Consider the following 55,768-nt stretch of genomic DNA (forward strand, 5'->3'; position numbering starts at 1 on the left):
CTTCAACCGAGGCGCGCATTCTACGCTTTCCTCTAAGTCTGTCAAGCGTTTATTTTGAAGTTTTTCAGAATTTCTCGTTCAACTTCAAGCACTTGACTCGCTGCGATCTCTCGTTAGCGGGAGGCGAATTCTACAGCGTTACAACCTGCTGTCAACTGCCTTTTTCAACCGCCTTCGTCGATGACCGAAGCACTTCCGATACTACCTGAAACATCCAACTCATTGATTTTCAAGGAGTTTTCCGTTTCGACTGCGCCGGAAGTGGGGCGAATTATAGAGAGATAATACGGGGCGTCAAGCACTAATTTGAAATTGTTCCAAATCAGCACTGACACCCCGTTTTCTCTCTATATATAGAAGAACGCTATCAGAGCACCCCCGCCTCACGCAGTCGCTGGATATCCCCGTCGGCCAGCCCCAGCAAGCCACCAAGGATCTGCTCGGTATGCTCGCCCAACAGCGGCGGCGCGTTGCGATACTCCACCGGCGTCTCGGACAGGCGAATCGGGCTGGCCACCTGCGGCACGCTACCAGCCAGCGGATGCGGGATGTCGATCGCCAGCCCGCGCGCCTTCACCTGAGGGTCGGCGAACATCTGCGCCAGATCGTTGATCGGCCCACACGGCACGCCCGCCTGCTCCAGCTGGCTGACCCACTCAGCCGTGGTCTTGAACACAGTGGCCTGGCGAATCAGCGGAATCAGCTCGGCACGATTGGCCACCCGCAGCTTGTTGGTGACGAAGCGTGGATCGTCCGCCCACTGTGGCTGACCTGCCACCTCGGCGAATTTGCGGAATTGCCCGTCATTGCCCACGGTCAGGATGAAATCCCCATCCGCAGTAGGAAAGTCCTGATAAGGCACGATGTTCGGATGCGCGTTGCCCAGCCGACGCGGCGCAGTGCCGGTGGTGAGGTAGTTCATCGCCTGGTTAGCCAGGCAAGCCACCTGCACATCCAGCAGGGCCATATCGATATGCTGCCCGCCGCCGTTCTGCTCGCGATGGGCGAGGGCGGCCAGGATCGCCACGGTGGAATACAAGCCGGTGAGAATATCGGTCAACGCCACGCCGACCTTCACCGGTCCGGCGCCTTCTTCACCTTCGGGACGTCCGGTCAGGCTCATCAGCCCGCCCAGCCCCTGGATCATGAAGTCGTAACCCGCACGCTTGGCATAAGGCCCGGTCTGACCGAACCCGGTAATGGAGCAGTAGATCAGATTCGGATTGATCTGACGGAGGCTTTCGTAGTCCAGCCCATAGGCCGCCAAACCACCGACCTTGAAGTTCTCGATCACCACATCGGACTTCGCCGCCAGCTCGCGCACCAGGCGCTGGCCCTCGGGCTGAGTGAAGTCGATGGTCACCGAGCGCTTGTTGCGATTGGCCGACAGGTAATAAGCCGCCTCGCTGGTGTTTTCGCCCTTGGCATCCTTGAGGAAGGGCGGCCCCCAGGCGCGGGTATCGTCCCCGCTGCCCGGCCGTTCGACCTTGATGACCTCCGCGCCCAGATCCGCGAGGATCTGGCCGGACCATGGCCCGGCCAGCACCCGCGACAGATCCAGGACCCGCAAATGAGAAAGCGCGCCCATGGACTGATTCCTTTATTAGAAGAAGGCCTGGATGCCGGTCTGCGCACGGCCGAGGATCAGCGCGTGAACGTCATGGGTACCCTCGTAGGTGTTGACCACTTCGAGGTTGACCAGGTGACGGGCCACGCCGAATTCGTCGGAGATACCGTTGCCACCCAGCATGTCCCGCGCCATGCGCGCGATATCCAGGGCCTTGCCGCAGGAGTTGCGCTTCATGATCGAGGTGATTTCCACCGCCGCGGTGCCTTCGTCCTTCATCCGCCCCAGGCGCAGGCAGCCCTGCAGGCCCAGGGTGATTTCGGTCTGCATGTCGGCCAGCTTCTTCTGGATCAGCTGGTTGGCAGCCAGCGGGCGACCGAACTGCTGACGATCCAGGGTGTATTGCCGCGCGGTGTGCCAGCAAGCTTCGGCGGCGCCCAGCGCGCCCCAGGAAATGCCGTAACGCGCCGAATTCAGGCAGGTGAACGGACCTTTGAGACCGCGCACATCCGGAAAGGCGTTTTCTTCCGGCACGAACACGTTGTCCATGACGATTTCGCCAGTGATCGACGCACGCAGGCCGACCTTGCCATGGATCGCCGGGGCGCTCAGACCCTGCCAGCCTTTCTCCAGGACGAAACCACGGATATCGCCAGCGTCGTCCTTCGCCCAGACCACGAACACATCAGCGATCGGGCTGTTGGTGATCCACATCTTGCTCCCGCTCAGGCGATAGCCACCATCGACCTTCTTGGCCCGGGTGATCATCGAGCCCGGATCGGAACCATGGTTCGGCTCGGTCAGACCGAAGCAGCCGATCCACTCGCCACTGGCCAGCTTCGGCAGATACTTCTGTTTCTGCGCTTCGCTACCGAATTCGTTGATCGGCACCATCACCAGCGAGGACTGCACGCTCATCATCGAGCGGTAGCCGGAGTCGATACGCTCCACTTCGCGGGCGATCAGGCCGTAGCACACATAGTTCAGGCCGCTGCCGCCGTACTGTTCGGGAATGGTCGCGCCGAGCAGGCCGACTTCACCCATTTCGCGGAAGATCGCGGGATCCGTCTGCTCATGACGAAAGGCTTCCAGCACACGGGGTGCCAGCTTGTCCTGGGCGAACTGGAAAGCGCTGTCACGCACCATGCGCTCTTCTTCAGTGAGCTGCTGATCGAGCAGCAGCGGATCGATCCAGTTGAAGCTTGCTTTGCCGGCCATGAGCGAATCCTCGAATGGGAAATGGGATGGTTTTTGTCGTGCATTGATCCTAGGCCCGAACGGGCAGGGCGACAAACGAGGATTGCGCATAGTGTTGTGCTAATTTCTCACTCCGTAACAACAGCGAAGGCCTTTTCCAAGGCGAATTAGTGAGGTTGACGTATATGCGGCGCAAGATTCCCAGCACTACAGCCCTGGTCTGCTTCGAAGCCGCAGCCCGCCACGAGAGCTTCACCAAGGCCGCGCAGGAACTGTCCCTGACCCAGGGCGCCGTCTGTCGGCAGATCGGCGGACTGGAAGAGTTCCTCAACGTGGAGCTGTTTCGCCGTTCGCGGCGCGGAGTGAAGCTCACCGAGGCCGGGCTGTCCTACAGCCGACGGGTAGCCACGCAACTGGACGCCGTGGAACGCGACACGCTGTCGGTGATGGGCCAGCAAGGCGCCAATGTCATCGAACTGGCGGTGGTGCCGACCTTCGGCACGCAATGGCTGCTGCCGCGTCTGAAAGACTTCCAGCAGCGCCACCCCGAGGTCACGGTCAATCTGACCAACCGCACCCGGCCATTCCTGTTCGCCGACACCCACTTCGACGCCGCCATCTATTTCGGGGATGCCGACTGGTCCGGTACGCAATCCCACAGACTGATGGGAGAAAGCCCCGTACCGGTGTGCAGCCCGGCATTGCTGGGCAAGCACAGGACTCTCACACCCCAGAGCATCGCCCAGCTCCCGCTGCTGCAGCAGACCACCCGGCCCTATGCCTGGCGACAATGGTTCGACAGCCTGGAAATGAACATCGCCCGGGACATGACAGGCCCGCGTTATGAACTATTCTCGATGCTGGCCCAGGCAGCCATGCACGAGATGGGTATTGCGCTGATTCCGCCGTTCCTGATCCAGCGCGAACTGGAGGAGAGGCGCCTGGTCATCGCCAACCCCCATGGCTTGTCCAGCGTCAAGGCGTATTACCTGATGATCCCCGAGCGGAAGGTGGAATCGGCTTCCCTGCGCGCTTTTCGCGATTGGCTGGTCACTGAGGCTCAGCGCTATGCCGCGGCCCACAAGGACGAAAGCGGTTTATTGACCCAGTAGTCAATTATTCTGAACACCTACAGATATAAGCAAATGTCGCTTTTGCGACAACTGTTTCAGTCGCCCTGAAAACCTCGTAGAACCCCTTTGTTTAAAGGGTTTCCCTCGCCTCAAAACGACGTTTTTCGTCGTCTTCATGAAAATTGTCAGAAAATTTTTAAATTTTATCTTAATGTCGCGAAAGCCCGTGTTTAACGGGCTGCGGCCGCCCTGGTGCGACATGCGGTCACAGGGTGACTTGTAGTTTGTTTGTAGTTTCCATTCAAGACCCATTGATACGACTAAAGATCGCTTGCAAAATGCGGCGCCCCGTCTGTTTTCGGACGGGATCGTGCTGATCGGCCGCCCAGACGCGCCATCCGTAGTGCGCTGGTTCAACAAAAAAAGATCACGCAGGAGAAATGACGTGCACATTGGTGTTCCTCTCGAAACGCAGACGGGCGAAACACGGGTCGCTGCCACTCCCGAAACCATCAAGAAACTGGTGGGACAGGGTCATCAGGTCACTGTTCAGCGCGGAGCCGGCATCAATGCCAGCATCCCGGACAGCGCCTATGAGGCGGTCGGCGCCGTTCTTGGAAGCGCCGCCGATGCGTTTGGCGCACAGCTTGTCCTGAAAGTTGTGGCGCCCAACGACAGCGAACTGGGCCAGATCAAGAGCGGTACCGTGCTCGCGGGCATGCTCAATCCGTTCAACAGCGACCTCATCGCCAAGATGGCCGAATGCGGCATTACCGCTTTCGCCCTCGAAGCCGCGCCACGCACCTCCCGGGCCCAGAGCCTGGACGTGCTGTCCTCGCAGGCCAACATTGCCGGTTACAAGGCTGTGTTGCTCGCCGCGCACCACTATCCACGCTTCATGCCGATGCTGATGACGGCCGCGGGTACGGTGAAAGCCGCTCGCGTACTGATTCTCGGCGCCGGCGTGGCTGGCCTGCAGGCAATCGCCACGGCCAAACGCCTGGGTGCGGTGATCGAGGCTTCGGACGTGCGTCCGGCGGTGAAGGAGCAGATCGAATCCCTCGGGGCCAAGTTCCTCGATGTGCCGTATGAGACCGACGAAGAGCGCGAGTGCGCCGAAGGCGTCGGCGGCTATGCCCGGCCCATGCCGGCGAGCTGGATGCAGCGCCAGGCGCAGGCCGTGCACGAGCGCGCCAAGCAGGCCGATATCGTCATCACCACCGCGCTGATTCCGGGCCGCAAGGCACCGACGCTGCTCAGCGCGGAAACCGTGGCGCAGATGAAACCCGGCTCGGTGGTCATCGACCTCGCCGCGGCCCAGGGCGGCAACTGCCCGCTGACCGTCGCCGACCAGGTGGTGGTAGAGAATGGCGTGACCATCGTCGGCCCGACCAACCTGCCGGCTCAGGTCGGCGCCGATGCCTCGGCGCTGTATGCACGCAACCTGCTGGACTTCATGAAGCTGCTGTTCGACAAGGACGGCACCCTGACCATCAACCTCGAAGACGACATCGTCGCCGCGTGCCTGATGTGCCGCGACGGCCAGGTCATCCGCAAGAACGGATAAGGAGCCCGCTATGGAAGACATGCTGATTTCCCACGGCGTCTACAACCTGATCATCTTCGTACTGGCGATCTACGTCGGTTATCACGTGGTCTGGAACGTCACACCTGCACTGCACACCCCCCTGATGGCAGTCACCAACGCCATTTCCGCCATCGTCATCGTCGGTGCCATGCTCGCCGCGGCCCTGACCGTGACCCCGCTGGGCAAGATCATGGGCACCCTGGCCGTCGCTCTGGCGGCGGTGAACGTGTTCGGTGGATTCCTCGTCACCCGGCGCATGCTGGAGATGTTCAAGAAGAAAGCCGCGAAGGCAGAGGGGCAGAAGTAAACATGAGCATGAACCTGGTAACTCTTCTCTACCTGGTCGCTTCGGTGTGTTTCATCCAGGCCCTCAAAGGCCTGTCGCACCCGACCACTTCGCGCCGCGGCAACCTGTTCGGCATGCTCGGCATGGCCCTGGCGGTGTTCACCACCGTGGGCCTGATCTACAAGCTCGGTGCCGAGCTGGCCACTGATGGCATCGCCTACGTGCTCGTCGGCCTGCTGATCGGCGGCAGTGCCGGTGCGATCATGGCCAAGCGTGTGGAAATGACCAAGATGCCGGAGCTGGTGGCGTTCATGCACAGCATGATCGGCCTGGCCGCGGTATTCATCGCCATCGCGGCGGTGGTCGAGCCACAGTCCCTGGGCATCGTCAGCGCCATCAGCGACCCGATTCCCGCCGGCAACCGCCTGGAACTGTTCCTCGGCGCGGCCATCGGTGCGATCACCTTCTCCGGTTCGGTGATCGCTTTCGGCAAGCTCTCGGGCAAGTACAAGTTCCGCCTGTTCCAGGGCGCACCGGTGCAGTTCGCCGGCCAGCACAAGATCAACCTGGTGCTGGGCCTGGCCACCATCGGCCTCGGCCTGGTGTTCACCTTCACCGGCGACTACACCGCCTTCGCAGTGATGCTGGCCCTGGCCTTCATCATGGGCGTGCTGATCATCATCCCGATCGGCGGCGCCGACATGCCGGTGGTGGTGTCGATGCTCAACAGCTACTCGGGCTGGGCGGCGGCCGGTATCGGCTTCTCGCTGAACAACTCGATGCTGATCATCGCCGGCTCCCTGGTCGGTTCGTCCGGTGCCATCCTCTCGTACATCATGTGCAAGGCGATGAACCGTTCGTTCTTCAACGTGATCCTCGGTGGTTTCGGTGGCGATACCGATGCCGGCGCGGCCAGCGGTTCGAAGGAACAGCGCCCGGTGAAGTCCGGCTCCGCCGACGACGCCACCTTCCTCCTGAGCAACGCCGACAGCGTGATCATCGTGCCTGGCTACGGCCTGGCGGTGGCCCGTGCGCAGCACGCGCTGAAGGAACTGACCGAGAAGCTGACCCATGCCGGCGTGACCGTGAAGTACGCGATCCACCCGGTGGCCGGGCGCATGCCTGGACACATGAACGTCCTCCTGGCCGAAGCCGAAGTGCCGTATGACCAGGTGTTCGAGATGGAGGACATCAACTCCGAGTTCGGTCAGGCCGACGTGGTCCTGGTGCTCGGCGCCAACGACGTGGTCAACCCGGCGGCGAAGAACGATCCGAAATCGCCGATCGCCGGCATGCCGATTCTCGAAGCCTTCAAGGCCAAGACGATCATCGTCAACAAGCGCTCGATGGCCAGCGGCTATGCCGGCCTGGACAACGAGCTGTTCTACCTCGACAAGACCATGATGGTCTTCGGCGATGCCAAGAAGGTCATCGAGGACATGGTCAAAGCAGTGGAATAAGCCACTTCCGCGACTGTGACAAAAAGCCCCGGTTCGGCAACGACCGGGGCTTTTTCGTCCCCGCCACACCGACGGAAGGCTCTATTTCAGGGGCTGAACTACGACCTTGGTCGCGGGACGAGTTTTCGGGAAAGCAATAGACTGCGCACCTAGCTTCAGTAGCCCGAGATAACAATCCATGTACCGTGATCGTATTCGCTTGTCCTCGCTGCACCAGAAAGTCATGAGCGCGGCCGATGCCGCTGGCCTGATCCAGGATGGCATGACCGTTGGCATGAGCGGTTTCACCCGCGCGGGTGAAGCCAAGGCCGTTCCCCACGCGCTGGCCGAGCGGGCCAAACAGTCGCCGCTGCAGATCAGCCTGATGACCGGCGCCAGCCTGGGCAACGACCTGGACAAGGAACTCACCGAGGCCGGCGTACTGGCACGGCGCATGCCGTTCCAGGTGGACAGCACCCTGCGCAAGGCCATCAACGACGGCAAGGTGATGTTCATCGACCAGCACCTGTCGGAAACCGTCGAGCAACTGCGCAACCAGCAGCTCAAGCTGCCGGACATCGCCGTGATCGAGGCGGTGGCGATCACTGAACAGGGCCATATCGTGCCGACCACCTCGGTGGGCAACTCGGCGAGCTTCGCGATCTTCGCCAAGCAGGTGATCATCGAGATCAACATGGCGCACAACGCCAACCTCGAAGGCCTGCACGACATCTATATCCCGACCTATCGTCCGACCCGCACGCCGATCCCGCTGGTGAAGGTCGACGACCGCATCGGCAGCACCGCGATCCCGATCGACCCGGCGAAGATCGTCGCCATCGTCATCACCGAGCAACCGGACTCGCCGTCCACCGTGCTGCCACCAGACGACGAAACCCAGGGTATCGCCAACCACCTGATCAACTTCTTCAAGGAAGAAGTGGCGGCGGGGCGCATGACCAACAGGCTCGGCCCGCTGCAGGCGGGTATCGGCAGCATCGCCAACGCGGTGATGTGCGGCCTGATCGAGTCGCCGTTCGAAGACCTGACCATGTACTCGGAAGTCCTGCAGGACTCGACCTTCGACCTGATCGACGCCGGCAAGCTGGGCTTCGCCTCGGGCAGTTCGATCACCCTGTCGAGCCGGCGCAACGCCGACGTGTTCGGCAACCTGGAGCGCTACAAGGACAAGCTGGTGCTGCGCCCGCAGGAAATCTCCAACCACCCTGAAGTGGTACGGCGCCTGGGCATCATCGGCATCAACACCGCGCTGGAGTTCGACCTGTACGGCAACGTCAACTCCACCCACGTCTGCGGTACGCGGATGATGAACGGCATCGGCGGCTCCGGCGACTTCGCCCGCAACGCGCACCTGGCCATCTTCGTCACCAAGTCGATCGCCAAGGGCGGCGCGATTTCCAGCGTGGTGCCGATGGTCAGCCACGTCGACCACACCGAGCATGACGTCGACATCCTGGTCACCGAACAGGGCCTGGCCGACCTGCGTGGCCTGGCGCCACGGGAACGGGCGCGGACGATCATCGACAACTGCGTGCACCCGGACTACCGCGAGGCGTTGAACGACTACTTCAACCGCGCCTGCGAGCGTGGCGGGCATACCCCGCACATCCTGCGCGAAGCACTGGCGTGGCATGAGAACCTGGAAGAAACCGGGCGGATGCTGGCGGGCTGATCCTTTCCCGGGCCTGCATCACGGTCGTTCGCTCCGAACCGTCGCGAACGACCGTGATGCGGTCGCAACCCCCTCACCAAAACAGTTTGCGAGCGGCAACTGACAAAAACTGTTCTACTGTACCGGTCAAAAACACCCGCTTTTCCTCTCTCAATCCCTTCCCTCACTCGAAAACGCACCATATTGGCGCAGACCAGTACAGTTGCGTTCATTTCAGGTGCAACAGCACCCTAAAACAGTTAACTGGACCATCACTATGCTGGTTAACTGTATCTACTGTTATGGACGACGGAGGAGGATCATTGGCATCAGTTAAATCACTCCTCAATGCCGCCATAAGCGGAAGGACGCACATCATGGAACGTACCCTCAGTTCCGGTCTGGTTTTCGAAAGCAACGTTCAACAACCTAAAGCTGCCCTGCCACTGCGCCTTCTGGCCAGCCTGGTCCTCTGGCAGCGCCGCATCTCCAGCCGCCACCAACTGGCTCGCCTGGATGCCCGCCTGCTGGCCGACGCCGGTATCAGCGAAGCACAACGCTACGAAGAGCTGAGCAAGCCTTTCTGGCGCTGATGCAAGGCCCGCCGGCCATGGCCGGCACCGAATTCCGAAAAACCCGTCGCAGGTGACTGCTGACGGGTTTTTTCGTTCTGCAAGGCGCGAAATAGAGCCTTTGCAGTCACGACATGTACAGTTTTACAGAATCAAAAATAGACCGCAACAGTTACCAGCGACACCGTTTCGCTTGTACCGTGATACGCTTGTTTCAAACGGCTTGCTTCTTCGTGTACCACAGCAAAACAAGCAAGCGTCTGACATCAGAGTGCATTAAGTCCCATCCAGGAGATTCATCATGTTCCGTACCCGACTGCTTGGCGCCGCGTTGATGCTGGCTCTGGCTTCGACCGCCCAGGCCACCAGTTTCGTGGTGACCACTGACGCCGTCGTCGGCGCCGTGGCGGCGTCCACCGATGCCACCTCCGACATCACCTCTTCGTTCCGCGATGACAAGGTCGTCCGCGCTGCCCGTGACGACGCCGCCAGCTTCGTCGCCAGCAATGGCGACATCCGCGGCGTGAAGCTGGAAAGCGCCTTCGCCCACATCCGCCAGCAACTGCCGACCCTGCAGGCGAGCGACGCGCAACTGGCCCAGGCCATCCTCGCCATCTGAAGCGTCACGGGGATTCGAACCCCGGCAACAAGGTGCAAAACAGCCGGGCCAGCCGTTCTGGCCCGGGCTGATGCATTGGGATAGCCTTGGTCGCCTTGTTTGCAAGGCAACTGTTTCCCATGCGTTATCTGCTTCTGCTGTCTGCATTGCTCGGGTCCGGGTCGGCCCTGGCTTTCGATATGACCACCGCCACCACCGTCATCAGCGGCTACGCCACCAGCCAGGTGAGCAGTGCGCCTTTCGATCGCAAGTGGGTGCGGATCGCCCGGGACGACGCGGCCGTCTTCATCGCCAGCGACGGTCAGTTGCGCGGCGCGCGACTGGAAGCGGTCATTCGGCGGCTACGCCAGGAAAACCCCGAACTTCATGGCAGTGACCTTGAACTGGCGCAGGCGATTCTCGTCCAATGAACACACTGTTTTTTCCCCGGAGAAGCTCCATGCGTAACCCGCTGATCGCCGCGACCCTCGGCTTCCTCCTGCTGGCCGACGTGGCCCAGGCGCACACCCTGGTGGCTACCAGCAACATCATCGTCCGCGCCTTCGGCCGCTCGATCGATTTCACGTCCGACACCACCACCTCGATCCGCGATTCGAAAGTCGTCCGCGAAGCCCGTGACGATGCCGCCAGCTTCGTCGCCAGCAACGGCGATATCCGCGGCGCGCAACTTGAGGCCGCATTCGACACCCTGCGCCAGCGCGTGCCCGAAGCACGTCAGGCCAGTGACCAGGTCCTGGCCGAAGCCATCCTCGCGCTGTGAAGTGCTTGCATGCCTGGCTGCTGGGCAGCGTGCTCGCGCTGCTCGGCCTGCCCGCCATGGCCGACTTGCAACTGCGCTTGCAGGACGACGGCCTGAGCACGGCGCAACGGCAGGCCAGCCAGGCACTGCTCGACGAAGCCCTGCAGAAACTTCCGCCCCGTTTCAAGACCCGGCTCGAGCGCACCGTCGTCGTCAGCTGGAGCGCCAGCATGCCGGAGGACGCCTACGGCCAGGCCTCGCTGGTGTCGACCCTGCAACTCAACCGCCGCCTGCTGCCGGGCCTGGCCGACGGCAGCGCCGCGACCCAACAGACCGGGCGGCCGCACGGCACCGTGCGCGAGGAACTGCTGGCCACCGTCCTCCATGAGCTCACCCACATCTATGACCGCGCCCGCCTGTGGCCAGCGGACCAGCGCCGCCTGATCGTCCAGTGCCGGCGCCAGGCGCAGAGCCAGGGCCCGGTCGGCCTGCGCGATGAGTGCCGCGGCCAGCCGGAGCGGCGCTTCACCCTCAGCGACGACCCGCGTTTCCTCGATATCGCCGGCTGGCCGCAGTACGTCGGTCGTCGCGGCGAGCGCGAGCAGGCGAATCACCAGGATGTACGGACCCCGGACAGCTACGAGCTGAGCAGCCCGAAGGAGTTCGTCGCGGTGAACATGGAATACTTTCTGCTCGACCCGAGCTACGCCTGCCGCCGCCCGGCGCTGCACGCCTACCTGAGCGAGCATTTCGCCTGGAGTCCGGCGCATCCCCCGTGCGAGACGGCCTTGCCGTACCTGAACGCAGGCAATGATTTCGCCCGGCAACCGCTGGGCCAGATCGACCCGGAGCGGGTGTATTCGGTGGACTACCTGCTGGCCGAGGCCAACCAGAACTGGGTCAGCCGCTGGGGCCACAGCATGCTGCGCCTGGTGATCTGCGCGCCCGGTCGGCCAAGGGGGCCGGACTGCCGGCTCGATCTGGACCAGCATCTGGTGCTGTCGTACCGCGCGTTCGTCAACGATGTGCAGCTGTCCAGCTGGGACGGCCTGGTCGGTGCCTATCCGTCGCGGTTATTCGTGCTGCCCCTGGGCCAGGTCATCGACGAATACACCAAGACCGAGCTACGCAGCCTGTCCTCGGTACCGCTGAAACTGTCACGCGAGGAGCTGGAAAACCTCGTGCGCCAGGCACTGGAAATGCACTGGAGCTACGACGGCAACTATTACTTCCTGTCCAACAACTGCGCGGTGGAAACCCTCAAGCTGCTGCGCAGCGGCACCGCCAACCCGCGCCTGACCAGCCTCGACAACATCATGCCCAACGGCTTGCTGGAAGTGCTCAAGGGCCGTGGCCTGGCCGACACCAGCGTGCTCGACGACCCGCGCGAGGCGCTGCGCCTGGGCTATCGCTTCGACTCCTATCGCGATCGTTTCGAGGCCATGTTCCAGGTTCTCAAACAGCAGCTGCCGGTGCCCCAGGTCAGCGTCGAGGCCTGGCTGGAGCAGAGCGCCGAACAGCGCCGGACCTGGTTCGAGCGCGCCGACCTGCGTACCAGCGCGGCCATGCTGCTGCTGGAGCAGGCGGCGCTGCGCCGGCAATTGCTGCTGGCCCAGGACGAGGTCAAGCAGCGCTACCTTGGCGGCCGCTCGCGCAACGACGGCAGCGTCGACAAGGCCAACAAGACCCTGCAGCAGATCCTCGCCAACAGTGGCTTTCTCAGCCGACCCGCGGAATTGCTGGGGCAGGGTGGCTACGGCCTGCCCCAGACGGCGGAGCGGCGTGAACTGGAGGAGAGCAGCAGCGAGCGCCAGGCCCAGTTGCAGCGTCTGAGCACCGACCTCGACAAGGAAGCCCGCGCCCTGCTGGACCCGGCGCGCGACGCGGAGATCCGCGCGGTGGAGGCCAATACCAAGCTGATCGGCGACCACCTGCGCGCCCTGCACAAGGCGGCGGGCGGGCTGGAGCTGCCCTGACCTCAGAGCGTCTCGTGGGCCTCGCCGGGCAGGTGTTCGTCCAGATGCAGCCAGGGCAGGCGGCTTTCGGTCCAGATATGCCGGTCGGGGCGGACGCCGGCCGGGTCATCCAGCGTGGCGATGGTGATATCGATGGTTTCCGGGCTCAGGTCGGTGGTCAACGCCAGATGTGCGCCACAGCGGCTGCAGAAGTAGCGCACGCAACTGGCGGACGAGTCGTAGCGCTTTGGTGTACCGCTCAGCCACTGAAAAGCGGCGCAGGGCAGCGTGGCCCAGGTGACCAGCAGGCCGCCGGAGACCTTGCGGCAGATCGAGCAGTGGCAGTGGGCAACGTCGGTCAGCGGCCCCTCGACCCGGTAGCGCAGGGCGCCGCAGTGGCAGCCGCCTTCTTGGGATTGGTTCATTTTCAGGTTCTCCTTGAGTTTGGGGGTCGCTTTACGACCTTTTCGCGGGCAAGCCACGCGCCTACCGGGAAAGCGCGCACGCCGTGATCCACAAATATGCCGTAGGAGCGTGGCTTTGCCCGCGAAAGGACCGCAGCGCGGTCCCGAAAACACCACTGGTCAGCTTTCAGTCCTCGAAAGCTGGCTGAAAGCTTAGCCCCTTAGCATCGCCTCACCACCGGCAAAGCGACCGGCGTGCCAGGGCATCCTGAATTCAACGGAGCCCGGCCTACTCAACAAAAACAATGGTGATTCCGATGTCCTTCCGTACCTTCCCACGCCTGCAGTTTCCCTCGCTACTCCAGCCCCAGCGCCCCCTCCGCTGATCCGTCCGTCACGTCCCCATCCCGACGCACCACGCCTGGAGTACTCCCATGCTGACCTTCCTCGGCTTCGCCATGGTCATCACCTTCATGTACCTGATCATGACCAAGCGCCTGTCGGCCTTGATCGCGCTGATCCTGGTACCGATCCTGTTCGCCCTGTTCGGCGGTTTCTCCGCCAAGATCGGCCCGATGATGCTGGAGGGCATCAGCAAGCTCGCGCCCACCGGCGTCATGCTGATGTTCGCCATCCTGTATTTCGCCCTGATGATCGACTCTGGCCTGTTCGACCCGGCCGTGCGCAAGATCCTCAAACTGGTCAAGGGCGACCCGCTGAAAGTCTCGGTCGGCACCGCGGTGCTGGCCCTGGTCGTGTCCCTCGACGGTGACGGCGCCACCACCTACATGATCTGCTGCGCGGCCATGCTGCCCCTGTACAGCCGCCTGGGCATGAGCCCGCGGATCATGGCCGGCCTGATCATCCTCGCCGGCGGGGTGATGAACATGACCCCCTGGGGCGGCCCGACCGCCCGCGCCGCCAGCGCCCTGCACGTCGATCCGTCGGACATCTTCGTGCCGATGATCCCGGCCATGCTCGCCGGTGTCGTGGCCATCCTGGTCATCGCCTACATGTACGGCAAGCGCGAGCGCGCCCGCCTCGGCGAACTGCACCTGCCGGGCGACGAGATCGATCACAGCGAGATCAGCGTGTCGCAGTACCCCGATGCCCGCCGTCCGAAACTGCTGTGGTTCAACGGCGCCCTGACTGCCGCCCTGATGGTCGCGCTGGTCGCCGGCCTGCTGCCGCTGCCGGTACTGTTCATGATCGCCTTCAGCATCGCGATGATCGTCAACTATCCGTGCCTGCAGCAGCAGAAGGACCGCGTCGCCGCCCACGCCGGCAGCGTGCTGGCGGTGACCGGGCTGATCTTCGCCGCCGGGATCTTCACCGGCATCCTCTCCGGCACCGGCATGGTCGAAGCCATGTCGAAAAGCCTGCTGGCGGTGATTCCGGAAGCCCTGGGCCCGTACCTGGCGGTGATCACGGCGATCGTGAGCATGCCGTTCACCTTCTTCATGTCCAACGACGCCTTCTACTACGGCGTGCTGCCGGTACTTTCCGAAGCGGCCAGCCACTACGGCATCTCGCCCGTGGAAATGGCCCGTGCCTCGATCGTCGGACAGCCGGTACACCTGCTCAGCCCGCTGGTACCGTCGACCTATCTGCTGGTGGCCCTGGCCGGTATCGAGTTCGGCGATCACCAGCGCTTCACCTTGAAGTGGGCGGTGCTAGTCTGCCTGTGCATAATGTTCGCCGCGCTGCTCATGGGCATTTTCCCGTTGTTCAGCAGCCTCCCGTAAACGAACCACCCCAACCCGTTCGCGCGCCTGATCCGGCGCGCGGCGCCTTACGCTCGAAGGAACAAACATGGAATGGCTGACCAGCCCGGAAATCTGGGTTGCCTTTTTCACTCTGACCGCACTCGAAATCGTGCTCGGGATCGACAACATCATCATGATCTCGATCCTGGTCAGCCGCATGCCCAAGCACATGCAGCAACGCACCCGGATCTTCGGCCTGGCCCTGGCCATGGTCACGCGGATCATGCTGCTGCTCTCGATCACCTGGGTCATGCGCCTTACCGATGACCTGTTCCATGTCTTCGGCCAGGGCATTTCCGGGCGTGACCTGATCCTGTTCTTCGGCGGCCTGTTCCTGTTGTGGAAAAGCTCCCAGGAGATCTACCACGGCCTCGAGGGCGAGGACGAAAGCAACGAGGAGCCGAGCGCCGGCAAGGGTGGCAAGTTCTTCTACACCATCATCCAGATCGCCATCATCGACATCGTGTTCTCCCTGGACTCGGTGATCACCGCGGTGGGCATGGTGTCCCATGTTCCGGTGATGGTCGCCGCGATCATCGTCGCCGTGCTGGTGATGATGCTCTGCGCCAAGGCCATCAGCGACTTCATCGAGAAACACCCGTCGCTGAAGATGCTCGCCCTGTCGTTCCTCATCGTGGTCGGTACGGTGCTGATCGCCGAGGCCTTCGAAGTCCACGTGCCGAAGGGCTACGTCTACTTCGCCATGGCCTTCTCCCTGGCCGTGGAAGCGATCAACATCCGCATGCGCACCGCCGCGGCGAAGAAACGCGACCAGCAACCGAGCGAGCCGGTGAAACTTCGCAAGGACATCCCGGGTCAGTAATACTGGCCAGTCGCTGAATCAAGGCCCCTTCCGGGGCCTTTTTTCATTGTGGATCAGTGACAAACGCGCTGGCGCCATGGCTTGCGCCGGGCTAAAGCTTAAAGGGAGCACTGGAAACAACCGCCGTCTTCACGGCCAGGCTCCGAGCGTCGTTCATTCGCCCCAGTGGGGCACGGGAAAACAGGGGGCCCAGCATGCTGACCCTGCTCAATCTGCTGTCAGCCGTCGCCCTGCTGATCTGGGGCACACATATCGTCCGTACCGGCATCCTGCGGGTCTACGGCTCCAACCTGCGCCGCGTCATCGGCCAGAACATGGCGCGCAGGCCGCTGGCGTTCATCGCCGGGATCCTGGTCACGGCCATGGTGCAGAGCAGCAACGCCACGGCGATGCTGGTCACCTCGTTCGTCGGCCAGGGCCTGATGGCCCTGACCCCGGCCCTGGCGATCATGCTCGGCGCCGACGTCGGTACCGCGCTGATGGCGCGGGTGCTGACCCTCGACCTGTCGTGGCTGTCGCCGCTGCTGATCTTCCTCGGCGTGATCTTCTTCCTCTCGCGCAAGCAGACCCGCGCCGGCCAGCTCGGACGGGTGGGCATCGGCCTGGGCCTGATCATCCTCGCTCTGCAGCTGATCGTCGAAGCGGCCACGCCGATCACCACGGCGCAGGGGGTCAAGGTCCTGTTCGCCTCGCTGACCGGCGATATCCTGCTCGACGCCCTGATCGGCGCCCTGTTCGCGATGATTTCCTACTCCAGCCTGGCCGCGGTGCTGCTGACCGCGACCCTGGCCGGGGCCGGGGTGATCGGCCTGCCGGTGGCGATCGGCCTGGTGATCGGTGCCAACATCGGCAGCGGTCTGCTGGCCTTCATCGGCACCAGCATGCGCAACAGCGCGGGGCGCCAGGTGGCGCTGGGCAGCCTGCTGTACAAGCTGATCGGCCTGCTGCTGACCATTCCGCTGCTGCATCCGCTGGTCGAGTGGATGGACAGCCTGAACTTCCGCCCCGCGGAGCTGGTGATCGGTTTCCACCTGCTCTACAACAGCCTGCGTTGCCTGACCCTGCTGCCCACCGTCGGCCTGATGTCGCGGGCCTGCGCCTGGCTGATGCCTGAGCGCCCGGAAACCAATGGCCACACCACCCCGCGCCACCTCGACCCCGCGGCCCTCGCCACCCCCAGCCTGGCCCTGGCCAACGCGGTGCGCGAGACGCTGCGCCTGGGTGATCTGGTGGACAGCATGCTGGAGTCCATGAACGGCGTGCTGCGTGGCACCCACACGGCGGTTTCCCAGGAAGTGCGCAGCCTCGGCGACGATGTCGAGGCGCTGTACAACGCGATCAAGCTGTACCTGGCGCAGATGCCCCGGGAAGACCTCAGCGAGCAGGACAGACAGCGCTGGGCCGAGATCATCGAACTGGCACTGAACCTGAAAATGGCCAGCGACCTGATCGAACGCATGCTGCGCAAGATCCAGCAGCAGAAGACCTCGCAGCGCCGCGAGTTCTCCCAGGTCGGCCTGGAGGAACTGACCGGCCTGCAGAGTCAGTTGCTGGCCAACCTGCGCCTGGGGCTGTCGGTATTTCTCAGCGCCGATCCGGAAAGCGCGCGCCAGCTGTTGCGGGAAAAACGCCGTTTCCGTGCCCAGGAACGGCGCCTGGCCCATGCCCACGTCAGCCGCCTGCAGCGCAAGGTGGTACAAAGCATCGAGACCAGCGCCCTGCACCTGGAGCTGATCGCCGATATGAGAAGGTTGAATTCATTGTTCTGCAGCAGTGCCTATGTGGTACTCGGTGGTCATGACACGGGCGCGTTGCTCATCGACAGCGTGCCGGACGAAATCCATTCGCCGTGACCCCGTGCCGCCTCGAACCGATTCAAGGAAGTCGTTCATGCGTTGCCTGATATTCGTCTGCCTGTTGCTGGGCTGTGCCCCCGGCTTTGCCCTCGATCGCAACCAGGTCGAGGGCTACCTGCTGCCCAATGGCCTGCAGGTGCTGCTCAAGCCCGGCTACGAGCGCGACCATGTGTCGATCCGCCTGGTGGTGGGCATCGGCTTCGATGACTTCTCCTGCGAACAGAAGGAGTTGCCCCACCTGCTCGAACACCTGCTGTTCAGTGGCATCGACGACGACGGCGAGGGTGGCCTGGAGAAACGCATGCAGGCGCTCGGCGGCGAATGGAACGCCTATACCAGCAGCGCCGATACCACCTTCGTCATCGAGGCCCCCGCGCGCAACCAGCGCAAGGTCCTCGACCTGCTGCTGGCGATCATTCAGCAGACGCGCATCGACGACGATGCCCTGGCCCTGTCCAAACGCATCGTCGAGCGCGAGGACGGCGGGCACTACACGCACCTGCAACGCTGGCTCGACCGCCAGGACCTCGGCCAGCGCTCCGGCGACCAGTTGGCGGTGGAGCTGGGGCTGAAATGCGCCGAACGCTCCGACGTCGAGGACATGACCGTGGAGCAGGTGGAAGAGGTGCGCAAGCGCTGGTATGCGTCGAACAACATGACCCTGATCGTGGTCGGCGGTCTCGACCGGGTACTGCCGGCCTATCTGGAGCGCAGCTATGGCGAACTGGAACCGGTTGAACCGGTCGAGCGCCGGACGCTGGCGGGTGTCACCCGCCAGGCCGAAGCCGAGCGCACCCTGATCCACGGCCTGCTGGGCAACAGCGCGCGGTTGAGCTGGCTGTTCCTGGAGCCGGTGCTGGACAGCGAACACGACGAAACCCTGGAGCTGCTGCAGCGCTACCTGGACTGGGCGCTGTACGACGAGCTGCGGCTCAGGCACGGCCTGTCCTATGGGCCCTGGAGCCAGCGCGAGACCTTTGGCGACAGCGGCTTGCTCAGCCTCAACGCCGACCTGGAGCGAGACCAGGTGGCGCAGGCCGTCGCGGTGGTCCGGGCCATGCTCGAGCGCCTGCGCGAGGACGGGCTGGACCCGCAGACCTTCGAGCGGGTCAAGGCCGCGGCCATCGCCCGCGAGGCCTGGACCACCCAGGGCAACAGTGCGCTGGCGGATTACTACTGGGGGGCGCTGAACGGGTATGCCGACGGGCGTTTCGTCGATCCCGCGCAGCGCATGCGCGGGGTGAGCCTGGACGAGGCCAACCAGGCCATGCGCCTGCTGTTCAAGGACGCCGGGTGGGTGAGGGTGGAGAAGCCGTTGCTGGGGTATGACGAGCTGTTCTGGGTGGGGGTGCTGGGAGTGCTGCTGGTGGTGATCGGTGGGGGGATCTGGTATCGGCGCAGGTCAGTTAGCTGAGAGTGGATGGGTTTGGGCCTGCCTTGCAGGCCTTCGCGGGCAAGCCACGCTCCTACGGAATGATGCGTGACCCAGTAGGAACGCGGCGTGCCCCCGTAGGAGCGCGGCTTGCCCGCGAAGGACCGCGTAGCGGTCCCAACGGGATGCACGTCTGAGGATCAAAAACCCGGTATCCTTGTAACCATATTTTTCAGCCCTTCATGTACTCCCCAAATGCCCATCTACATCCAGCGCATCATCGAACTGATCCAGCGCTACCCCGGGGTCATCGCGCTCGGTGGCTTCATCTCCGGTATCGGCAGTTTCATCCTCGTCGACCGCCAGGAAAGCCTGGCCAGCTGGGTGGCCATCCTGATGCTGGTGAGCTGGGTCTGGCTGATGCTGGAAAACACCTTCACCGAACTGTTCAGCCGCACCTTCAAGCGCGAGATCCCGCAGCCCCTGCTGCGCTACGCGACGCAAATGATCCACCAGGAAAGCCTGTTCTTCACCCTGCCGTTCTTCTTCGTCACCACCACCTGGAACAGCGGCCAGCTGGTCTTCACCGGACTGCTCGGGGCCGCCGGCCTGGTGTCGATCATCGACCCGCTGTACTACAAATGGGTGGCGCCACGGCGCTGGCTGTTCATGGCCATGCACACCCTGACCCTGTTCGCGGCGCTGCTCACCGCGCTGCCGATCATCCTCCACCTGACCACCGCGCAAAGCTTCAAGCTGGCCCTCGGCACGGCGATGCTGCTGTCCTTCCCCAGCCTGGCCAGCAGCTTCCCGATCCGTCACTGGCGCCGCGGCGTGGCCCTGGTGCTGGTGACCCTGGCGGTCGGCGGCGCCGGCTGGCTGCTGCGCTCCTGGGTGCCACCGGCGACCCTGTGGATGACCGAGGTGGCGATCAGCACCGAGGTGCAGAACCGCACGCCAGGAGCAAGCCTCAAGCAAGTCTCCGCCAGCCAGATCCGCGGCGCCGGGCTCTACGCCTACACCGCGATCAAGGCCCCGCGCGGGCTGAACGAGCGGATCTACCATGTCTGGCAATTCAACGGCAAAGAGGTCGACCGCATCGCCCTGGACATCAACGGCGGGCGCAAGGAGGGTTACCGCGCCTGGACCCACAAGCAGGTGTTCCCGGCCAACCCGGTGGGGCGCTGGCAGGTGCGGGTGCTGACCGAGGACGGCCAGGTCATCGGTGTCCTGCGCTTCCGTGTCATAGACGACGGTCAAGCACCTGCCACGTAGTGGCGCTATGCTCTGAGGCTGCGCAGCGAAGTGCCGAAGGAATGCCTGGAGCCTATGACCAGCAATGCCATCCCCGCCAGCGTCACCCTGGATACCGGCAGCAGCCCGAGCTGCCTGCGGCTCAGCGGTGACTGGACCCTGGCCAACTACGCCAGCCTCAAGCACAGCGCCACCGCCCTCGGCGGCCAATACGACCAGGACACCACGGTCGACCTGAGCCAGCTCGGCAAGCTCGACACCGCCGGCGCCTCGCTGCTGGTGGAACTGCTCGGCCCGCAACGCCTGGCCCAGCTGGAAGCCGATAGCCCGCTGCCGGCGGCCAGCCGCAAGCTGCTGCACAACGTGCAGGGGTCGCTCGAGGCGTTCTGCATCCCGCCACGCAACGCCCAGATCCCGGTGCTGACCCAACTGCTGGCGCGTATCGGCGCGGCGGTGGACACCCTGTACCAGGACAGCCGCCAGCTGCTCGGCTTCATCGGCCTGATCATCGCCACCCTGGCCCGTCGCGCCCTGCAACCCCGGCGCTGGCGGGTCACCTCGGTGGTCGCGCATATCGAACAGACCGGTCTCGACGCGGCGCCCATCGTCGCCCTGCTGACCTTCCTGGTCGGCGCCGTGGTGGCCTTTCTCGGCGCCACGGTGCTGGCCAGCTTCGGCGCCAGTATCTTCACCGTGGACCTGGTGGCGTTCTCCTTCCTGCGCGAGTTCGGCGTGCTGCTCACCGCCATCCTCATGGCCGGTCGCACCGCCAGCGCCTTCACCGCGCAGATCGGCTCGATGAAGGCCAACGAGGAGATCGACGCGATCCGCACCCTCGGTCTCGACCCGGTGGAACTGCTGGTGATCCCGCGGGTGCTGGCGCTGCTGATCGCCCTGCCGCTGCTGACCTTCCTCGCCATGCTCTGCGGCATCGTCGGCGGTGGGGTGGTCTGCGCGCTGTCGCTGGACATCTCGCCGGCCATGTTCCTCTCGCTGCTGGAAAGCGATATCGGCGTACAGCACTTCCTCGTCGGCCTGCTCAAGGCACCGTTCTTCGCCTTCCTGATCGCCGCCATCGGCTGCCTGGAAGGTTTCAAGGTCAGCGGCAGCGCCGAGTCGGTCGGCGCCCACACGACCTCGGCGGTGGTCCAGTCGATTTTCGTGGTGATCATGCTCGACGCCGTGGCCGCGCTGTTCTTCATGGAGATGGGCTGGTGAGCGACGATTCCCGGGAAAAGGTCATCGAGGTCCGTGGCCTGTGCAACCGCTTCGGCGCGCAGAGCGTGCACGAGAACCTCGACCTCGACCTGTACCGTGGCGAGATCCTCTCCGTGGTCGGCGGCTCCGGCAGCGGCAAGTCGGTGCTGCTGCGCAGCATCGTCGGTCTGCGCCGGCCCAACGAAGGCCAGGTGCGGGTGTTCGGCGAAGACCTGTCCAGCGCCGATGCGCAGCAGCGCTCGTTGATCGAACGGCGTTTCGGCGTGCTGTTCCAGAAGGGCGCGCTGTTCTCTTCGCTGACCGTGACCGAGAACGTCGCCTTGCCGCTGATCGAACACGCAGGCCTGAGCCGCGACGACGCCGAGCACCTGGCCGGGGTCAAGCTGGCCCTGGCCGGCCTGCCGCAGTCGGCGGCGGACAAGTTTCCCGCCTCGCTGTCCGGCGGCATGATCAAGCGCGCCGCCCTGGCCCGAGCCCTGGCCCTGGACCCGGACATCCTGTTCCTCGACGAACCCACCGCCGGCCTCGACCCGATCGGCGCCGCGGCCTTCGACCAGTTGATCCTGACCCTGCGCGATGCCCTGGGTCTGAGCGTGTTCCTCATCACCCACGACCTGGACACCCTCTACACCATCAGCGACCGGATCGCCGTGCTGGCGCAGAAGAAAGTGCTGGTGGCCGCGCCGATCGACACCGTGGCGGCGACCGATGACCCGTGGATTCACGAGTATTTCCATGGCCCGCGTGGCCGTGCGGCCTACACGGCCGCGACAGCGCTGAAGGAGAAGTGAGATGGAAACCCGCGCGCATCATGTACTGATCGGGATGGTCACCGTGCTGGTGGTGGCCGGCGCCATGCTCTTCGGCCTGTGGCTGGCCAAGTCCAGCGTCGACGCGACGTTCAAGGACTACGAGGTGGTGTTCAACGAGGCAGTGACCGGCCTGTCCCGCGGCAGTGCCGTGCAGTACAGCGGGATCAAGGTGGGCGACGTGATGAGCCTGCGCCTCGACCCCAATGACCCGCGCCGGGTGCTGGCACATGTCCGCCTCAACGCCGACACCCCGGTCAAGCAGGACACCCAGGCCAAGCTGACCCTCACCGGGGTCACCGGCACCTCGCTGATCCAGCTCAGCGGCGGCACCCCGGACAGCCCGCCGCTGGTGGGCAAGAGCGGCAAGCTGCCGATCATCGTCGCCACGCCATCGCCGATCTCGCGCCTGCTCACCGACAGCAGCGACCTGGTGACCAACATCAACCTGCTGCTGCACAACGCCAACCGCCTGTTCTCCCCGGAGAACACCGAGCGCCTCAGCGCCACCCTGGCCAACCTGGAGCAGACCACCGGCGCCGTCGCCGCCCAGCGCGACGACATCAGCCAAGCGATCAAGCAGCTGTCGACCCTCGGCCAGCAGGCTGGCATCGCGCTGCAACAGACTGGCGAGCTGATGCGCAACGCCAACCAGCTGCTCGGCAACCATGGGACGGATATTGCGCAGAGCGCCGACCAGGCCATGAAATCCCTGGCGCAGACAACCACGACCCTCAACAGCCTGCTGGAAAGCAATCGCGAAGCCCTCGACAGCGGCGCCCAGGGTTTCCGCGACCTGTCCCCGGCGTTGCGCGAACTGCGCGACACCCTCAATTCGCTCAAGGCCATCTCCCGCCGCCTTGAGGCCAACCCCAGCGGCTACCTGCTCGGCCGTGACCAAAGCAAGGAGTTCGAGCCATGAGCCTCGCCAGCCGCTTGTCCCTGGCCCTGTTGATCAGCTTGAGCAGCGCCTGCTCGATCCTGCCGAAAGCGGAGAACGCCGATGTCTACCGCCTGCCGGCCGCGGCCGTGACGCCGTCCGGCGCGGCGCCGGTGAGCTGGTCGCTGCGGATCAACAAACCGCTGACCAGCGACGCGCTGAACGTGCCGCGTATCGCCGTGGTGCCGCAAGGCAACGTGCTCAGCAGCTACAAGGGCGCGCGCTGGACCGATCCGGCCCCGGCGCTGCTGCGCAACCGCATCCTCGATGCCTTCCAGCGCGACGGACGGGTGCCGCGCCTGAGCGCCGACGACAGCAATCTGCAATCGGATTTCGAACTGGTGGGCGAGCTGCAGGCATTCCAGAGCGAATACACGGCCGCGGGCATCGACGTGGTCGTGCGTCTCGATGCGCGTCTGGTGGACGGACGCAGCCAGCGCATGATCGCCAGCCGCATCTTCGAGGTACGCCAGCCGCAGCCCGACAAGCACGTACCGGCGGTGGTCGCCGGGCTGGGTCAGGCCACCGACCGGCTGAGCGCGCAACTGCTGGACTGGACCCTGAAACAGGGCGAGCAGTACCAGCGGGCGTCAGGCAATCAGGCGAAGAACCAGTAGCACACGCCGATGGCGCCGAGCACCCCGGCCAGCTCGGCGAGCAGGGCACAACCCACGGCGTGGCGGGTGCGCTGGATGCCGACCGCACCGAAGTACACCGCCAGCACGTAGAAAGTGGTCTCGGTACTGCCCTGCACCGTGGCCGCCACCAGCGCCGGGAAGCTGTCGACCCCGTGGGTCTGCATGGTCTCGATCAGCATGGCGCGCGCCGCGCTGCCGGAGAACGGCTTGACCAGCGCGGTGGGCAGGGCGTCGACGAAGCGGGTGTCCCAGCCCAGCCATTCCACCGTATGACGGATGCCGTCGAGGCCGAACTCCAGCGCCCCGGAGGCACGCAATACGCCAACCGCACAGAGCATCGCCACCAGGTAGGGCAGCAGGTTCTTCGCCACGTCGAAACCTTCCTTGGCGCCTTCGACGAAGGTTTCGTACACCTTGACCTTCTTCAGTGCACCGATCAGCAGGAACAGCATGATCAGGCCGAACAGGGTGAGGTTGCCGAGGATCGACGACAGGCTGGCCAGGGCGGCGGCCGACATGCTCGCCAGCAGCGCCATGAACCCGCCGAGCAGCAGCGCGCCCGGCACCAGGTAGGCCAGCACCACCGGGTCCCACAGGCGCAGGCGCTGGACGATGGCCACCGAGAGCAGGCCAACCAGGGTCGAGCAACTAGTGGCGAGCAGGATCGGCAGGAATACCAGGGTCGGGTCCATGGCGCCTTGCTGGGCGCGGTACATGAAGATGGTCACCGGCAGCAGGGTCAGGGACGAGGCGTTGAGCACCAGGAAGAGGATCTGCGCGTTGCTCGCGGTGGTCGGGCTGGGGTTCAGCTCCTGCAACGCACGCATCGCCTTGAGGCCGATGGGCGTGGCGGCGTTGTCCAGGCCCAGGCCGTTGGCGGCGAAGTTCAGGGTGATCAGGCCGAGGGCCGGGTGCCCGGGCGGGACTTCCGGCATCAGGCGGCGGAACAGCGGGCCGAGGACCTTGGCCAGCCACTCGACGATACCGGCCTGCTCGGCGATCTTGAGGAAGCCCAGCCACAGGGTCAGGGTGCCGAACAGCAGCACCATCACCTCGACCGAGAGCTTGGCCATGGCGAAGATGCTTTCCACCATCGCCGCAAAGATTCCCGCGTTACCCCCTGCCAGCCACTGCGCCAGGGCGGAAATGGCCGCCACCACGAAAAAACCGAGCCAAAGGCCGTTGAGCATTCGAATGTCCCCTTGAAGATGGGCTGAATGATAGCGGAAGCCATGCGCAGAAGTCCGTGCAGGCGCGCGGCGACTGTAGGAGCGAGGCTTGCCCGCGAAGGACCGTGGAACGGTCCCCAATGGCGTTGCTGTCGGGGACCGCTGACGCGGTCCTTCGCGGGCAAGCCACGCTCCTACCAGGGGAGTGTCGTGCGAAGCCAATAAAAAAGCCCCGACGAGTCGGGGCTTTGTTCAGGTCAGGCAGGGCTCAGGAATTGACGGTCTTGCCAGCCGGCGCCGCTTCCTTGCTGCGCCAGTGCGGCAGCGAGTTCCAGTACTTCTGGCCTTTCTCGGCGTCGTACATGCCTTCCCAGCGCGCGATGACCAGTACGGCCAGGGCGTTGCCGATCACGTTCAGGGCGGTACGCGCCATGTCCATGATGCGGTCCACACCGGCGATGAAGGCCAGGCCTTCCAGCGGAATACCCACGCTGCCCAGGGTCGCCAGCAGGACCACGAAGGAAACGCCCGGCACGCCGGCGATGCCCTTGGAGGTGACCATCAGGGTCAGGACCAGCAGCAGTTGCTGGCTGATCGACAGATCGATGCCATACAGCTGGGCGATGAAGATCGCCGCGATGCTCTGGTACAGGGTCGAACCGTCGAGGTTGAACGAGTAGCCGGTCGGTACCACGAAGCTGCAGATGGCTTTCGGCGCGCCGTAGGCTTCCATCTTCTCGATGACTCGCGGCAGCACGGTTTCCGAACTGGCGGTGGAGTAGGCCAGGACCAGTTCGTCCTTGAAGATGCGCATCAGCTTGATGATCGAGAAGCCGAACAGGCGCGCTATCAGGCCCAGCACCATGAAGGCGAAGAAGGCGATGGCGAAGTACACCAGCAGCACCAGCTTGGCCAGCGGCAGCAGCGAGGCGAAGCCGAAGTTGGCGACGGTCACGGCGATCAGGGCGAATACACCGATCGGGGCGTAGTTCATGATCATGTGGGTGACCTTGAACATGGCTTCGGAAACGCCCTGGAAGGTCTTCACCAGCGGGTCGCGGATTTCCGCGTTGAGGCTCGACAGGCCCAGGCCGAACATGACCGAGAAGAAGATGATCGGCAGCATTTCACCGCGCATCAGCGCCGCGAAGATGTTCGACGGGATCAGGTTGAGAATGGTCTCGATGAACGCATGCTCGTGCTGAACCTCGGCCGCGGTGGCCTGGTACTTGGAGATGTCCACGGTGCCCAGGGTGCTCATGTCGATGCCGGCGCCCGGGTGGAAGAGGTTGGCCAGGAGCAGACCGACGACGATCGCGATGGTGGTGACGATCTCGAAGTAGATGATGGTCTTGAGGCCGATACTGCCAAGTTTCTTCGCATCGCCAACCCCGGCGATACCCACGATCAGCGAGGAAATCACGATCGGGATGACGATCATCTTGATCAGGCGAATGAAGATGTCACCGGCAGGCTGCAGCACGTTGCTGATCCACCATGCCTTTTCCGCACTGAAGTGATTCAGCAGGGCACCGATGGCGATACCCAGGACAAGACCGATGAGGATCTGCCAGGCGAGGCTTAGTTTTGCCTTCTTCATGTCATTACCTTTTTCTTCAAGTGGACACGGGCATTGCGCTGTAACCAGCGTTCCAGAGCGGCTATAGGCCAATCAGGAAACTTCTTCGGCAACAGTCAAGGACACCGCAGAAGGTCGTCGCGAGCGAACGGAAACGAACGCTGGCTGGCGAAAAAAGGCGCAACTATTCAGGCGGGAAGGGGCTCAGTCTAATGCCGTAAACGAGTGACCTATGCCGAATCGGCATGATCTTTTTGTGAAAAAACCCGCGTCTCAGGGGGTTGGCAACGCGCTGTTCGGAATTCCGAATAGGACCGATCCGCCATATTTCGGCAGATTCACACGGCATTCCGTCAACAGGAAGTGTCAGTGTTCGACAATCCGAATGGGTGAAAAGGATCTGATGACGGTAGGAAAAATCAGAAAAAAATTTTCCCGGACAGACGAGCGGGTGACCGATTTGCCATCTATCGCAAAGGTCAGCGCCGAAAATGCGGAGGGATGCTGCCGGGACAGTCCGCCCAGGGTACCCCGCCTGCAGGGCACCCTGACGGACTCGTTCCCGGCCTTGCCTGCCTGACCCGGCCCTCGGCGGAGGCACTCCATGTACCCCTAGGCCCCTGCGATCCTGCAACAATCAGAGCGGCCCGGCCCCTTGGTCATGCGCCCACCCTCCTCGGGTGAGCGCAGCATGGAAAGCTGAAAGGGAGAAAGGTTCAGCTTCCTCTGAAGCACCGATGCGCCCGGCGGCGCCTCAGTACCAGTTCGGATCACGTTTGAGCTGCTCCCTGAGCATGGCCTGCATGCCCTCGTCGGGTTTGCCCAGCCAGCGATAGTCGGCGTGGCGGGTCGGTGACTTGTCGGCGGGCAGTCCTTCCGGTACCTCCACCAACATGCCGTAGGCCTTGTCCTTGTCCCACCTGAAGGCCACGATCAGACGCTTGCTCAGGCACTTGCCGGCGCTTTCGCAGACCGGCCCCACCAGATACTTGTCGCCGTCTTCCTCGACCGCGGACATCTGGTGCTCGGAAACCCCGCTCAGATTGATCACCCAATCCGGCAAGCGTTCCTCTTTCCTGACCACGTCCTGCCAGGTTTGCCGATATTCGGGGTCCGAGCCGAGCAGTTCGCTGGCCCGGACCTGGCCGTCATTGGCCGCCATTGCCACCGATCCGCCGCCCAGCAACAGGGCGACGGCCAGGGCGTTTCGTATCACGCCTTTCATTGACTCAGCCTCGACCGCGACGACCAAAGAAGAAGGAAGCCACGAACAGCACCAGGAAGATGATGAAGAGGATCTTCGCGATACCGGTAGCGGCGCCGGCGATACCACCGAAGCCCAGCACGGCGGCGACAATGGCGATAATCAGGAAGGTGATGGCCCAACTCAACATGGTGATTCTCCTTCTGTTTTGGAAAAGGTCCTGCTCATCCGCGGCTCAGAACACCCAGCGCTCACGCGGCGCCGTGGTATCGACGCTGGCGGCCGGAAGTGCCCGGGAACCCATGACGGGGGTGGTTTGCAAGGGGAGCGCGCGGCTTTCATGAATGCGCACGACCTGGACAGCGAGCTGGCTGTCGACCTGTCTTGCCTGCCAGGCGTGATGCAACTGCCCGGCGACCAGGGTCAACAGCAGCGCCAGGAGCAGGAACAGCGCCTGACGCAAATGGTGTGGCGATATAAGCACCAGGGCGGCGGAGGGACGTTTCATGTGCCGGGCTCCTCTTGCTGCATCTTGTTATGACCTGGAAGGGTCATTGCAGCCTGCATGCCAGCCTTTTGAAATCTAATTAATCTTTAAAAATCAGATACTTAGAATAAGTCCTGAAAACAGCCGAAGCGCATCCTGCACGATGCCGCCTTGCGCGGTCGTGCGTTTTGCATGATGGACGAGGTGTTTCGCGCGGCCAGACCACCGACGGACGGCGGGAAACCGCGAGCTAGCATGCATGGAAAGGAATGAATCAGAATCGACCATGCAACTTGCCCGATTTTTCCGACACTAACCAAGATAATTCCCAAGGAGCGCAGGAAAATGGAGTCAGCCCCGGACCCTCAAGGCCGCATTCTGTTGGTGGACGACGAGTCCGCGATCTTGCGGACCTTCCGTTATTGCCTGGAGGACGAGGGCTACACCGTTGCCACGGCCAACAGCGCCGCGCAGGCCGAGACGCTGCTGCAGCGCCAGGTCTTCGACCTGTGCTTCCTCGATCTGCGCCTGGGTGAGGACAACGGTCTCGACGTGCTGGCGCAGATGCGCATCCAGGCCCCGTGGATGCGCGTGGTGATCGTCACCGCCCACTCCGCCGTGGACACCGCCGTGGATGCGATCCAGGCGGGTGCCGCCGATTACCTGGTCAAACCGTGCAGTCCCGACCAGTTGCGCCTGGCCACGGCCAAGCAACTGGAGGTGCGCCAGTTGTCCGCGCGCCTGGAGGCGCTGGAAGGCGAGGTGCGCAAGCCCAAGGACGGCCTGGACTCCCACAGCCCGGCAATGATGGTGGTGCTGGAAACCGCCCGGCAGGTGGCGACCACCGACGCCAACATTCTTATCCTCGGCGAATCCGGCACCGGCAAAGGCGAGCTGGCCCGTGCCATCCATGGCTGGAGCAAGCGTGCGCGCAAGGCCTGCGTCACCATCAACTGCCCGTCGCTGACCGCGGAACTGATGGAAAGCGAGCTGTTCGGCCATAGCCGGGGCGCCTTCACCGGCGCCAGCGAGAGCACCCTGGGCCGGGTCAACCAGGCCGACGGCGGCACCCTGTTCCTCGACGAGATCGGCGACTTCCCGCTGACCCTGCAACCCAAGCTGCTGCGCTTCATCCAGGACAAGGAATACGAACGGGTCGGCGATCCGGTGACCCGTCGCGCCGATGTGCGCATCCTCGCCGCCACCAACCTGAACCTGGAAGACATGGTCCGCGATGGCCGCTTCCGCGAAGACCTGCTGTACCGCCTCAATGTCATCACCCTGCACCTGCCACCGCTGCGTGAACGCAGCGAGGACATCCTGACCCTGGCCGAGCGCTTCCTCGCCCGCTTCGTCAAGGAGTACTCGCGACCGGCCCGGGCCTTCAGCGACGAAGCCCGCGCGGCCCTGCTCAACTATCGCTGGCCGGGCAACATCCGCGAGCTGCGCAACGTGATCGAGCGGGCCAGCATCATCTGTCCCCAGGAAAAGGTGGAAATCAGCCACCTGGGCATGGCCGAGCAACCCACCAGCAATGCCCCGCGCATCGGCGCCGCGCTGAGCCTGGACGAACTGGAACGCGCGCACATCGGCGCGGTACTGGCGACCAGCGACACCCTCGACCAGGCCGCCAAGACCCTCGGCATCGATGCCTCGACCCTGTACCGCAAGCGCAAGCAGTACAACCTATGAAGTGGGCGATGAAGCTGCGCACGCGGCTTTTCCTCAGTATTTCCGCACTGATGAGCGTGGCCTTGCTCGGCCTGCTGCTCAGTCTGGTCAGCGTGCAGCAGATGGCCAGCTCGCAGCAGGCGCTGATCCGCAACAATGCCTTCGTGCTCGACATGGGCCTGAAGCTGCGGCAGAACCTCAGCGAGCAACTGACCCAGATCCTCGACGACAGCGCCGACCCGCGGGCCCTCGCCGGCCTGCAGGAGCAGTTCCAGCAACTGCTCGACGAAGGTCTGCGGCATGAGGAGCAGGTCGAGGGCAGCAAGGACTTTTCCCGCGCCAACACCGAATTCCAGAACTTTCTCGCGAGACTGCGCGAAAGTGCTGCGCCAGCGCGCAGCCTGAGTGTCGACGCCCCCTTGGGCCAGGCGTTCAGCGCCCTGCGCGCGACCCTGATCGGCGCGCACAAGCAAGCCGTGGAGCAGATCCGCGGCGCCGAGAAGGTGTCCCGCGATCGCGCGGTGCTGATGTCCGGCGCGCTCGGACTAATCGGTTTCGCCGTGCTGGCCCTGGGTTTTCTCACCGCCCACGGCATCGCCCGGCGCTTCGGTCAGCCGATCGAGGCGTTGGCCAGCGCCGCCGACCAGGTCGGCCTGGGCAATTTCGATGTGACCCTGCCGGTGACTTCGGCACTGGAAATCAACCAGCTGAGCAAGCGCTTCAGCCTGATGGCCGAGGCCCTGCGCGCGCACCAGGCAACCAATGTCGACGAACTGCTGGCCGGCCAGCAACGCCTGCAGGCGGTGCTCGACAGCATCGATGACGGCCTGCTGATCATCGACCGCCAGGGCCGCCTGGAGCACCTCAACCCGGTGGCCCAACGCCAGTTGGGCTGGGACGATTCGCGCGCGGGCAGCCGCCTCGGCGAAGCCCTGCAACGTCCCGAGCTGGACCAGCAACTGCACCTGGTCCTGCGTGGCGGCAGCCTGGAGCGGGTGCCGGAAGACCTGCACCTGGAAATCGACAAGGAAACCCGCGTCCTTACCTACAGCCTGACCCCGGTGTGCCACCCGGACGGGCAGATCCTCGGCGCGGTGATGGTGCTCCACGATGTCACCGAACAGCGCGCCTTCGAACGGGTGCGCAGCGAGTTCGTCCTGCGTGCCTCGCACGAGTTGCGCACACCGGTGACCGGTATGCACATGGCGTTCGGCCTGCTGCGCGAACGGGTCAGGTTTCCCGAGCAATCCCGCGAGGGCGATCTGCTCGACACCATCGGCGAGGAAATGCAGCGCCTGACCCAGTTGATCAACGACCTGCTGAACTTCTCTCGCTACCAGAGCGGCCAGCAGAAACTGGAGCGCAGCGTCTGCGCGCTCGACGAGTTGCTTGAGCGCGCCCGTACCCGCCATGCCGAGGCCGCCGCGGCCAGGCAGATCGACCTACAGTTGGAACTGGGTACGCCGCTGCCAAGGATCCAGGCCGATATCACCCAGCTCGACCGGGTCCTGGACAACCTGCTGGACAATGCCATCCGCCATACCGGCAGCGGCGGGCGCATTCGCCTGCAAGCGCGCCGGCATGGCGAGCGGGTGATCATCAGTGTCGAGGACAGCGGCGAAGGCATCGCCTACAGCCAGCAAGGACGAATCTTCGAACCCTTCGTCCAGGTCGGTCGCAAGAAAGGCGGGGCGGGGCTGGGCCTGGCCCTGTGCAAGGAGATCGTGCAGTTGCACGGCGGGCGCATGGGCGTCTATTCACGACCGGAACACGGCACCCAGTTCTACATGACGCTGCCGGTCTGATCAGGCCTCGTCGTCGATTCGCCGCGGCCCACGTCGTCGTCCCCGGGTAATCAGCTCGACGAACTGCCGCGCATTCAGCGGGTGGGCGAACAGCCAGCCCTGGCCGTAATTCACCCCTTCGCTGTTGAGCAGCAGGGCCTGGTCTTCGTACTCGATGCCCTCGGCGATCACCCGCAACTGCAGGGCATGGGCCATGCGGATGATGTGCGGGGCCACGCCGCTGCTGGCGGCGTCGTGGCCAAGGGCATCGATGAAGGCCTTGTCGATCTTCAGGCAATCCACCGGCAGGGTCTGCAGATAGGCGAGGCTGCAATAGCCGGTGCCGAAGTCGTCGATCAGCACCTGGTGCCCCACCGCGCGCAGGGCCTGCAGGTTGTCGCGGGCGACCACCACGTCGATCAGCCCGCGCTCGGTCACTTCGAAGGCGATCTGGCTGGCCGCGACATGGTGGGCCGCCAGCAGGCGCGCGGCGACCCGGCCGATGCGCGGCACCATCACGTCGCAGGCGGCGAGGTTGACCGAGATGTACAGCTGCGGATTGGCCCGCAGCAACTGCCCCAGCTGGTCGAAGACGCGCTGCAGGACGAAATCGGTGATCTGGCGAATCTGCCCGGTGTTCTCCGCCAGCGGAATGAACAGCTCGGGGCTGGTCAGGGTGCCATCCGGACGACGCCAGCGCACCAGGGCTTCGGCACCGACGCAGCGGCGGCTGTTCAGCTCGAAGATCGGTTGATACAGCACCTGCAGTTCACCTCGCCGCAGCGCGCCCTGCAGCTCCGAGCTCATCGAACGACTCTGTTGCACCAGTTGCAGCACCGCCCAGCCAATGCACCAGGCCAGCAGCAGGCTGCCGGGAAACAGCAGCCAGAGCGCGCCACTGAGCTTCAGCGGCTGGATGCTGCGCGGAGCGATCAGGACCAGCTGGTAGTCGGGGGAGCGGGTCGGCATGCGATAGAGCAGGCGATCGGGCAGCTCGATCAGCGCATCGCTCGACACCGGGGGCCAGGCGCCCCCCTCGGGCGGCCAGGGTTGCACCGCGCCCAGTACTGGTACCGCACGCCGACCGCGGTCGAGGACCACCAGCAGACTGCCGCCGGCGGGCAGGTCGACCACATCGGTCAGGTGCCCACGCGAGGTGGACACGCGAAAGGGGCCGCGCCCAAGGATCAGGGCCGCGCGGTTGTCATCCGGCTCGGTGCTGGTGTTCAGCCAGTAGCTGTAGGTGGGGCCCTGGATATCCGGGGGCGGGAGGGATTCGAAGGTGCGGTCGTCGAGGCGGTTGGAACAGATCTGGTGATCGTCCAGGTACGCCGCCTCGTAGACGAAGCGGTGGTTGAACGCGACCTGTTGCAGGGCGGAGAGCATTTCGGAGCTGCACCCGCGGGTCGGCTGCGCCTGGAGCTGGTCGACGCCCTGGCGCAACTGACCGAAGATCTGCTCCAGACGCTCCAGGAAACGCTCGCCCCGGGCGTTCATCTGCTCGCTTTCATTGACCTGCAATTGGTGCATGGCCACGCCCAGACTGCCTAACAACAGCAAAATGGCGCTCGCCGAGGCTGCCAGCGTTGCCAGGAGCCAGGGTCGATATAACAGGCCGCGCAGCAGCTGGGCAGGTGACATCGGAAATATCCCGTTGAATACCAAAGGTATAGCAACAGTATGCGAAGTCAGCCTGCCCGTTTGGCGGGGTTTTGACGGTAATCAGCGCGCGGTGTTCAACACCTGCAGCATCGCCGCGGTCTGGGCATCGGGTTGCCCATCGAAGCGCTGCGGGCGGAAACGCATCTGGAAAGCGGCGATGACATGCCGGGTAGCCACGTCGTACACCCCGGTCTGCTCGATGGCATAACCGAAACGCGCCAGTTGTTGCTGGTACCAGGTGATGCTCGGCGGATTCACCGCAAAGCGCGCCTGCTGCTGCGCCACCGCCCGCGCATCCGGCCAGATGCCCAGGCCTTCGTCGGCCAGGCGCTTCCACGGGAACATCGGGCCCGGGTCGAGCTTGCGCAGCGGAGCGATATCGCTGTGGCCGATGATGTGCCGCGGCTGGATGGCGTTGCGCTGGGCGATGTCCTTGAGCAGCAGGATCAGCGACTGCACCTGCGCCTCGCTGTAGGGATGCCAGACCCGCCCGGTGGGGGTGTCGGTGTAGCCGGGATTGACGATTTCGATACCGATCGAGGTCGAGTTGAGCCAGGTGCGGCCCTCCCACTGGCTGTCGCCGGCATGCCAGGCACGCCGGTTTTCATCGACCAGTTGATAGACGGTGGCATCGCGATCGTCACCGATCAGGTAGTGGCTGCTGACCTCGCCGTGGGTCAGCAAGGCCAGCGAGCGCTCCAGCGAGGCATTGGTGTAGTGCAGGATGACGAACTGGATACGGCTGTCCTGGTTGACCGAGGTATGGCTGCGGTCCACGCGCAATTGCGGGCCGCTGCTGCAACCCGCCAGGACCGCGAGCAGGAGAAGGGAGAAAAACGCTTTCATGGAAAAGGGGCAACGCCTGAAAAGTCTGCAATGCAATAGCATAACGTACCCCAGGAAAGGCCGCTCAGCCCTGTTCGACGCGGTTGCGGCCCAGGTGCTTGGCACGGTACAGGGCCTCATCGGCGCGTTTGAGGACTGCATCGCTGCGCTCGCCGGAGCGGAACGCGGTGATGCCGACCGATAGCGTGATGGTCACCCGCTCGCCCTTGAAGTGGAATGGGCAGGCTTCCACCGCCGCGCGCAGGCTTTCCGCCAACTGTAGACCACCGGCAAGCGCCGTCTGCGGGATCAGCAGGACAAATTCCTCGCCGCCGAAACGGGCGATGAAGTCTCGCGCACGCAGGCGCTTGCGCAATTCATTGGCGACGATCTTCAGCACCTTGTCGCCGGCCAGGTGGCCGTAGCTGTCATTGATGCGCTTGAAGTGGTCGAGATCGAGGATCGCCATCAGCAGATGACCGCCTTTCTCCTGCCAGTCGCCGACCTCGAGGTCCAGACGCTCGGACCAGGCCGCGCGGTTGGGCAAGCCGGTCAGCGGATCGACCAGGGCTTTCTGCCGTTGCTCTTCCAGGTGTTCGCGGTAGCCCTGGGCTTCCTGCTCCATGTGCGCGACCCGCTCGGACAGGCCCTTGAGGCGCGTGGCCATCTCCTGCTCGCGCTGGTCGCGCTGCTGCTGATGCTCGTCCATGGTGCCGAGCAGGCCTTCGAGACGGCCCTCCAGCACATGCTTGAGGCTGTCCAGGTCGGCCGCGCCCTGCACGCTGCTGTGCAGGCCGTCGACCTGCTCGCGCAACTGGCTGTTCAGGTCGCGTTCGGCGGACTGGTTGTCGGCGTGGCCTTCGCTGGCTTCCTGCAGATGGCTCTGGAAAGACTCCAGTCGTTCGTTGAGCTGTTGCAGGTAGGCTTCGAATTCGTGCTGGCCGCTGTCGGTGATCGCCAGCATCAGCACGGCCAGGTCGTCCAGCACCGGCAGCAGCTCGTACCAGTTCAGGCCGTGCTCAAGGCGTTCGCGCATCGACTCCGCCTGGGGTCGATGGCGCTCGGGCAGGCTGAGGTCGTCGAGCAGGCCGAGGAGGGTGTCCTCGATATGGGCAGCGACCGAACTGTAGGTCGGTTCGGTGCCGTCCGGGAGGGAATAAAGCAGTTCCTCCGGGGTCATCTGCGCTTCAGCGGACTCTTCGGGCTCGGGCTCGTCGGGTTCCGCGGCGGCGTCATCGGTATCGACGGCAGCGGGAGCCGGCTCGGCCTGGGGCTCAGGCTCGGCAACGGTCGGCGCGACGTCGAGCGCGGCGGGCTCCTCGCGCACCGGCTCGATCAGCACCATCGGCTCGGCTTCGACCAGCGCCGGGCCCGCGTACCGCGACTCGGGAACATCGACCGCGTGAGGCGCCGGCCTCAGCTCATCGACATCGGCGATGGCGAGCGCCTCGGCCTGGCGCACGACCATGGGCTGCGCCTGTTCCTGCGCGGCGTATTCCGCGACCGGCTCGGCAACGGCGTCACGCCCGCCGAACAGACGTTGCAGGAAGCCAGGCCGGTTGTGTTCTTCCGGATGGGTCAGCGCACCCAGCGCCTCCGCCTGCAACTTGCTCAGTTCGCTCAACAGCAGCGGGACTTCCCGCGACTGGCTGGCGCGGGCTTCGACCTGCTTGCCGAGCTTCTTCAGCGGCCGCCGTACTTCGCTGGGCAGCGACAGCACCTGCAGCTGGTTGACCAGCGAGGCAAGCGCGGTGGACACCTGGGATACCCGGGTCGCACGGCGCTGCTCGGAATCGAGCACGGCCTTTTCCAGACGGGGGATCAGGCCGGCAAGCGCGGCGTCCATGTTGTCGGTGCGGATGACGTCGCGCATTTCCTTCATGCACTCGTCGACCACCCGGTCGCTGCCTTCGGCGGCCAGGGTGCTGCGCACGAGACCACGACGCAGCAGGTCGAGGCGAGCCTCCCAACGGCGTTCCAGCTTTTCCTGCTGTTCGATGCTCTTGAGGTATTTCTCTTTCCAGCGCTGTGCTTCGTCGCTCATGCCCGGGGCCCACAAGAAAGGGTTCGCACGATAAAGTGCCTGCACGGCGATCAGGCAAGGCGAAAACAGGCGAGGAAGCGGAGTTGACTGGCTGTCAATGAGCATTCCGAGCCTGTTTTCAACGCAGCATGATCGTCGTGCAGGCGCTTTTCGTGTGAAGCCTGGGACTAACGCAAAACCGGAAGCGTATCCACAGTCAGTGCATCAGGCAAACGAATCTCAACCGCGACCGGCAAATGATCGGAAATCGGCTGGGAAAGCACCTCGACGCGCTCCAGGGTCAGGCTGGGGCTCAACAGAATGTGATCCAGGCAACGCTGCGGTCGCCAGCTGGGGAAAGTCGCTTCGACCTGCGGCGCGATCAGGCCGAGATCGCGCAGGGGCGAGTGCTGCAGCAGATCGGTGGCGTGGGTGTTCATGTCGCCCATCAGCACCTGGTGCCGATAGCCGCCGATCAGTTCGCGGATATAGGCCAGTTGCCGGGCGCGGGTCCTGGCACCCAGGGCGAGGTGCATCATGACCACGACCAGGGCGTCCTCACCTTCGCCGAAACGAACCAGGATCGCCCCCCGTCCGGCCGGGCCGGGCAATGGGTGATCTTCGAGCAGATGCGGTTTCAGGCGGCTGAGCACGCCATTGCTGTGCTGGGCGAAGCGCCCGAGATTGCGATTGAGCTGCTGGTACCAGTAGGGGAAGGCGCCGAGATGGGCCAGGTGCTCGACCTGATTGACGTAGCCCGAACGCAGGCTGCCACCATCGGCCTCCTGCAGGGCGACCAGATCGAAGTCGTTGAGCAGTTGGCCGATCTTCTGCAGGTTGCCGGCGCGCCCGGTGTGCGGCAGCAGATGCTGCCAGCTGCGGGTCACGTAGTGGCGGTAACGCTCGGTGCTGATACCGACCTGGATATTGAAGCTGAGCAGGCGCAGGCGACCGTCCCGGGGCAGGTTGTCGTCGCCCACATGGTGCTCGTTGATCCGCGGGTCACAGAGGCCGGCGACCCGCTCGCTTCTCCAGCGTGCCATGGCAGTCGCCGCTTACTTCGCGGCGCGCTCCTTGGCGATCAACTGGTCGGCGACATTCAGCACGCCTTCCGGACCACCGGCGGTACCCAGGTCGAAGCGGTACTTGCCGTTGACCACCATGCTCGGTACGCCGGTGATTTCGTACTTCTTCGCCAGTTCCTTGGCCTGGTTGACCTGGCCCTTGATGGCGAACGAGTTGAAGGTGGCGAGGAACTTGTCCTTGTCCACGCCTTGGGTGGCGAGGAAATCGGCCATGTCGTCAGGCTTGGTCAACTGCTTGCGCTGATTCTGGATGGCATCGAACACCGCGGCGTGGACCTTGTGCTCGACGCCCATGGCTTCGAGGGTCAGGAACATCTGGCCGTGTGCATCCCATGGGCCGCCGAACATGGCCGGCACGCGCTTGAAATTGACGTCGGCGGGCAGCTTGTCGATCCACGGGTTGATGGTCGGTTCGAAGTGATAGCAGTGCGGGCAGCCGTACCAGAACAGCTCGACGACCTCGATCTTGCCGGGCTGGGACACCGGCACCGGGTTGCTCAGCTCGATGTATTCCTTGCCCGCGACCGGCTCCGCGGCCTGGGCAGTCATACCGAAGACGCTGGCGGCCACCAGCGCGGCGCTGAGAATCAGATTACGCATGCTTTACTCCTGAGCAGTCTTTGAATCGCCCTTGAACGACGTGTCTTCTGACAGGCCAAGGCGGGTTCGAGTTCGTAAGTGTAACGGCAGAAATCATAAAAAAGGGCGGCCGAAGCCACCCTTTTCATGTTTGCGACGCGCCATTAACGCAGCGTTAACGTGCCTGCCCGGATCAGTGCAGACCCTGGATGTAGCTGGCCAGTGCCTGGATGTCCTTGTTGCTCAGCTTGGAAGCGATGGTGCGCATGGTGGTGGCATCGCCGTCGTTGGTACGGTCGCCTTCGCGGAAATCGGTCAGCTGCTTGGTGATGTACTGCGCGTGCTGGCCACCCAGGTGCGGGAAGCCGGCGGCGGCCAGGCCAGCGCCGTTGGGCGAGTGGCAACCGGTGCAGGCAGGCAGGCCTTTCGACAGGTCGCCGCCGTTGAACAGCGCGCGGCCAGCTTCGACCAGTTTCGGATCGGCAGCGCCAACGCTGTTTTTCTGGCTGGAGAAGTACGCCGCGATATCGGCGAAGTCCTGGTCATTGAGGCTGGTCAGCATTCCGGTCATTTCCAGCACCGTACGCTTGCCCGACTTGATGTCATTGAGTTGCTTGATCAGGTAACGCTCGCCCTGGCCAGCCAGTTTCGGGAAGTTCGGGGCCAGGCTGTTGCCGTCCGGATTGTGACAAGCGCCACAAACCGCCGTTTTCGCCTGACCGGCAGTAGCATCGCCAACGATCTTGTCAGCGGCATTGACGCCGCCTGTAACGCCCAGGGTCAACAGCAGACTCACGATAAGTTTGTTCATCAGCTAATCCAACTACGGCTAAGGGTGAAAGAGTTATGTATCGGGCCTACCGGCTCATCCAGCGGATGATTGCCTGGTAGTCCTCGGCACTGCAGTCCATGCACAATCCACGCGGTGGCATAGCCTTGAAACCCCGGGTTACGTGCCCGACCAATATCTCCATACCCTGCGCCAGCCTTGGCTCCCAGGCTGCACGGTCACCCGCTTGCGGGGCCTGTGGCAGCTGCCCGGCGTGACAGGCCGCACACGTGCGGTTGTACAACGCCTCGGGATCCTGTGTAGCCTGAGCGCTGGAAAACGGTATCAAGACACCGATTGCAAGCAGCCATTTCGTCATCGAACGACCCTTCAGGGTTGGGGGCTCATTGCGTTCTGTTGCGCAACCTTTAAAGTCTGGGCCCCCGTGCACATCGTCCTACGCTGGGATAATGCGCACACAAAATCTAGGGCATTATATACTCCCGTTGCCGAAACGGAAACGACACCACCTGCCGCACCCACCCCGGGCAACGCTCACTTCGGACATCCCATGCAAGTCAAAAACCCCATCCTCGGACTTTGCCAGACGGCAAAATTCGCCCTCAGTGCCGCCAAGGTCGACCAGTGTCCGCCTGACCAAGGCTACGAAGTCGCCTTCGCCGGGCGTTCCAACGCCGGCAAGTCCAGCGCACTCAACACCCTGACCCACGCCAGCCTGGCGCGCACCTCGAAAACCCCGGGTCGGACCCAGTTGTTGAACTTCTTCAGTCTGGACGACGATCGGCGTCTGGTCGACCTGCCGGGCTACGGATATGCGAAAGTTCCGATTCCGCTCAAGCAGCACTGGCAGCGCCATCTGGAGGCCTACCTGGGCAGCCGCGAGACCTTGAAGGGCCTGATCCTGATGATGGACGTGCGCCATCCGATGACCGACTTCGACAAGATGATGCTCGACTGGTCGAAAGCCAGCGGCATGCCGATGCACATCCTGCTGACCAAGGCCGACAAGCTCACCTTCGGCGCAGCCAAGAACACCCTGCTCAAGGTGCAGTCGGAAATCCGCAAGGGGTGGGGCGACAGCATCACCATCCAGCTGTTCTCGGCACCCAAGCGCCAGGGCCTGGAAGAAGCCTACGGCGTCCTCGCACGCTGGCTGGAACTGGCTGACAAGCCCGCGGAATAAGGGCTGCCCGGTAAATTCCGGGCAAAAAAAACCCCGGACTTCGTATGGGGAGGGGGAAGTTCGGGGTTCAAGTTCCAAACCGCTAGGGCGGGGTTCGGATATCTGCCAACACTTAACACAACATAGGAGCATTGAAGGGCTTCACCAGCCATTCAGTAACTCTGAGTGTCGGTTCACCGGATTAGTTCCAGCCGCGTTGAAACTATTTGCGATAAGTAGGAAATCTCTTAATCCCCGACTTTTCCAGTCGGATAATGCCGCGACCTTATGTCGCAGCATTTCCCCGCAAAATCAGTGCGCTTCGTCCCAGTTCGACCCAACACCCACATCCACCAGCAACGGCACGTCCAGTTGCGCGGCGTTGCTCATGTGCGGACGGATTTCCTCGCGAACGCGCTCGACCAGATCCTCGCGCACTTCCAGCACCAGTTCGTCGTGCACCTGGAGAATGACCCGGGCATCCAGTCCGGAGCTTTCCAGCCAGTTGTCCACGGCGACCATGGCGCGCTTGATGATATCCGCCGCGGTGCCCTGCATCGGCGCGTTGATCGCCGTGCGCTCGGCACCGGCGCGTTCCACCGGACGACTGGAGTTGATCGCCGGCAGGTACAGGCGGCGACCGAACAGGGTTTCCACGAAGCCCTGTTCCGCGGCCTGCTTGCGGGTGCTCTCCATGTACTCGCGAACGCCCGGGTAGCGGGCGAAGTAGGCATCGATATAGGCCTTGGCCTGCTTGGTTTCGACGCCGATGTCCTTGCCGAGTTTCTTCGCGCCCATGCCGTAGATCAGACCGAAGTTGATCGCCTTGGCGCTGCGGCGCTGGTCGGACGTCACCTGATCCAGCGCCACGTTGAACACTTCCGCTGCCGTCGCGGTGTGCACGTCCAGGCCGTCGCGGAACGCGCTCATCAGGCCTTCATCGCGGGACAGGTGGGCCATGATGCGCAACTCGATCTGCGAGTAGTCGGCCGCCAGCAGCTTGTACCCCGGCGGGGCGATGAAGGCCTGGCGAATACGTCGGCCTTCGGCGGTGCGCGCCGGGATGTTCTGCAGGTTCGGATCGCTGGACGACAGCCGCCCGGTGGCCGCCACTGCCTGGCCGTAGGAGGTGTGGATCCGCTGGGTACGCGGGTTGATCTGCTCCGGCAGGCGATCGGTATAGGTGCTCTTCAGCTTGCTCAGCGAGCGGTACTGCATGAGCACCCGTGGCAGCGGATAGCCTTCTTCGGCCAGTTCGTCCAGCACGTCCTCGGCGGTGGACGGCTGGCCCTTGGCGGTCTTCTTCAGCACCGGCAGGCCGAACTTGTCATAGAGGATGGCGCCCAGCTGACGCGGCGAACCCAGGTTGAACGGCTCGCCCGCCAGCTCGATGGCCTCGCGCTCCAGCTCGGCCATCTTGTCGCCCAGTTCCTGACTCTGGATCTTCAGCAGCTCAGGATCCACCAGCGCGCCCTGGCGCTCGATGCGCGCCAGTACCGGCACCAATGGCATCTCGATATCGGTCAGGACACTGGCCAGGCTCGGGATCGCCTGCAACTGCGGGAACAGGGCCTGGTGCAGGCGCAGGGTCACATCGGCGTCTTCCGCGGCATAGGGACCGGCCTTGTCCAGGTGGATCTGGTCGAAGGTCAGCTGCTTGGCGCCCTTGCCGGCGATGTCCTCGAATTTCACCGTGGTGTAGTCCAGGTATCTCTTCGCCAGGCTGTCCATGTCGTGCCGGGTCGCCGTGGCGTTGAGCACGTAGGATTCGAGCATGGTATCGAAGGCGATGCCGCGCACGCTGATGCCGTTGGCCTGGTCGCCGTCGATGGCGCAGTTGGCCAGGATGTTCATGTCGAACTTGGCGTGCTGGCCGACCTTGAGCTTGGCGGGGTCTTCCAGCAGCGGCTTCAGGGCCTTGAGCACCGCGTTGCGGTCCAGTTGCGTCGGGGCATCCGGGTAGCTGTGGGTCAGCGGGACGTAAGCCGCTTCATGGGCCTTCACCGCGAAGGACACGCCCACCAACTGCGCCTGGTGCGCATCGATGCCGGTGGTTTCGGTATCGAAGGCGAACAGCGGGGCCTCCTTGAGTTTCTGCAGCCAGGCGTCGAAACGAGCCTGGTCGAGGATGGTCTCGTACGTGGGCTCGACCGGTACCACGACTTCGGCCACCACCACAGCATCCTCGCTGACAGCGCCCACGGTCAGGTCCGGCACCGCCGCCGGGGCCGGTTGCGCGGCACGCCGGACCTCACGTTCCAGTTCGCCGATCCAGCCCTTGAACTCCAGCTCGGTGTACAGCGCCATCAACGTGTCGTAGTCCGGCTCGCCCAGGTGCAGGTCGTCGAGGCCGACATCCAGTTCGACGTCGCACTTGATGGTCGCGAGCTGATAGGACAGGAACGCCAGTTCCTTGCTTTCCAGGAGCTTGGCCGGCAGCGTCTTGGCGCCGCGGATGGGGAAGGTCGGTACCAGGTCGAGGTTGTCGTAGAGTTCCTTGATCCCGCCATTCACCCCGATCAGCAGGCCGACGGCGGTTTTCTCGCCGACACCCTTGACCCCGGGAATGTTGTCCGCGGTATCGCCCATCAGCGCCAGCAGGTCGATGATCTGCTCCGGAGCGACGCCGAATTTCCCTTTTACGCCTTCGATATCCAGCACGGTTCCGGTCATGGTGTTGACCAGCGTAACGTGCTCGTCCACCAGTTGGGCCATGTCCTTGTCGCCGGTGGAGACCACCACCGGGCGGGCCGCCGCGGCGCTGCTGCGGGCCAGGGTGCCGATCACGTCGTCGGCCTCGACACCCTCCACGCACAGCAGCGGGAAGCCCAGGGCGCGCACTGCGGCGTGCAGTGGTTCGATCTGCACGCGCATGTCGTCGGGCATGCTCGGGCGGTTGGCCTTGTAGTCGGCGAACAGCTCGTCGCGGAACGTCCCGCCCTTGGCATCGAACACCACGGCGAACGGGCTGTCCGGATACTGCTTGCGCAGGCTCCTGAGCATGTTCAGCACACCCTTGACCGCACCGGACGGCATGCCCTTCGAGGTGGTCAGCGGTGGCAGCGCGTGGAAGGCACGGTAGAGGTACGAAGAACCGTCCACCAGGACGAGGGGGGTTTGGCTCATGAGCGGAATCAACCTTTTCGACGGGCCCGGCGCTAGAATGTCCGGATCATTGACGACAAAGGGACAAGGTTATCATGGGTACATTAAATCGCCTGTTGTTGCTCGGCCTGCTGGTTGCCACGCCTGTCGCGGCCCTGGCAGCGGACGATGCGCCCTCCGCCGAGCCGGAAGTAACCATTCGCCAGGAAGGTGACAAAACCATTCAGGAATACCGTCAGAACGGCTTCCTGTACGCGATCAAGGTCACACCGAAGAACGGCAAGCCGTACTTCCTGGTGCGTGCCGACGGTAGCGACGCCAATTTCATCCGGTCCGACCAGCCCGACATGCTGATTCCTTCGTGGAAGATCTTCGAGTGGTGATGCGGACCGTTAACATCCACCTGGCACGTCGCGAGGACGTGCCTGCATGAGCCGTTTTTGACCATGTCTGTGTTCACCCCCCTGACCCGGCCCGAGCTGGAAACCTTTCTGGCCCCCTATGGACTGGGCCGTCTGCTGGACTTCCAGGGCATCGCCGCCGGTACCGAGAACAGCAACTTCTTCATCAGCCTCGAACAGGGGGAGTTCGTACTGACGCTGGTAGAGCGCGGGCCGATCCAGGACCTGCCATTCTTCATCGAACTGCTCGATGTGCTCCACGAAGCCGACCTGCCGGTGCCCTACGCCCTGCGCACTACCGACGGCGTGGCCCTGCGCGAACTGGCCGGCAAGCCGGCGCTGCTGCAACCGCGCCTGGCGGGCAAGCACGTCAAGGCGCCGAATGCCCAGCATTGCGTGCAGATCGCGGAGTTCATGGCCCATCTGCACCTGGCGACCCGCGACAAGGTACTGGAACGCAAGACCGACCGCGGTCTGGACTGGATGCTGGAAGCCGGCAACGAGTTGATGGGCCGTCTGAGCCCTGAACAGCAGGTGCTGCTCAAGGGCAGTCTGGAGGAGATCAGCGTCAATCATGCGCGGATCATGGCGCTGCCACGGGCCAACGTGCATGCCGACCTGTTCCGCGACAACACCATGTTCGAAGGCACGCACCTGACCGGTGTGATCGACTTCTACAACGCCTGCTCCGGCCCGATGCTGTACGACCTGGCGATCACTCTCAACGACTGGTGCTGCGACGAAGCCGGCAACATCGATGCGCAACTCGCCCGCGCCTTCCTGGGTGCCTACGCGGCGCTGCGGCCGTTCACCGCGGCGGAAGCCGAACTGTGGCCAGTGATGTTGCGGGTGGCGTGCGTGAGGTTCTGGCTGTCGCGCTTGATCGCGGCGGAATCGTTCGCCGGGATGGATGTGCTGATCCATGATCCGGCGGAGTTCGAGGTGCGTTTGGTGGCGCGGCAGAATGTCGAGGTGATGTTGCCGTTCGCACTTTGATCCATTGGGACCGCTGCGCGGTCCTTCGCGACGGTTCGGCGCGAAGGGCTGCAAAGCAGCCCCAACCCAGGCACTACAGGCTCTCCAGACACCCCGCCAGGCCATTCCCCAGGTTATCCAGCAGCGCCTCATAGCCCTTGGCATCCACCGCCAGGGTCCCACCGAGCGCATCCAACTCCGCCAGTTTCACCGGCAACCCGGCCGTCAGGGTCTCGGCCAGACGCGGGCGCAGCGGTGGCTCGCTGAACACACAGGTCTTGCCCGCTTCCTGCAGGCGCTTGCGCATCGCCGCCACATGCTGGGCGCCCGGCTGCACTTCCGCGGCCACGCTGAACACCCCGGCATGCTTGAGACCATAGGTCGACTCGAAGTAATCGAACGCCTCGTGGAAAACGAAGAACGGCTTGCCCGCCACCCCAGCCATGCGCGTTTTCAGGCGCTGGTCCAGCGCGTCGAGACGCGCGTCGAACGCCGTCAGGTTGCTCTGGTAACGCGCCGCGTTGGTCGGGTCGACGGCACTCAGGTCGCTGGCCATGCGCGCCGCGATCACCCGGGCATTGACCGTCGACAGCCACAGGTGCGCATCGAGGCTGCCGGGACGGTGGTCATGATCGTGCTCGTCAGCATCGTCGCCGTGTTCTTCATGTTCCTCGTGGGAATGGCTGTCCTCGCCGAAGTGACGCAGGCTCATGCCCGGCAGGCTCTGCACCGCCACGGTTGGCTTGCCGCGACTGCCCAGGACGCGCGGCAGGAAACCCTCCATGTCCGGGCCGATCCAGTACAGCAGATCGACCTCGGCCACCCGCCGCACATCGGACGGACGCAGCGCGTAATGGTGGGGCGAAGCCCCCGGCGGCAGCAGCACTTCCGGTCGGCCGACGCCGTCCTGAACCGCCGCGGCGATCAACTGCAGCGGCTGGATGCTGGTCAATACCCGGACCTCGGCGCGGGCCGGAGACAACACGACCAACGTTGAGACAAAAGCGACAAAAAGGGCAAAAAATCGGGACACGATGAGCGCTCATTGATGCAAGAACAGGTAACATAATAACGTCTCTCACCAGAACCGTCGCCGCCCATGCCCAATACTCCCCTGGCCAGCCGCCCACACGATCATTCCCATTGCGTTCACACCGCCCTGGCCGAAGCCGATGCCCTGTGCGCACGCCAGGGGCTGCGCCTGACCGCCCTGCGCCGGCGGGTGCTGGAACTGGTCTGGCAGAGCCACAAGCCGCTGGGTGCCTATGACATCCTCGCCGTGCTGAGCGAACAGGATGGCCGTCGCGCGGCGCCGCCGACCGTCTATCGGGCGCTGGATTTCCTTCTGGAAAACAGCCTGGTGCACCGCATCGCTTCGCTCAACGCCTTCATCGGCTGCAACCACCCGGAGCATGCGCACCAGGGCCAGTTCCTGATCTGCCGCAGCTGCCACGTGGCGATCGAGCTGGAGCAGGCGACGATCAGCAACGCCATCGTCGCCAGCGCCAATGACGTCGGCTTCAGCGTCGAAGCGCAGACCGTCGAAGTGGTCGGACTCTGCGGCAACTGCCGGAGCGCCTGATGAGCAACGCCTTGATCCGCCTGCAGCAGGTGGGCGTCGCCATTTCCGGGCAGACCATCCTCGACAGCATCGACCTGACCGTCGAACCCGGGCAGATCGTCACCCTGATCGGCCCCAACGGCGCCGGCAAGACCACCCTGGTGCGCGCCGTGCTCGGCCTGCTCAAGCCGGGCAGCGGCAGCGTCTGGCGCAAGCCGAAGCTGCGCATCGGCTACATGCCGCAGAAACTCCAGGTGGACGCGACCCTGCCGCTCTCGGTGCTGCGCTTCCTGCGCCTGGTCCCTGGCGTCGACCGCGCCGCGGCGCTGGCCGCGCTGGAGGAAGTCGGCGCCGAACAGGTGATCGACAGCCCGATCCAGACCATCTCCGGCGGCGAAATGCAGCGCGTGCTGCTGGCCCGCGCCCTGCTGCGCGAGCCGGAGTTGCTGGTGCTGGACGAACCGGTGCAGGGCGTCGATGTCGCCGGCCAGGCCGAGCTGTACAGCCTGATCACCCGCCTGCGCGATCGCCATCGCTGCGGCGTGCTGATGGTGTCCCACGACCTGCACCTGGTGATGAGCACTACCGACCAGGTGGTCTGCCTCAACCGCCATGTCTGCTGTTCCGGGCACCCGGAGCAGGTCAGCGGCGACCCGGCCTTCGTCGAGCTGTTCGGCAACAACGCGCCGAGCCTGGCGATCTATCACCACCATCACGACCACAGCCACGACCTGCACGGCTCGGTGGTCACGCCCCATGTCCACGGAGAAAACTGCAAGCATGGCTGATTTCCTGCTCTACGCCCTGCTCGCAGGCCTGGCCCTGGCCGTGGTCGCCGGTCCGCTCGGCTCCTTCGTGGTCTGGCGGCGCATGGCCTATTTCGGCGACACCCTGTCCCACGCCGCGCTGCTCGGCGTGGCCCTCGGTTTCATGCTCGACATCAGCCCGGCGCTGGCGGTCACCGTCGGCTGCCTGCTGCTGGCGATTCTCCTGGTCACCCTGCAACAGCGCCAGCCGCTGGCCTCGGACACCCTGCTCGGGATCCTCGCGCCGAGCACCCTGTCCCTCGGCCTGGTGGTGCTGAGCTTCATGCACGACGTGCGCATCGACCTGATGGCCTACCTGTTCGGCGATCTGCTGGCGATCAGCCCGACGGACCTCGGCTGGATCCTCGGCGGCAGCGCCGCGGTGCTGCTGCTGATGGTCGGCCTGTGGCGGCCGCTGCTGGCGGTGACCGTGCACGAGGAACTGGCGCGGGTCGAAGGCCTGCCGGTGACCGGCCTGCGCCTGGCCCTGATGCTGCTGATCGCGGTCGTGATCGCCGTGGCGATGAAGATCGTCGGCGTGCTGCTGATCACCTCGCTGCTGATCATCCCCGCCGCCGCCGCCCAGCGCCATGCCCGCTCGCCGGAGCAGATGGCCCTCGGCGCCAGCCTGATCGGCGTGGTCGCGGTGTGTGGCGGGCTGGCCATGTCCTGGTTCAAGGACACCCCCGCCGGCCCCTCGATCGTGGTCTGTGCCGCGGTGCTATTCTTGCTGAGCCTGGCCCTGCCCCGGCGCTGACCGGGGCGTGGATCGCACGAGCGAGCGTGAAGGAATGATGTTTCCGGCCTTGGACTGGGTGTAGACTTGCTCGTTTTTCGCGCAAATAGAGAGTCGTAGGAATGAAGCCGTTCGCCTCCCGTTATCTGCTCCTTGCCGCGTTTTCCCTGATTCTGTCCGCCTGCGCCAGCAAGCCGGCGGAAAGCCCCGCCGCGCCCGCCACGCCAGATGCCTGGCAGCAGTTGCAGCAGAGCATCGCCAGCAACGAGTTGGCCACCGCCGAGGAGCAATTGGCCACGCTGCAGGAGCAGACGCCGGACGACAGCCGCCTGGAGCCATACCAGCGCCAGCTCGCCGAGGCTTACCTGCAACGCAGCCAGATCGTGCTGCAGAAGGGTGACGTCAACGCCGCGGCCACCGCCCTGAGCCGTGCCCGCGCGCTGATGCCCAAGGCCCCGGCGCTGACCGGCGGGGTCAACGGCGCCATCACCCAGGCACGCAAGGCCGAGCTGGAGCGTGCCGAAGCGGCACTGAAAGCGGCCGAGTCCAAGCCCAAGGCCAAGGTCATCGACCCGACCGCGCCCAGCACGGTGATCGCCCTGGAGATTCGCGAGATCGGCAAGCTGCGCCGCCAGCTCGACGATATCGCCGCCGACGTGGTGAATTACCAGTGCGAGGTGCTGTTCCAGGTGCCGCGCAAGGCGGACTACCCGTGGCTGTCGACCTTGCTGGGCAAACGGGTGAACAAGCGCGATGCCGGGTTCGAGCTGCAGCAGCGTCATGAAATCCAGCGCAGCCAGCCGGCGCAAGTCGTGCTCACGCCTCGCCGCACCGAGTAACCGTTTTGGGGGCCGCTTTGCGGCCCTTCACGCGTTCGCCCGGATGCGTTCCATCCGATTGACCACTGATCGCGTTATTCCGCAGGCATCGGTGGATTACGAAATAAATGCTAAGAACCTCTAAGCGAACAGGCTAAAATGCGCGACCGGCTAACCGCTGATCCCATTCAATGCGCCCCACAAGGTTCGCTACGTGATCGAGTTCCAACAAGTCCACAAGACCTACCGCGTCGGCGGTAGGGACATTCCCGCGCTGCACCCCACCAGCCTGAGCATCGACAACGGCCAGGTGTTCGGCCTGATCGGCCACTCCGGTGCCGGCAAAAGCACCCTGCTGCGCCTGATCAACCGCCTGGAAGCCCCCAGCGGCGGCAAGATCATCGTCGACGGCGAAGACGTCACCGCGTTCGACGCCAGCCACCTGCGCCGCTTCCGCCAGCAGGTCGGGATGATCTTCCAGCACTTCAACCTCCTGGCCTCGAAGACCGTCGCCGACAACGTCGGCCTGCCGCTGACCCTGGCCGGCGAGCTGTCGCGCAAGGAAATCGACGCGCGGGTCGCCGAACTGCTGCAACGCGTCGGCCTGGCCGAGCATGCAAAGAAATACCCGGCGCAACTGTCCGGCGGGCAGAAGCAGCGCGTCGGCATCGCCCGCGCCCTGTCGACCCGGCCGAAGATCCTGCTGTGCGACGAGGCCACCAGCGCCCTCGATCCGCAGACCACTGCCGCGGTCCTGCAACTGCTGGCGGAAATCAACCGCGAACTGAAGCTGACCATCGTGCTCATCACCCATGAAATGGACGTGATCCGCCGCGTCTGCGACCAGGTCGCGGTGATGGACGCCGGGCGCATCGTCGAGCAGGGCCCGGTGGCCGAAGTGTTCCTGCATCCGAAGCACCCGACCACCAAGCGCTTCGTCCAGGAAGACGAACAGATCGACGAAGCCGAACAGCGCGACGACTTCGCCCATGTCCCGGGCCGCATCATTCGCCTGACCTTCCAGGGCGACGCCACCTACGCACCGCTGCTGGGTACCGTGGCCCGTGAGACGGGTGTGGACTACAGCATCCTCGCCGGACGCATCGACCGCATCAAGGACACGCCCTACGGGCAACTGACCCTGGCCGTCACCGGCGGCGACATGGACGCCGCCTTCGCCCGCTTCAGCGCGGCCGACGTTCATATGGAGGTGCTGCGCTGATGGACGCCCTGAGTTTCTTCGCCAACGTCGACTGGTCCGAGATCTGGCTGGCCACCGGCGACACCTTCATCATGCTGTTCGGCTCGCTGTTCTTCACCGTCCTGCTGGGCCTGCCGCTGGGCGTGCTGCTGTTCATGTTCGGCCCGCGGCAGATGTTCGAGCAGAAGGGCATCTACGCCCTGCTGTCGCTGGTGGTGAACATCCTGCGCTCACTGCCGTTCATCATCCTGCTGATCGTGATGATCCCGATCACCGTGCTGATCACCGGCACCTCGCTGGGTGTCCAGGGCGCCATCCCGCCGCTGGTGGTGGGGGCCACGCCATTCTTCGCGCGCCTGGTGGAAACCGCGCTGCGCGAAGTGGACCGCGGCATCATCGAGGCGACCCAGTCGATGGGCGCCAGCACCCGGCAGATCATCATGAACGCGCTGTTGCCGGAAGCACGGCCGGGCATCTTCGCCGCCATCACCGTCACCGCCATCACCCTGGTGTCCTACACCGCCATGGCCGGCGTGGTGGGCGCGGGCGGCCTCGGCGACCTGGCGATCCGCTTCGGCTACCAGCGTTTCCAGACCGACGTGATGATCGTCACCGTGGTCCTGCTGCTGATCCTGGTTCAAGTTCTGCAGAGCGTCGGCGACAAACTGGTTGTGCATTTTTCCCGTAAATAAGGGTCGGCGTGACCGACACACCGGGGGTCACAGGGCCCCCTCAAGGAGTGATGGAATGAAAAAACTGCTTGCTGCTGTCGCCGCCTTCGCGGCCATTTCCGCCAATGCCGCGGAAACCCTGAGCGTCGCCGCCACCGCGGTGCCGCACGCCGAGATCCTCGAGTTCGTCAAGCCGACCCTGGCCAAGGAAGGCGTGGACCTCAAGGTCAAGGTCTTCACCGACTACATCCAGCCCAACGTGCAGGTCGCGGAAAAGCGCCTGGACGCCAACTTCTTCCAGCACCAGCCGTACCTGGATGAATTCAACAAGGGCAAGGGCACCAACCTGGTGAGCGTGGCCGGCGTGCACCTGGAGCCGCTGGGCGCCTATTCGAGCAAGTTCAAGAAGCTGGACGAGATCCCGTCCGGTGCCAACGTGGTGATCCCGAACGACGCCACCAACGGCGGCCGTGCCCTGCTGCTGCTGCAGAAGGCCGGTCTGATCAAGCTGAAGGACGCCGCGAACATCCTGTCGACGCCGAAGGACATCGCCGAGAACCCGAAAGGCCTGAAGATCCGCGAACTGGAAGCCGCCACCCTGCCGCGCGTGCTGACCCAGGTCGACCTGGCGCTGATCAACACCAACTACGCGCTGGAAGCCAAGCTGAACCCGGAGAAGGACGCGCTGGTCATCGAAGGCAACGACTCGCCTTACGTGAACATCCTGGTGGCCCGTCCTGACAACAAGGACTCCCAGGCACTGCAGAAGCTGGTCGGTGCCCTGCACTCGCCAGAGGTGAAGCAGTTCATCATCGAGAAGTACAAGGGCGCGGTGATTCCGGCGTTCTGATTTACCCGCGGCCGCCACGCTACCCCTGTAGGAGCGTGGCTTGCCCGCGAAGGACCGCGCAGCGGTCCCCTATCCCGCCTCAATCCCGCTTCACCAACCCCGGCAATTGCGCCACCAGCTTCTGGTTGTTGAACGGCGCCCGAATGAACCCCCGCTGCGCCCCATCCGGCCCGATGATCGCCAGGTTGCCGCTGTGATCCACGGTATACCCCGGCTTGCTGGTATCCGCCGGAATGAACGGAATGCTCAAGGCATTGGCCAGTTTCTGCGTGGCATCCAGCGAGCCGGTCAGGCCGCGGAAATCCTTGTCGAAATAGCCCAGGTACTGCTTGAGCTGCGCCGGCGTGTCGCGGTTCGGGTCGACGCTGACCAGCACCACCTGCATGCGCTCCAGCGCCTCCTTCGGCAGTTCGCTCTTCACCTGACGCAACTGCGCCAGCGTGGTCGGGCAGATGTCCGGGCAGAAGGTGTAGCCGAAGAACACCAGCGACCACTTGCCCTTCAGCTGATCGACCCGCACCGGCTGGCCGTCCGCGTCGCTCATTTCCAGCTCGGGTACCGCGCGGCTCTGCGGCAGGAGGATGATGCCGGCGTCGATCAGCTCAGCCGGGTTGCCCTGGCTGCGGCCATTGAGCACCTTGTTGATGGTAAGCCCGAGAATCAATGCGACCAGGGCGACGAGGATGAAGACGGTTTTCTGGGTTCGAGTCATAGATTCAACAACAGGTAGTGGTCTACAAGCAGCGCGATGAAGAGCAGGAACAGGTACCAGACAGAGTACTTGAAGGTCTTGATCGCAGCGTGCGGCCGAACGCCACGGTACAACACCCAGGCCCACTGCAGGAAGCGCAGCCCCAGGAGCACGGCGCAGGCGAGATAGAGCGGCCCACTCATATGGATGGCGAATGGCAGCAGGCTCACCGCAAGCAATGCACAGGTGTAGAGCAGGATGTGCACCTTGGTGTAGTGCTCGCCATGGGTCACCGGCAGCATGGGGATGTCCGCCTTGGCGTATTCGGCCTTGCGGTGGATGGCCAGGGCCCAGAAATGCGGCGGGGTCCAGGCGAAGATGATCAGCACCAGCAGCAGCGGTTCGGCGCTCAGGTGGCCGCTGACCGCCACCCAGCCCAGCAACGGCGGCGCCGCCCCGGCCAGGCCGCCGATCACGATGTTCTGCGGCGTGGCGCGCTTGAGAAAGCCGGTGTAGATCACCGCATAGCCCAGCAGCGAGGCCAGGGTCAGCCAGGCAGTGAGGGGATTGGTGAAGGCCAGCAGCAAGGCCATCCCGACCAGCGCCAGCAGCAGGGCGAACAGCAGCGCCGGCAGCGGCGCGACCCGGCCCTCGGCCAGCGGGCGCTTGTGGGTGCGCGCCATCAGCGCGTCGATGCGCCGGTCCACCACATGATTGACCGCCGCCGCCGCGCCGGCGCAGCAACCGATGCCGAGGTTGCCGAACAGCAGCACGGTCCACGGCACACCCGCGCGGGTGGCGAGAAACATGCCGACCAGCGAGGTGATCAGCATCAGCACCACCACCTTGGGCTTGGTCAGTTCCAGATAATCACGCCAGCCGGCGCGGACCTGGCCTTCGCTCAGAAGCGCTGCCATGGATTGTCTCCCAGATAGTGAACGTCACCCGCCAGGCGCAGCGGCGTGAGGCGCCAGCCAAGGCTGACCCGCCGCGCCCGCGGCTGCATCACCAGACGGGTGCGGTAGTTGACCAGAACCATGCTCAGCAGCAGTCCGGCGCCACCGGCGTTGTGCGCCACCGCCACCGCCAGCGGCAGGTGGAACAGCACGTTGCTGATGCCCAGGGCGATCTGCAGCAGCAGCGCCGCGACCACCAGCTTCGCCAGGCGCCGCAGGCCGAAGCGGTGCAGCTGCCAGGCCAGGGTCAGCAGCACGCAGGTCACGATCAGCGCGCCGAGCCGATGGGTGATATGGATCGCGGTACGTGCCTCGCTGTCGAGCTGGCCACCGAGGTAGTTGGGGCCGATGTGCTGGGTCAGGTGGAAGCCGTTGGCGAAGTCCGCCTGCGGCCACCACTCGCCATGACAGGTCGGCAGGTCGATGCAGGCCACCGCCGCATAGTTGGCGCTGACCCAGCCGCCCAGGGCGATCTGGCCGATCACCAGCAGCAACCCCAGCGCCGCCAGACGACGAAGCCGTCGCGGCAGGCCGGGCAGCGGCATATAGGCGCGAGACAGACGCAGGCTCAGGAGAAACAACAGGCTCAAGGTCGCGAAGCCGCCCAATAAATGCGCGGTGACCACCTGCGGCCAAAGTTGCAGGGTCACCGTCCACATGCCGAACGCCGCCTGCACGAACACCACCCCGAGCACCAGCAGCGGCAGGCGATAGGGCTGGCCGTCACGCCCGTGGCGGCGCAGTGCCTGTACCGCCAGCATGGCGATGACCAGGGCCAGGGTGCCGGCGAAGTAACGGTGGACCATCTCGTTGCGGCCCTTGTGCGCCTCCACCGGCGAATCGGGGAAATGCAGCTCGGCATGGGCCAGTTGCGCCTCGGTCTTCGGCACGCTGATGAACCCGTAGCAACCCGGCCAGTCCGGGCAACCGAGACCGGCGTGGGTCAGGCGGGTGTAGGCACCGAGCAGCACCACCAGCAGCGCCAGCCCGGTGGCGAACACGGCGAGGCGATATCCAGGACGGGTCATGGCGCGCTCCTAACCGATGTTGGACAGTTTGAGCAGGTGACGCAGGTCGTTGAGCACATCCTTGCCCTTGACCCGCGCGTCGTAGCGCAGCACCAGATTGCCGTGGGGATCGACGATCCACAGTTGCGCCTCGTCGCGCTTGGGCGCGAGCGCGCCATAGCGCGTAGCGTCCAGCGGATAACGCTGCAATTGCGGATATTCGCTCTGCAGCCTGGCCAGGTAGTCGCCGCTCACCGGCTCGACGCTGGCCAGGGCATGCGCGGCGCGGCTGGCGTCACGGCCCAGGCCGATATTGATCTGCCGCGCCAGGTAGACCAGTTGCTGGCAATCGACGGCGCATCCCTTCGGCGCGCTGACCAGCAACTGCCAGCGCGCGTCCTCGGCCTGCACACCGAGGTCGGCGAGGGTCTGGCCGTTGCCGATCATCTCGCCGTGATAGCTGCGACCGTCCGGCACCCAGAACTGCAGTTTGTACATGCCGGTGGCGAGCAGCATCGGCCCGATCACCACCAGCAGGATCAGGATCAGTTGCAGGCGTCCTCTGGCCCGGCCACGCGGGGCCTTGCCGTCAGACATGTCGAGTGGTCCCGTGGCGACTCCCATGCGATTTCTCCTTTTTATCGTGTCGATGCCATCCGAAGTACAGGTAGAGCGCGATCAGGGCCGTCGCCAGGGCGAACCACTGCACGGCGTAGCCCAGGTGTTTTTCCGGGCTGAGGGCGACCGGCGGCCAGTCCACCCGGTAGCTGGCCGGCCCCGCTTCCAGGCGCAGTTCGTAGGGGTAGCCGTCGCGGGCCAGCTGCGCCCAGAGGTGTGTGGGTTCGGCGCTGTTGAGCAGGCGCGGAAACTCGCCGGCGGGTGCATCGGCGCGCAGCAGGAAGCTGGCACCGGGGGCGATGTAGACCCAGGCGGTCAGGTCGAGCGTGGCTTGCGGGGTGTCGAAGCTCGCCGCCACGCGGCGGTCCGGCCATGGCAGCCAGCCGCGGTTGACCAGCCACCAGTGCCCGCTGGGCTCGTCGAAGAAGGGTTGCAGCAGCTCGACGCCGGCATGACCGTCACGCATGCGGCTGTCCAGCAGCAGGCTGTGTTCGCCATCGAAATGACCGCGCAGGTGCACGCGGCGATACGCCGGATCGGCCTGCTCAAGCAGTTGCCCGGCAGGCACCGGCGCCTCGATTTCACGCTCGGCGTAGACATTCAGCAGCGCACGCTTTTCATCCGCGCGACCGAGCTGCCAGAAGCCCAGGCCGACCAGCAGCGGCAGCAACGCCAGCACCACCAGGGTCGGCACCAGGCCGGGACGAAAGGGTCTCATCGGGCCCCCGCAAGGGCTGTCGCTATACTGAAAGGCATCACTTCCCCCGGAGTATTCGCCATGCTCAAAGCCGCGATCGTTGTGATGTTGCTGGCTACCATCGCCAGTCTGTTCAGCGGCCTGGTGTTCCTGGTCAAGGACGACGGGCAGTCCACTCGCCTGTTGAAAGCCCTGACCCTTCGCGTCTGCCTGGCCGCCGTGACCCTCGGCCTGATCACCTGGGGTTTCGTCAGCGGCCAGTTGGTGTCGCACGCGCCCTGGTAGATCCTCCCGTCACAGCACGTAGACGAAGATGAACAGTCCCACCCAGACCACATCGACGAAGTGCCAGTACCAGCTGGCCGCCTCGAAACCGAAGTGCTTGTCCGCGTTGAAGTGACCGCGCAGGATCCGCATCAGCATCACGAACAGAATCAGGGTGCCCATGGTCACGTGGGCACCGTGGAAGCCCGTGAGCATGAAGAAGGTCGCGCCGTAGATCCCCGAACCGAGGGTCAGGCCCAGATGGGTGTAGGCCTCGTGGTACTCGTAGGCCTGCAGGATGAGAAACGCCACGCCGAGGACGATGGTCAGGGCCAGCCAGAACTTCAGCGGACCGCGATGATCCTTGCGCAGGGCATGGTGGGCGAAGGTGATGGTCACGCTGGAACTGACCAGCAGGATGGTGTTGATCAGCGGCAGGTGCCAGGGGTCGATGACGTCCTTCGGCGGCGGGAACAGTTTCGGGTCCGGGGTGTGCAGCAGCGGCCAGGTGAACTGGAAGTTCGGCCAGAGCATGTGCGTCACGCCTTTCGCCCCCTCGCCGCCGAGCCACGGGCCGGCCAGGTGGCGCACGTAGAACAGCGTG

The 55,768-nt window shown here is 64.3% G+C and carries 55 protein-coding genes and 1 pseudogene (1 of these 56 cut by a window edge); 33 read left to right on the top strand and 23 right to left on the bottom strand.

Annotation, left to right across the window (positions count from 1 at the left end):
* Nucleotides 1-209, top strand: a pseudogene (locus CHB99_RS29975) (hypothetical protein); the annotation flags it as partial.
* Between the two features lie 158 nt (nt 210-367).
* Here CHB99_RS29975 and CHB99_RS22140 read toward each other — a convergent pair.
* Together CHB99_RS22140 and CHB99_RS22145 are read right to left on the bottom strand one after the other, a co-directional pair.
* Complete coding sequence (locus CHB99_RS22140) at nt 368-1,588, bottom strand: CaiB/BaiF CoA transferase family protein (protein WP_042127712.1); 1,221 nt, start codon at nt 1,586-1,588, stop codon at nt 368-370.
* A gap of 15 nt (nt 1,589-1,603) precedes the next feature.
* Entirely contained in the window at nt 1,604-2,785 is a 1,182-nt protein-coding gene (locus tag CHB99_RS22145; RefSeq protein WP_042127710.1) for an acyl-CoA dehydrogenase, read from the bottom strand.
* Between the two features lie 164 nt (nt 2,786-2,949).
* On the opposite strand from CHB99_RS22145, the gene CHB99_RS22150 reads away from it, so the two are divergent.
* The 10 genes from CHB99_RS22150 (at nt 2,950) to CHB99_RS22195 (ending at nt 12,728) form a co-directional block, all read left to right on the top strand.
* Nucleotides 2,950-3,876 (top strand): LysR family transcriptional regulator, encoded by a 927-nt coding sequence (locus CHB99_RS22150; RefSeq protein ID WP_042127709.1) that lies wholly within the window; start codon nt 2,950-2,952, stop codon nt 3,874-3,876.
* A 406-nt stretch (nt 3,877-4,282) separates the two neighbouring features.
* Complete coding sequence (locus CHB99_RS22155; protein ID WP_042127707.1) at nt 4,283-5,404, top strand: Re/Si-specific NAD(P)(+) transhydrogenase subunit alpha; 1,122 nt, start codon at nt 4,283-4,285, stop codon at nt 5,402-5,404.
* A gap of 10 nt (nt 5,405-5,414) precedes the next feature.
* Complete coding sequence (locus CHB99_RS22160) at nt 5,415-5,732, top strand: NAD(P) transhydrogenase subunit alpha part 2 (RefSeq protein WP_042127705.1); 318 nt, start codon at nt 5,415-5,417, stop codon at nt 5,730-5,732.
* A gap of 2 nt (nt 5,733-5,734) precedes the next feature.
* Complete coding sequence (locus CHB99_RS22165; RefSeq protein WP_042127703.1) at nt 5,735-7,171, top strand: NAD(P)(+) transhydrogenase (Re/Si-specific) subunit beta; 1,437 nt, start codon at nt 5,735-5,737, stop codon at nt 7,169-7,171.
* A gap of 178 nt (nt 7,172-7,349) precedes the next feature.
* Complete coding sequence (scpC, locus tag CHB99_RS22170) at nt 7,350-8,843, top strand: succinyl-CoA:acetate CoA-transferase ScpC (protein ID WP_042127701.1); 1,494 nt, start codon at nt 7,350-7,352, stop codon at nt 8,841-8,843.
* A 356-nt stretch (nt 8,844-9,199) separates the two neighbouring features.
* The gene (locus CHB99_RS22175) at nt 9,200-9,415 is read left to right on the top strand and encodes a DUF1127 domain-containing protein (RefSeq protein ID WP_042127699.1); all 216 of its coding nucleotides are present in this window, start codon (nt 9,200-9,202) and stop codon (nt 9,413-9,415) included.
* Between the two features lie 280 nt (nt 9,416-9,695).
* Complete coding sequence (locus CHB99_RS22180) at nt 9,696-10,013, top strand: DUF2388 domain-containing protein (protein ID WP_042127697.1); 318 nt, start codon at nt 9,696-9,698, stop codon at nt 10,011-10,013.
* A 119-nt stretch (nt 10,014-10,132) separates the two neighbouring features.
* The gene (locus tag CHB99_RS22185) at nt 10,133-10,423 is read left to right on the top strand and encodes a DUF2388 domain-containing protein (protein ID WP_042127695.1); all 291 of its coding nucleotides are present in this window, start codon (nt 10,133-10,135) and stop codon (nt 10,421-10,423) included.
* Between the two features lie 29 nt (nt 10,424-10,452).
* Entirely contained in the window at nt 10,453-10,773 is a 321-nt protein-coding gene (locus CHB99_RS22190; RefSeq protein WP_042127693.1) for a DUF2388 domain-containing protein, read from the top strand.
* Nucleotides 10,770-12,728 carry a DUF7844 domain-containing protein gene (locus CHB99_RS22195; protein WP_089266634.1) on the top strand — a complete coding sequence of 653 codons (1,959 nt, stop codon included), beginning with the start codon at nt 10,770-10,772 and terminating at the stop codon, nt 12,726-12,728. The genes CHB99_RS22190 and CHB99_RS22195 overlap by 4 nt, the downstream gene beginning before the upstream one ends.
* Nucleotides 12,729-12,730: 2 nt before the next feature.
* On the opposite strand, the gene CHB99_RS22200 is transcribed toward CHB99_RS22195, so the two are convergent.
* Entirely contained in the window at nt 12,731-13,132 is a 402-nt protein-coding gene (locus CHB99_RS22200) for a GFA family protein (RefSeq protein ID WP_042127691.1), read from the bottom strand.
* A 413-nt stretch (nt 13,133-13,545) separates the two neighbouring features.
* Here CHB99_RS22200 and CHB99_RS22205 point away from each other — a divergent pair, with 413 nt between their 5' ends.
* The 9 genes from CHB99_RS22205 (at nt 13,546) to CHB99_RS22245 (ending at nt 23,766) form a co-directional block, all read left to right on the top strand.
* Nucleotides 13,546-14,856 carry a CitMHS family transporter gene (locus CHB99_RS22205; protein ID WP_042127689.1) on the top strand — a complete coding sequence of 437 codons (1,311 nt, stop codon included), beginning with the start codon at nt 13,546-13,548 and terminating at the stop codon, nt 14,854-14,856.
* Nucleotides 14,857-14,923: 67 nt separating this feature from the next.
* Complete coding sequence (locus CHB99_RS22210; RefSeq protein WP_042127688.1) at nt 14,924-15,700, top strand: TerC family protein; 777 nt, start codon at nt 14,924-14,926, stop codon at nt 15,698-15,700.
* Between the two features lie 194 nt (nt 15,701-15,894).
* Entirely contained in the window at nt 15,895-17,553 is a 1,659-nt protein-coding gene (locus CHB99_RS22215) for a Na/Pi cotransporter family protein (protein ID WP_042127686.1), read from the top strand.
* A 37-nt stretch (nt 17,554-17,590) separates the two neighbouring features.
* A complete protein-coding gene (locus tag CHB99_RS22220) occupies nt 17,591-18,970 on the top strand; it encodes a M16 family metallopeptidase (protein WP_042127685.1) in 1,380 nt (459 codons plus the stop codon).
* Nucleotides 18,971-19,183: 213 nt separating this feature from the next.
* Nucleotides 19,184-20,203: a DUF5924 family protein gene (locus CHB99_RS22225; protein ID WP_042127683.1), complete on the top strand. Its 1,020-nt coding sequence runs from the start codon at nt 19,184-19,186 to the stop codon at nt 20,201-20,203.
* A 54-nt stretch (nt 20,204-20,257) separates the two neighbouring features.
* Complete coding sequence (locus CHB99_RS22230; RefSeq protein WP_042127681.1) at nt 20,258-21,400, top strand: ABC transporter permease; 1,143 nt, start codon at nt 20,258-20,260, stop codon at nt 21,398-21,400.
* Nucleotides 21,397-22,191 (top strand): ABC transporter ATP-binding protein, encoded by a 795-nt coding sequence (locus tag CHB99_RS22235; protein ID WP_042127680.1) that lies wholly within the window; start codon nt 21,397-21,399, stop codon nt 22,189-22,191. Before CHB99_RS22230 ends, CHB99_RS22235 begins: the two co-directional genes overlap by 4 nt.
* Before the next feature lies 1 nt (nt 22,192).
* The gene (locus tag CHB99_RS22240; protein ID WP_042127678.1) at nt 22,193-23,131 is read left to right on the top strand and encodes an MlaD family protein; all 939 of its coding nucleotides are present in this window, start codon (nt 22,193-22,195) and stop codon (nt 23,129-23,131) included.
* Nucleotides 23,128-23,766 carry an ABC-type transport auxiliary lipoprotein family protein gene (locus tag CHB99_RS22245; protein ID WP_042127676.1) on the top strand — a complete coding sequence of 213 codons (639 nt, stop codon included), beginning with the start codon at nt 23,128-23,130 and terminating at the stop codon, nt 23,764-23,766. Before CHB99_RS22240 ends, CHB99_RS22245 begins: the two co-directional genes overlap by 4 nt.
* Here the strand turns inward: CHB99_RS22245 and CHB99_RS22250 are convergent.
* From CHB99_RS22250 to CHB99_RS22270, 5 genes are all read right to left on the bottom strand, one after another.
* Nucleotides 23,748-24,977, bottom strand: coding sequence for a nucleoside recognition domain-containing protein (locus CHB99_RS22250; protein WP_042127674.1), 1,230 nt, complete (start codon nt 24,975-24,977; stop codon nt 23,748-23,750). The two genes, CHB99_RS22245 and CHB99_RS22250, sit on opposite strands and share 19 nt — an antisense overlap.
* Nucleotides 24,978-25,224: 247 nt before the next feature.
* Nucleotides 25,225-26,556 carry a glutamate/aspartate:proton symporter GltP gene (gltP, locus tag CHB99_RS22255; RefSeq protein ID WP_042127671.1) on the bottom strand — a complete coding sequence of 444 codons (1,332 nt, stop codon included), beginning with the start codon at nt 26,554-26,556 and terminating at the stop codon, nt 25,225-25,227.
* Nucleotides 26,557-27,289: 733 nt separating this feature from the next.
* Nucleotides 27,290-27,760 (bottom strand): inhibitor of vertebrate lysozyme family protein, encoded by a 471-nt coding sequence (locus tag CHB99_RS22260; RefSeq protein ID WP_042127669.1) that lies wholly within the window; start codon nt 27,758-27,760, stop codon nt 27,290-27,292.
* 4 nt (nt 27,761-27,764) lie between these two features.
* Entirely contained in the window at nt 27,765-27,929 is a 165-nt protein-coding gene (locus tag CHB99_RS22265) for a DUF1328 domain-containing protein (protein ID WP_042127667.1), read from the bottom strand.
* A gap of 45 nt (nt 27,930-27,974) precedes the next feature.
* Nucleotides 27,975-28,247, bottom strand: coding sequence for a hypothetical protein (locus tag CHB99_RS22270; protein ID WP_042127666.1), 273 nt, complete (start codon nt 28,245-28,247; stop codon nt 27,975-27,977).
* A gap of 324 nt (nt 28,248-28,571) precedes the next feature.
* Here CHB99_RS22270 and algB point away from each other — a divergent pair, with 324 nt between their 5' ends.
* Together algB and CHB99_RS22280 are read left to right on the top strand one after the other, a co-directional pair.
* Nucleotides 28,572-29,918 (top strand): sigma-54-dependent response regulator transcription factor AlgB, encoded by a 1,347-nt coding sequence (algB, locus tag CHB99_RS22275; RefSeq protein ID WP_042127664.1) that lies wholly within the window; start codon nt 28,572-28,574, stop codon nt 29,916-29,918.
* Entirely contained in the window at nt 29,915-31,702 is a 1,788-nt protein-coding gene (locus CHB99_RS22280) for an ATP-binding protein (RefSeq protein ID WP_042127662.1), read from the top strand. The genes algB and CHB99_RS22280 overlap by 4 nt, the downstream gene beginning before the upstream one ends.
* Here the strand turns inward: CHB99_RS22280 and CHB99_RS22285 are convergent, their stop codons facing one another.
* From CHB99_RS22285 to CHB99_RS22315, 7 genes are all read right to left on the bottom strand, one after another.
* Nucleotides 31,703-33,322, bottom strand: coding sequence for an EAL domain-containing protein (locus CHB99_RS22285; RefSeq protein WP_042127660.1), 1,620 nt, complete (start codon nt 33,320-33,322; stop codon nt 31,703-31,705). It lies immediately after the preceding gene.
* Nucleotides 33,323-33,403: 81 nt separating this feature from the next.
* Nucleotides 33,404-34,189, bottom strand: a complete 786-nt coding sequence (locus CHB99_RS22290) for an N-acetylmuramoyl-L-alanine amidase (RefSeq protein ID WP_042127658.1) — start codon at nt 34,187-34,189, stop codon at nt 33,404-33,406.
* A gap of 64 nt (nt 34,190-34,253) precedes the next feature.
* A complete protein-coding gene (locus CHB99_RS22295; protein WP_042127656.1) occupies nt 34,254-36,212 on the bottom strand; it encodes a GGDEF domain-containing protein in 1,959 nt (652 codons plus the stop codon).
* Nucleotides 36,213-36,379: 167 nt separating this feature from the next.
* The gene (locus CHB99_RS22300) at nt 36,380-37,234 is read right to left on the bottom strand and encodes an endonuclease/exonuclease/phosphatase family protein (protein ID WP_042127654.1); all 855 of its coding nucleotides are present in this window, start codon (nt 37,232-37,234) and stop codon (nt 36,380-36,382) included.
* A 12-nt stretch (nt 37,235-37,246) separates the two neighbouring features.
* Nucleotides 37,247-37,876, bottom strand: a complete 630-nt coding sequence (gene dsbA / locus CHB99_RS22305) for a thiol:disulfide interchange protein DsbA (RefSeq protein ID WP_042127652.1) — start codon at nt 37,874-37,876, stop codon at nt 37,247-37,249.
* A 172-nt stretch (nt 37,877-38,048) separates the two neighbouring features.
* Nucleotides 38,049-38,666 (bottom strand): c-type cytochrome, encoded by a 618-nt coding sequence (locus CHB99_RS22310; protein WP_042127651.1) that lies wholly within the window; start codon nt 38,664-38,666, stop codon nt 38,049-38,051.
* A gap of 46 nt (nt 38,667-38,712) precedes the next feature.
* Nucleotides 38,713-39,003 (bottom strand): c-type cytochrome, encoded by a 291-nt coding sequence (locus CHB99_RS22315; RefSeq protein ID WP_042127649.1) that lies wholly within the window; start codon nt 39,001-39,003, stop codon nt 38,713-38,715.
* A gap of 192 nt (nt 39,004-39,195) precedes the next feature.
* Here CHB99_RS22315 and yihA point away from each other — a divergent pair, with 192 nt between their 5' ends.
* Nucleotides 39,196-39,828, top strand: a complete 633-nt coding sequence (gene yihA, locus CHB99_RS22320; protein WP_042127647.1) for a ribosome biogenesis GTP-binding protein YihA/YsxC — start codon at nt 39,196-39,198, stop codon at nt 39,826-39,828.
* A gap of 291 nt (nt 39,829-40,119) precedes the next feature.
* On the opposite strand, the gene polA is transcribed toward yihA, so the two are convergent.
* Nucleotides 40,120-42,933, bottom strand: a complete 2,814-nt coding sequence (gene polA, locus CHB99_RS22325) for a DNA polymerase I (protein WP_042127645.1) — start codon at nt 42,931-42,933, stop codon at nt 40,120-40,122.
* 74 nt (nt 42,934-43,007) lie between these two features.
* On the opposite strand from polA, the gene CHB99_RS22330 reads away from it, so the two are divergent.
* On the top strand, nt 43,008-43,295 hold the full coding sequence (locus CHB99_RS22330) for a DUF2782 domain-containing protein (protein ID WP_042127643.1): 288 nt from the start codon (nt 43,008-43,010) through the stop codon (nt 43,293-43,295).
* A 63-nt stretch (nt 43,296-43,358) separates the two neighbouring features.
* Nucleotides 43,359-44,309 carry a homoserine kinase gene (locus CHB99_RS22335; protein ID WP_042127714.1) on the top strand — a complete coding sequence of 317 codons (951 nt, stop codon included), beginning with the start codon at nt 43,359-43,361 and terminating at the stop codon, nt 44,307-44,309.
* Between the two features lie 73 nt (nt 44,310-44,382).
* On the opposite strand, the gene CHB99_RS22340 is transcribed toward CHB99_RS22335, so the two are convergent.
* The gene (locus CHB99_RS22340) at nt 44,383-45,321 is read right to left on the bottom strand and encodes a zinc ABC transporter substrate-binding protein ZnuA (protein WP_042127641.1); all 939 of its coding nucleotides are present in this window, start codon (nt 45,319-45,321) and stop codon (nt 44,383-44,385) included.
* 66 nt (nt 45,322-45,387) lie between these two features.
* Here CHB99_RS22340 and zur point away from each other — a divergent pair, with 66 nt between their 5' ends.
* From zur to CHB99_RS22375, 7 genes are all read left to right on the top strand, one after another.
* A complete protein-coding gene (zur, locus tag CHB99_RS22345; RefSeq protein ID WP_042127639.1) occupies nt 45,388-45,870 on the top strand; it encodes a zinc uptake transcriptional repressor Zur in 483 nt (160 codons plus the stop codon).
* Nucleotides 45,870-46,637, top strand: a complete 768-nt coding sequence (gene znuC, locus CHB99_RS22350; RefSeq protein WP_042127637.1) for a zinc ABC transporter ATP-binding protein ZnuC — start codon at nt 45,870-45,872, stop codon at nt 46,635-46,637. Before zur ends, znuC begins: the two co-directional genes overlap by 1 nt.
* The gene (gene znuB, locus CHB99_RS22355) at nt 46,630-47,412 is read left to right on the top strand and encodes a zinc ABC transporter permease subunit ZnuB (RefSeq protein WP_042127635.1); all 783 of its coding nucleotides are present in this window, start codon (nt 46,630-46,632) and stop codon (nt 47,410-47,412) included. The genes znuC and znuB overlap by 8 nt, the downstream gene beginning before the upstream one ends.
* Nucleotides 47,413-47,513: 101 nt before the next feature.
* Nucleotides 47,514-48,230 carry a PA5502 family lipoprotein gene (locus CHB99_RS22360; protein ID WP_042127634.1) on the top strand — a complete coding sequence of 239 codons (717 nt, stop codon included), beginning with the start codon at nt 47,514-47,516 and terminating at the stop codon, nt 48,228-48,230.
* Nucleotides 48,231-48,423: 193 nt separating this feature from the next.
* Entirely contained in the window at nt 48,424-49,431 is a 1,008-nt protein-coding gene (locus CHB99_RS22365; protein ID WP_042127632.1) for a methionine ABC transporter ATP-binding protein, read from the top strand.
* The gene (locus CHB99_RS22370; RefSeq protein WP_042127630.1) at nt 49,431-50,102 is read left to right on the top strand and encodes a methionine ABC transporter permease; all 672 of its coding nucleotides are present in this window, start codon (nt 49,431-49,433) and stop codon (nt 50,100-50,102) included. The genes CHB99_RS22365 and CHB99_RS22370 overlap by 1 nt, the downstream gene beginning before the upstream one ends.
* Nucleotides 50,103-50,157: 55 nt before the next feature.
* Entirely contained in the window at nt 50,158-50,931 is a 774-nt protein-coding gene (locus tag CHB99_RS22375) for a MetQ/NlpA family ABC transporter substrate-binding protein (RefSeq protein WP_042127628.1), read from the top strand.
* A 79-nt stretch (nt 50,932-51,010) separates the two neighbouring features.
* On the opposite strand, the gene CHB99_RS22380 is transcribed toward CHB99_RS22375, so the two are convergent.
* The 5 genes from CHB99_RS22380 to CHB99_RS22400 are packed head-to-tail and all read right to left on the bottom strand — an operon-like array spanning nt 51,011 to nt 54,921.
* Entirely contained in the window at nt 51,011-51,643 is a 633-nt protein-coding gene (locus CHB99_RS22380; protein WP_042127626.1) for an SCO family protein, read from the bottom strand.
* A complete protein-coding gene (gene cyoE / locus CHB99_RS22385) occupies nt 51,640-52,539 on the bottom strand; it encodes a heme o synthase (RefSeq protein ID WP_042127624.1) in 900 nt (299 codons plus the stop codon). The genes CHB99_RS22380 and cyoE overlap by 4 nt, the downstream gene beginning before the upstream one ends.
* Nucleotides 52,524-53,606 (bottom strand): COX15/CtaA family protein, encoded by a 1,083-nt coding sequence (locus tag CHB99_RS22390; protein WP_042127622.1) that lies wholly within the window; start codon nt 53,604-53,606, stop codon nt 52,524-52,526. The genes cyoE and CHB99_RS22390 overlap by 16 nt, the downstream gene beginning before the upstream one ends.
* Nucleotides 53,607-53,615: 9 nt before the next feature.
* Nucleotides 53,616-54,209 (bottom strand): hypothetical protein, encoded by a 594-nt coding sequence (locus CHB99_RS22395; RefSeq protein ID WP_042127620.1) that lies wholly within the window; start codon nt 54,207-54,209, stop codon nt 53,616-53,618.
* Nucleotides 54,175-54,921, bottom strand: coding sequence for an SURF1 family protein (locus tag CHB99_RS22400; RefSeq protein ID WP_042127617.1), 747 nt, complete (start codon nt 54,919-54,921; stop codon nt 54,175-54,177). The genes CHB99_RS22395 and CHB99_RS22400 overlap by 35 nt, the downstream gene beginning before the upstream one ends.
* A gap of 60 nt (nt 54,922-54,981) precedes the next feature.
* On the opposite strand from CHB99_RS22400, the gene CHB99_RS22405 reads away from it, so the two are divergent.
* Nucleotides 54,982-55,185, top strand: a complete 204-nt coding sequence (locus tag CHB99_RS22405) for a twin transmembrane helix small protein (protein ID WP_042127616.1) — start codon at nt 54,982-54,984, stop codon at nt 55,183-55,185.
* 9 nt (nt 55,186-55,194) lie between these two features.
* Here CHB99_RS22405 and CHB99_RS22410 read toward each other — a convergent pair whose 3' ends face one another.
* Nucleotides 55,195-55,768, bottom strand: partial view of a cytochrome c oxidase subunit 3 gene (locus CHB99_RS22410; protein ID WP_042127614.1) — the 3' portion only. 314 nt of this gene lie beyond the right edge of the window; 574 of the gene's 888 nt are visible here — the last part of the coding sequence; the start codon falls outside the window, past its right edge; its stop codon occupies nt 55,195-55,197.

This window comes from Pseudomonas japonica (assembly GCF_900188455.1).
GTDB lineage: Bacteria > Pseudomonadota > Gammaproteobacteria > Pseudomonadales > Pseudomonadaceae > Aquipseudomonas > Aquipseudomonas japonica.

Bases quoted from the DNA above. Each gene is read 5' to 3' on its own strand.
- CHB99_RS22140 (WP_042127712.1), bottom strand. From the start codon at position 1,588: ATGGGCGCGCTTTCTCATTTGCGGGTCCTGGATCTGTCGCGGGTGCTG.
- CHB99_RS22145 (WP_042127710.1), bottom strand. From the start codon at position 2,785: ATGGCCGGCAAAGCAAGCTTCAACTGGATCGATCCGCTGCTGCTCGAT.
- CHB99_RS22150 (WP_042127709.1), top strand. From the start codon at position 2,950: ATGCGGCGCAAGATTCCCAGCACTACAGCCCTGGTCTGCTTCGAAGCC.
- CHB99_RS22160 (WP_042127705.1), top strand. From the start codon at position 5,415: ATGGAAGACATGCTGATTTCCCACGGCGTCTACAACCTGATCATCTTC.
- CHB99_RS22165 (WP_042127703.1), top strand. From the start codon at position 5,735: ATGAGCATGAACCTGGTAACTCTTCTCTACCTGGTCGCTTCGGTGTGT.
- scpC (WP_042127701.1), top strand. From the start codon at position 7,350: ATGTACCGTGATCGTATTCGCTTGTCCTCGCTGCACCAGAAAGTCATG.
- CHB99_RS22175 (WP_042127699.1), top strand. From the start codon at position 9,200: ATGGAACGTACCCTCAGTTCCGGTCTGGTTTTCGAAAGCAACGTTCAA.
- CHB99_RS22180 (WP_042127697.1), top strand. From the start codon at position 9,696: ATGTTCCGTACCCGACTGCTTGGCGCCGCGTTGATGCTGGCTCTGGCT.
- CHB99_RS22185 (WP_042127695.1), top strand. From the start codon at position 10,133: ATGCGTTATCTGCTTCTGCTGTCTGCATTGCTCGGGTCCGGGTCGGCC.
- CHB99_RS22190 (WP_042127693.1), top strand. From the start codon at position 10,453: ATGCGTAACCCGCTGATCGCCGCGACCCTCGGCTTCCTCCTGCTGGCC.
- CHB99_RS22200 (WP_042127691.1), bottom strand. From the start codon at position 13,132: ATGAACCAATCCCAAGAAGGCGGCTGCCACTGCGGCGCCCTGCGCTAC.
- CHB99_RS22205 (WP_042127689.1), top strand. From the start codon at position 13,546: ATGCTGACCTTCCTCGGCTTCGCCATGGTCATCACCTTCATGTACCTG.
- CHB99_RS22210 (WP_042127688.1), top strand. From the start codon at position 14,924: ATGGAATGGCTGACCAGCCCGGAAATCTGGGTTGCCTTTTTCACTCTG.
- CHB99_RS22215 (WP_042127686.1), top strand. From the start codon at position 15,895: ATGCTGACCCTGCTCAATCTGCTGTCAGCCGTCGCCCTGCTGATCTGG.
- CHB99_RS22220 (WP_042127685.1), top strand. From the start codon at position 17,591: ATGCGTTGCCTGATATTCGTCTGCCTGTTGCTGGGCTGTGCCCCCGGC.
- CHB99_RS22225 (WP_042127683.1), top strand. From the start codon at position 19,184: ATGCCCATCTACATCCAGCGCATCATCGAACTGATCCAGCGCTACCCC.
- CHB99_RS22230 (WP_042127681.1), top strand. From the start codon at position 20,258: ATGACCAGCAATGCCATCCCCGCCAGCGTCACCCTGGATACCGGCAGC.
- CHB99_RS22240 (WP_042127678.1), top strand. From the start codon at position 22,193: ATGGAAACCCGCGCGCATCATGTACTGATCGGGATGGTCACCGTGCTG.
- CHB99_RS22245 (WP_042127676.1), top strand. From the start codon at position 23,128: ATGAGCCTCGCCAGCCGCTTGTCCCTGGCCCTGTTGATCAGCTTGAGC.
- CHB99_RS22250 (WP_042127674.1), bottom strand. From the start codon at position 24,977: ATGCTCAACGGCCTTTGGCTCGGTTTTTTCGTGGTGGCGGCCATTTCC.
- gltP (WP_042127671.1), bottom strand. From the start codon at position 26,556: ATGAAGAAGGCAAAACTAAGCCTCGCCTGGCAGATCCTCATCGGTCTT.
- CHB99_RS22260 (WP_042127669.1), bottom strand. From the start codon at position 27,760: ATGAAAGGCGTGATACGAAACGCCCTGGCCGTCGCCCTGTTGCTGGGC.
- CHB99_RS22265 (WP_042127667.1), bottom strand. From the start codon at position 27,929: ATGTTGAGTTGGGCCATCACCTTCCTGATTATCGCCATTGTCGCCGCC.
- CHB99_RS22270 (WP_042127666.1), bottom strand. From the start codon at position 28,247: ATGAAACGTCCCTCCGCCGCCCTGGTGCTTATATCGCCACACCATTTG.
- algB (WP_042127664.1), top strand. From the start codon at position 28,572: ATGGAGTCAGCCCCGGACCCTCAAGGCCGCATTCTGTTGGTGGACGAC.
- CHB99_RS22280 (WP_042127662.1), top strand. From the start codon at position 29,915: ATGAAGTGGGCGATGAAGCTGCGCACGCGGCTTTTCCTCAGTATTTCC.
- CHB99_RS22285 (WP_042127660.1), bottom strand. From the start codon at position 33,322: ATGTCACCTGCCCAGCTGCTGCGCGGCCTGTTATATCGACCCTGGCTC.
- CHB99_RS22290 (WP_042127658.1), bottom strand. From the start codon at position 34,189: ATGAAAGCGTTTTTCTCCCTTCTCCTGCTCGCGGTCCTGGCGGGTTGC.
- CHB99_RS22295 (WP_042127656.1), bottom strand. From the start codon at position 36,212: ATGAGCGACGAAGCACAGCGCTGGAAAGAGAAATACCTCAAGAGCATC.
- CHB99_RS22300 (WP_042127654.1), bottom strand. From the start codon at position 37,234: ATGGCACGCTGGAGAAGCGAGCGGGTCGCCGGCCTCTGTGACCCGCGG.
- dsbA (WP_042127652.1), bottom strand. From the start codon at position 37,876: ATGCGTAATCTGATTCTCAGCGCCGCGCTGGTGGCCGCCAGCGTCTTC.
- CHB99_RS22310 (WP_042127651.1), bottom strand. From the start codon at position 38,666: ATGAACAAACTTATCGTGAGTCTGCTGTTGACCCTGGGCGTTACAGGC.
- CHB99_RS22315 (WP_042127649.1), bottom strand. From the start codon at position 39,003: ATGACGAAATGGCTGCTTGCAATCGGTGTCTTGATACCGTTTTCCAGC.
- yihA (WP_042127647.1), top strand. From the start codon at position 39,196: ATGCAAGTCAAAAACCCCATCCTCGGACTTTGCCAGACGGCAAAATTC.
- polA (WP_042127645.1), bottom strand. From the start codon at position 42,933: ATGAGCCAAACCCCCCTCGTCCTGGTGGACGGTTCTTCGTACCTCTAC.
- CHB99_RS22330 (WP_042127643.1), top strand. From the start codon at position 43,008: ATGGGTACATTAAATCGCCTGTTGTTGCTCGGCCTGCTGGTTGCCACG.
- CHB99_RS22335 (WP_042127714.1), top strand. From the start codon at position 43,359: ATGTCTGTGTTCACCCCCCTGACCCGGCCCGAGCTGGAAACCTTTCTG.
- zur (WP_042127639.1), top strand. From the start codon at position 45,388: ATGCCCAATACTCCCCTGGCCAGCCGCCCACACGATCATTCCCATTGC.
- znuC (WP_042127637.1), top strand. From the start codon at position 45,870: ATGAGCAACGCCTTGATCCGCCTGCAGCAGGTGGGCGTCGCCATTTCC.
- znuB (WP_042127635.1), top strand. From the start codon at position 46,630: ATGGCTGATTTCCTGCTCTACGCCCTGCTCGCAGGCCTGGCCCTGGCC.
- CHB99_RS22360 (WP_042127634.1), top strand. From the start codon at position 47,514: ATGAAGCCGTTCGCCTCCCGTTATCTGCTCCTTGCCGCGTTTTCCCTG.
- CHB99_RS22370 (WP_042127630.1), top strand. From the start codon at position 49,431: ATGGACGCCCTGAGTTTCTTCGCCAACGTCGACTGGTCCGAGATCTGG.
- CHB99_RS22375 (WP_042127628.1), top strand. From the start codon at position 50,158: ATGAAAAAACTGCTTGCTGCTGTCGCCGCCTTCGCGGCCATTTCCGCC.
- CHB99_RS22380 (WP_042127626.1), bottom strand. From the start codon at position 51,643: ATGACTCGAACCCAGAAAACCGTCTTCATCCTCGTCGCCCTGGTCGCA.
- cyoE (WP_042127624.1), bottom strand. From the start codon at position 52,539: ATGGCAGCGCTTCTGAGCGAAGGCCAGGTCCGCGCCGGCTGGCGTGAT.
- CHB99_RS22390 (WP_042127622.1), bottom strand. From the start codon at position 53,606: ATGACCCGTCCTGGATATCGCCTCGCCGTGTTCGCCACCGGGCTGGCG.
- CHB99_RS22395 (WP_042127620.1), bottom strand. From the start codon at position 54,209: ATGGGAGTCGCCACGGGACCACTCGACATGTCTGACGGCAAGGCCCCG.
- CHB99_RS22400 (WP_042127617.1), bottom strand. From the start codon at position 54,921: ATGAGACCCTTTCGTCCCGGCCTGGTGCCGACCCTGGTGGTGCTGGCG.
- CHB99_RS22405 (WP_042127616.1), top strand. From the start codon at position 54,982: ATGCTCAAAGCCGCGATCGTTGTGATGTTGCTGGCTACCATCGCCAGT.